Annotated in this window: 56 protein-coding genes and 9 pseudogenes (1 of these 65 running past the window's edge); 37 read left to right on the plus strand and 28 right to left on the minus strand. The window is 58.2% G+C overall.

The window, feature by feature from the left end:
- The first annotated feature begins 383 nt into the window (after nt 1-383).
- From AC1DTN_RS11580 to AC1DTN_RS11595, 4 genes are all read left to right on the plus strand, one after another.
- Nucleotides 384-788: a GFA family protein gene (locus AC1DTN_RS11580; RefSeq protein WP_477920993.1), complete on the plus strand. Its 405-nt coding sequence runs from the start codon at nt 384-386 to the stop codon at nt 786-788.
- A 99-nt stretch (nt 789-887) separates the two neighbouring features.
- Complete coding sequence (locus AC1DTN_RS11585; protein WP_477920995.1) at nt 888-1163, plus strand: hypothetical protein; 276 nt, start codon at nt 888-890, stop codon at nt 1161-1163.
- A gap of 232 nt (nt 1164-1395) precedes the next feature.
- Nucleotides 1396-1707, plus strand: a complete 312-nt coding sequence (locus AC1DTN_RS11590) for a PepSY domain-containing protein (RefSeq protein ID WP_477920996.1) — start codon at nt 1396-1398, stop codon at nt 1705-1707.
- A 20-nt stretch (nt 1708-1727) separates the two neighbouring features.
- A complete protein-coding gene (locus tag AC1DTN_RS11595; RefSeq protein ID WP_477920998.1) occupies nt 1728-2336 on the plus strand; it encodes a general stress protein in 609 nt (202 codons plus the stop codon).
- Between the two features lie 369 nt (nt 2337-2705).
- Here the strand turns inward: AC1DTN_RS11595 and AC1DTN_RS11600 are convergent, their stop codons facing one another.
- Nucleotides 2706-4061 (minus strand): chloride channel protein, encoded by a 1356-nt coding sequence (locus tag AC1DTN_RS11600; RefSeq protein WP_477921000.1) that lies wholly within the window; start codon nt 4059-4061, stop codon nt 2706-2708.
- A 127-nt stretch (nt 4062-4188) separates the two neighbouring features.
- Between AC1DTN_RS11600 and AC1DTN_RS11605 the strand changes: the two genes are divergently transcribed.
- Nucleotides 4189-4398, plus strand: a complete 210-nt coding sequence (locus AC1DTN_RS11605; protein ID WP_477921002.1) for an acetyltransferase — start codon at nt 4189-4191, stop codon at nt 4396-4398.
- A gap of 19 nt (nt 4399-4417) precedes the next feature.
- Here the strand turns inward: AC1DTN_RS11605 and AC1DTN_RS11610 are convergent, their stop codons facing one another.
- From AC1DTN_RS11610 to AC1DTN_RS11620, 3 genes are read right to left on the minus strand one after another with little or no spacing between them, the layout of a single operon-like run.
- On the minus strand, nt 4418-4726 hold the full coding sequence (locus tag AC1DTN_RS11610; protein ID WP_477921003.1) for a hypothetical protein: 309 nt from the start codon (nt 4724-4726) through the stop codon (nt 4418-4420).
- Complete coding sequence (locus AC1DTN_RS11615; protein ID WP_477921004.1) at nt 4723-5637, minus strand: sigma-70 family RNA polymerase sigma factor; 915 nt, start codon at nt 5635-5637, stop codon at nt 4723-4725. Before AC1DTN_RS11615 ends, AC1DTN_RS11610 begins: the two co-directional genes overlap by 4 nt.
- A 2-nt stretch (nt 5638-5639) precedes the next feature.
- Nucleotides 5640-5951 carry a hypothetical protein gene (locus tag AC1DTN_RS11620; protein WP_477921005.1) on the minus strand — a complete coding sequence of 104 codons (312 nt, stop codon included), beginning with the start codon at nt 5949-5951 and terminating at the stop codon, nt 5640-5642.
- 385 nt (nt 5952-6336) lie between these two features.
- Here AC1DTN_RS11620 and AC1DTN_RS11625 point away from each other — a divergent pair, with 385 nt between their 5' ends.
- Together AC1DTN_RS11625 and AC1DTN_RS11630 are read left to right on the plus strand one after the other, a co-directional pair.
- Entirely contained in the window at nt 6337-7260 is a 924-nt protein-coding gene (locus AC1DTN_RS11625; RefSeq protein WP_477921007.1) for an NAD(P)H-binding protein, read from the plus strand.
- A gap of 442 nt (nt 7261-7702) precedes the next feature.
- The gene (locus AC1DTN_RS11630) at nt 7703-7954 is read left to right on the plus strand and encodes a hypothetical protein (RefSeq protein WP_477921009.1); all 252 of its coding nucleotides are present in this window, start codon (nt 7703-7705) and stop codon (nt 7952-7954) included.
- Between the two features lie 378 nt (nt 7955-8332).
- On the opposite strand, the pseudogene AC1DTN_RS11635 reads toward AC1DTN_RS11630, so the two are convergent.
- From AC1DTN_RS11635 to AC1DTN_RS11645, 3 genes and pseudogenes are all read right to left on the minus strand, one after another.
- Nucleotides 8333-8596: pseudogene (locus AC1DTN_RS11635) on the minus strand (hypothetical protein); the annotation flags it as partial.
- Nucleotides 8597-8935: 339 nt separating this feature from the next.
- Nucleotides 8936-9232, minus strand: a complete 297-nt coding sequence (locus tag AC1DTN_RS11640) for a type II toxin-antitoxin system RelE/ParE family toxin (RefSeq protein ID WP_477921011.1) — start codon at nt 9230-9232, stop codon at nt 8936-8938.
- Entirely contained in the window at nt 9229-9495 is a 267-nt protein-coding gene (locus AC1DTN_RS11645) for a type II toxin-antitoxin system ParD family antitoxin (protein WP_477921012.1), read from the minus strand. The genes AC1DTN_RS11640 and AC1DTN_RS11645 overlap by 4 nt, the downstream gene beginning before the upstream one ends.
- 159 nt (nt 9496-9654) lie before the next feature.
- On the opposite strand from AC1DTN_RS11645, the gene AC1DTN_RS11650 reads away from it, so the two are divergent.
- On the plus strand, nt 9655-9948 hold the full coding sequence (locus tag AC1DTN_RS11650; RefSeq protein WP_477921190.1) for a hypothetical protein: 294 nt from the start codon (nt 9655-9657) through the stop codon (nt 9946-9948).
- Nucleotides 9949-10577: 629 nt separating this feature from the next.
- Here the strand turns inward: AC1DTN_RS11650 and AC1DTN_RS11655 are convergent.
- The 3 genes from AC1DTN_RS11655 to AC1DTN_RS11665 are packed head-to-tail and all read right to left on the minus strand — an operon-like array spanning nt 10578 to nt 13689.
- Nucleotides 10578-11456 carry an efflux RND transporter periplasmic adaptor subunit gene (locus tag AC1DTN_RS11655; RefSeq protein WP_477921014.1) on the minus strand — a complete coding sequence of 293 codons (879 nt, stop codon included), beginning with the start codon at nt 11454-11456 and terminating at the stop codon, nt 10578-10580.
- Nucleotides 11453-11662: a DUF1656 domain-containing protein gene (locus tag AC1DTN_RS11660; RefSeq protein WP_477921016.1), complete on the minus strand. Its 210-nt coding sequence runs from the start codon at nt 11660-11662 to the stop codon at nt 11453-11455. Before AC1DTN_RS11660 ends, AC1DTN_RS11655 begins: the two co-directional genes overlap by 4 nt.
- Nucleotides 11659-13689 carry an FUSC family protein gene (locus AC1DTN_RS11665; protein ID WP_477921017.1) on the minus strand — a complete coding sequence of 677 codons (2031 nt, stop codon included), beginning with the start codon at nt 13687-13689 and terminating at the stop codon, nt 11659-11661. The genes AC1DTN_RS11660 and AC1DTN_RS11665 overlap by 4 nt, the downstream gene beginning before the upstream one ends.
- Nucleotides 13690-14121: 432 nt before the next feature.
- Between AC1DTN_RS11665 and AC1DTN_RS11670 the strand changes: the two genes are divergently transcribed.
- From AC1DTN_RS11670 to AC1DTN_RS11705, 8 genes are all read left to right on the plus strand, one after another.
- A complete protein-coding gene (locus tag AC1DTN_RS11670) occupies nt 14122-14928 on the plus strand; it encodes an AraC family transcriptional regulator (RefSeq protein ID WP_477921019.1) in 807 nt (268 codons plus the stop codon).
- Between the two features lie 45 nt (nt 14929-14973).
- Nucleotides 14974-15348, plus strand: a complete 375-nt coding sequence (locus AC1DTN_RS11675; protein WP_477921020.1) for a VOC family protein — start codon at nt 14974-14976, stop codon at nt 15346-15348.
- Between the two features lie 257 nt (nt 15349-15605).
- Nucleotides 15606-16604: a LacI family DNA-binding transcriptional regulator gene (locus AC1DTN_RS11680; RefSeq protein WP_477921021.1), complete on the plus strand. Its 999-nt coding sequence runs from the start codon at nt 15606-15608 to the stop codon at nt 16602-16604.
- Nucleotides 16605-16650: 46 nt separating this feature from the next.
- Complete coding sequence (locus AC1DTN_RS11685; protein ID WP_477921192.1) at nt 16651-17943, plus strand: ABC transporter substrate-binding protein; 1293 nt, start codon at nt 16651-16653, stop codon at nt 17941-17943.
- Nucleotides 17944-18014: 71 nt separating this feature from the next.
- Complete coding sequence (locus tag AC1DTN_RS11690) at nt 18015-18947, plus strand: carbohydrate ABC transporter permease (protein WP_477921022.1); 933 nt, start codon at nt 18015-18017, stop codon at nt 18945-18947.
- Nucleotides 18940-19833, plus strand: coding sequence for a carbohydrate ABC transporter permease (locus AC1DTN_RS11695; protein ID WP_113322618.1), 894 nt, complete (start codon nt 18940-18942; stop codon nt 19831-19833). Before AC1DTN_RS11690 ends, AC1DTN_RS11695 begins: the two co-directional genes overlap by 8 nt.
- A gap of 2 nt (nt 19834-19835) precedes the next feature.
- Entirely contained in the window at nt 19836-21536 is a 1701-nt protein-coding gene (locus AC1DTN_RS11700) for a glycoside hydrolase family protein (RefSeq protein WP_477921024.1), read from the plus strand.
- A gap of 13 nt (nt 21537-21549) precedes the next feature.
- Nucleotides 21550-22596 (plus strand): ABC transporter ATP-binding protein, encoded by a 1047-nt coding sequence (locus AC1DTN_RS11705; protein ID WP_477921025.1) that lies wholly within the window; start codon nt 21550-21552, stop codon nt 22594-22596.
- Between the two features lie 317 nt (nt 22597-22913).
- Here the strand turns inward: AC1DTN_RS11705 and AC1DTN_RS11710 are convergent, their stop codons facing one another.
- The 8 genes and pseudogenes from AC1DTN_RS11710 to AC1DTN_RS11745 all read right to left on the minus strand — a co-directional run bounded on the left by AC1DTN_RS11710 (nt 22914) and on the right by AC1DTN_RS11745 (nt 26684).
- Nucleotides 22914-23282: a substrate-binding domain-containing protein gene (locus AC1DTN_RS11710; RefSeq protein ID WP_477921026.1), complete on the minus strand. Its 369-nt coding sequence runs from the start codon at nt 23280-23282 to the stop codon at nt 22914-22916.
- 89 nt (nt 23283-23371) lie between these two features.
- Nucleotides 23372-23791: pseudogene (locus tag AC1DTN_RS11715) on the minus strand (IS21 family transposase); the annotation flags it as partial.
- Nucleotides 23792-23799: 8 nt separating this feature from the next.
- Nucleotides 23800-24636, minus strand: a pseudogene (locus AC1DTN_RS11720) (IS110 family RNA-guided transposase); the annotation flags it as partial.
- Nucleotides 24637-24941: 305 nt separating this feature from the next.
- On the minus strand, nt 24942-25163 hold the full coding sequence (locus AC1DTN_RS11725) for a hypothetical protein (protein ID WP_477921027.1): 222 nt from the start codon (nt 25161-25163) through the stop codon (nt 24942-24944).
- A 140-nt stretch (nt 25164-25303) separates the two neighbouring features.
- Nucleotides 25304-25423 (minus strand): annotated as a pseudogene (locus tag AC1DTN_RS11730) (ATP dependent DNA ligase); the annotation flags it as partial.
- A 129-nt stretch (nt 25424-25552) separates the two neighbouring features.
- A complete protein-coding gene (locus AC1DTN_RS11735) occupies nt 25553-25696 on the minus strand; it encodes a hypothetical protein (protein WP_477921028.1) in 144 nt (47 codons plus the stop codon).
- 298 nt (nt 25697-25994) lie between these two features.
- Entirely contained in the window at nt 25995-26390 is a 396-nt protein-coding gene (locus tag AC1DTN_RS11740) for a hypothetical protein (RefSeq protein ID WP_477921030.1), read from the minus strand.
- 30 nt (nt 26391-26420) lie between these two features.
- Nucleotides 26421-26684 (minus strand): DUF982 domain-containing protein, encoded by a 264-nt coding sequence (locus AC1DTN_RS11745; protein WP_477921031.1) that lies wholly within the window; start codon nt 26682-26684, stop codon nt 26421-26423.
- Between the two features lie 113 nt (nt 26685-26797).
- Here AC1DTN_RS11745 and AC1DTN_RS11750 point away from each other — a divergent pair, with 113 nt between their 5' ends.
- Nucleotides 26798-27034: a hypothetical protein gene (locus AC1DTN_RS11750; RefSeq protein WP_477921032.1), complete on the plus strand. Its 237-nt coding sequence runs from the start codon at nt 26798-26800 to the stop codon at nt 27032-27034.
- A 558-nt stretch (nt 27035-27592) separates the two neighbouring features.
- Here the strand turns inward: AC1DTN_RS11750 and AC1DTN_RS11755 are convergent.
- Nucleotides 27593-27871 (minus strand): hypothetical protein, encoded by a 279-nt coding sequence (locus tag AC1DTN_RS11755; protein ID WP_477921033.1) that lies wholly within the window; start codon nt 27869-27871, stop codon nt 27593-27595.
- A 443-nt stretch (nt 27872-28314) separates the two neighbouring features.
- Between AC1DTN_RS11755 and tnpC (AC1DTN_RS11760) the strand changes: the two genes are divergently transcribed.
- The 6 genes from tnpC (AC1DTN_RS11760) to AC1DTN_RS11785 all read left to right on the plus strand — a co-directional run bounded on the left by tnpC (AC1DTN_RS11760) (nt 28315) and on the right by AC1DTN_RS11785 (nt 32982).
- Nucleotides 28315-29910, plus strand: coding sequence for an IS66 family transposase (gene tnpC / locus AC1DTN_RS11760; protein WP_477921035.1), 1596 nt, complete (start codon nt 28315-28317; stop codon nt 29908-29910).
- Nucleotides 29910-30215, plus strand: a complete 306-nt coding sequence (locus AC1DTN_RS11765) for a hypothetical protein (RefSeq protein ID WP_477921194.1) — start codon at nt 29910-29912, stop codon at nt 30213-30215. Before tnpC (AC1DTN_RS11760) ends, AC1DTN_RS11765 begins: the two co-directional genes overlap by 1 nt.
- A gap of 260 nt (nt 30216-30475) precedes the next feature.
- Nucleotides 30476-30925 (plus strand): IS66-like element accessory protein TnpA, encoded by a 450-nt coding sequence (gene tnpA / locus AC1DTN_RS11770; protein ID WP_439019091.1) that lies wholly within the window; start codon nt 30476-30478, stop codon nt 30923-30925.
- Nucleotides 30906-31196, plus strand: a complete 291-nt coding sequence (tnpB, locus tag AC1DTN_RS11775) for an IS66 family insertion sequence element accessory protein TnpB (RefSeq protein ID WP_439019092.1) — start codon at nt 30906-30908, stop codon at nt 31194-31196. The genes tnpA and tnpB overlap by 20 nt, the downstream gene beginning before the upstream one ends.
- Nucleotides 31141-32664, plus strand: coding sequence for an IS66 family transposase (gene tnpC, locus AC1DTN_RS11780; protein WP_439019316.1), 1524 nt, complete (start codon nt 31141-31143; stop codon nt 32662-32664). Before tnpB ends, tnpC (AC1DTN_RS11780) begins: the two co-directional genes overlap by 56 nt.
- An 84-nt stretch (nt 32665-32748) precedes the next feature.
- Complete coding sequence (locus AC1DTN_RS11785; RefSeq protein ID WP_439019317.1) at nt 32749-32982, plus strand: DUF2171 domain-containing protein; 234 nt, start codon at nt 32749-32751, stop codon at nt 32980-32982.
- A 477-nt stretch (nt 32983-33459) separates the two neighbouring features.
- Here AC1DTN_RS11785 and AC1DTN_RS11790 read toward each other — a convergent pair.
- Both AC1DTN_RS11790 and AC1DTN_RS11795 read right to left on the minus strand, forming a co-directional pair.
- Nucleotides 33460-33573 (minus strand): annotated as a pseudogene (locus AC1DTN_RS11790) (IS5/IS1182 family transposase); the annotation flags it as partial.
- Nucleotides 33574-33853: 280 nt separating this feature from the next.
- Nucleotides 33854-35182, minus strand: a complete 1329-nt coding sequence (locus AC1DTN_RS11795) for a DUF2254 domain-containing protein (RefSeq protein WP_439019093.1) — start codon at nt 35180-35182, stop codon at nt 33854-33856.
- 562 nt (nt 35183-35744) lie between these two features.
- Between AC1DTN_RS11795 and AC1DTN_RS11800 the strand changes: the two are divergent.
- Nucleotides 35745-36050, plus strand: a pseudogene (locus AC1DTN_RS11800) (transposase); the annotation flags it as partial.
- A 55-nt stretch (nt 36051-36105) separates the two neighbouring features.
- Here the strand turns inward: AC1DTN_RS11800 and AC1DTN_RS11805 are convergent.
- The 3 genes and pseudogenes from AC1DTN_RS11805 to AC1DTN_RS11815 form a co-directional block, all read right to left on the minus strand.
- Nucleotides 36106-36231 (minus strand): annotated as a pseudogene (locus AC1DTN_RS11805) (hypothetical protein); the annotation flags it as partial.
- Nucleotides 36227-36745: a hypothetical protein gene (locus AC1DTN_RS11810; protein ID WP_477852866.1), complete on the minus strand. Its 519-nt coding sequence runs from the start codon at nt 36743-36745 to the stop codon at nt 36227-36229. The pseudogene AC1DTN_RS11805 and the gene AC1DTN_RS11810, both read right to left, overlap by 5 nt.
- A 928-nt stretch (nt 36746-37673) precedes the next feature.
- Nucleotides 37674-37791: pseudogene (locus AC1DTN_RS11815) on the minus strand (non-homologous end joining protein Ku); the annotation flags it as partial.
- Between the two features lie 465 nt (nt 37792-38256).
- Here AC1DTN_RS11815 and AC1DTN_RS11820 point away from each other — a divergent pair.
- The 5 genes and pseudogenes from AC1DTN_RS11820 to AC1DTN_RS11840 all read left to right on the plus strand — a co-directional run bounded on the left by AC1DTN_RS11820 (nt 38257) and on the right by AC1DTN_RS11840 (nt 40453).
- Nucleotides 38257-38550 (plus strand): HdeA/HdeB family chaperone, encoded by a 294-nt coding sequence (locus AC1DTN_RS11820; protein WP_439019095.1) that lies wholly within the window; start codon nt 38257-38259, stop codon nt 38548-38550.
- Nucleotides 38551-38633: 83 nt separating this feature from the next.
- Nucleotides 38634-38891: a hypothetical protein gene (locus tag AC1DTN_RS11825; RefSeq protein ID WP_477852864.1), complete on the plus strand. Its 258-nt coding sequence runs from the start codon at nt 38634-38636 to the stop codon at nt 38889-38891.
- Between the two features lie 357 nt (nt 38892-39248).
- Nucleotides 39249-39674 (plus strand): annotated as a pseudogene (locus AC1DTN_RS11830) (zinc-binding dehydrogenase); the annotation flags it as partial.
- Nucleotides 39675-39729: 55 nt separating this feature from the next.
- Nucleotides 39730-40038, plus strand: a complete 309-nt coding sequence (locus AC1DTN_RS11835; protein ID WP_439019097.1) for a tautomerase family protein — start codon at nt 39730-39732, stop codon at nt 40036-40038.
- Between the two features lie 28 nt (nt 40039-40066).
- Entirely contained in the window at nt 40067-40453 is a 387-nt protein-coding gene (locus AC1DTN_RS11840) for a DUF983 domain-containing protein (protein WP_439019098.1), read from the plus strand.
- Between the two features lie 167 nt (nt 40454-40620).
- Here AC1DTN_RS11840 and AC1DTN_RS11845 read toward each other — a convergent pair whose 3' ends face one another.
- The 3 genes from AC1DTN_RS11845 to AC1DTN_RS11855 all read right to left on the minus strand — a co-directional run bounded on the left by AC1DTN_RS11845 (nt 40621) and on the right by AC1DTN_RS11855 (nt 43279).
- The gene (locus AC1DTN_RS11845; protein WP_439019099.1) at nt 40621-40752 is read right to left on the minus strand and encodes a hypothetical protein; all 132 of its coding nucleotides are present in this window, start codon (nt 40750-40752) and stop codon (nt 40621-40623) included.
- A 101-nt stretch (nt 40753-40853) separates the two neighbouring features.
- Nucleotides 40854-41348, minus strand: a complete 495-nt coding sequence (locus tag AC1DTN_RS11850) for an SRPBCC family protein (RefSeq protein WP_439019100.1) — start codon at nt 41346-41348, stop codon at nt 40854-40856.
- A 554-nt stretch (nt 41349-41902) separates the two neighbouring features.
- Nucleotides 41903-43279: an aldehyde dehydrogenase family protein gene (locus tag AC1DTN_RS11855; protein WP_439019101.1), complete on the minus strand. Its 1377-nt coding sequence runs from the start codon at nt 43277-43279 to the stop codon at nt 41903-41905.
- Nucleotides 43280-43881: 602 nt separating this feature from the next.
- On the opposite strand from AC1DTN_RS11855, the gene AC1DTN_RS11860 reads away from it, so the two are divergent.
- The 6 genes from AC1DTN_RS11860 (at nt 43882) to AC1DTN_RS11885 (ending at nt 49460) form a co-directional block, all read left to right on the plus strand.
- Nucleotides 43882-45111 carry an MFS transporter gene (locus AC1DTN_RS11860; RefSeq protein WP_439019102.1) on the plus strand — a complete coding sequence of 410 codons (1230 nt, stop codon included), beginning with the start codon at nt 43882-43884 and terminating at the stop codon, nt 45109-45111.
- A gap of 434 nt (nt 45112-45545) precedes the next feature.
- Entirely contained in the window at nt 45546-46355 is an 810-nt protein-coding gene (locus AC1DTN_RS11865) for a type 1 glutamine amidotransferase domain-containing protein (protein ID WP_439019103.1), read from the plus strand.
- Between the two features lie 510 nt (nt 46356-46865).
- The gene (locus AC1DTN_RS11870) at nt 46866-47279 is read left to right on the plus strand and encodes a LysR family transcriptional regulator (RefSeq protein ID WP_439019104.1); all 414 of its coding nucleotides are present in this window, start codon (nt 46866-46868) and stop codon (nt 47277-47279) included.
- A gap of 22 nt (nt 47280-47301) precedes the next feature.
- Nucleotides 47302-47547: a type 2 periplasmic-binding domain-containing protein gene (locus tag AC1DTN_RS11875; RefSeq protein ID WP_439019318.1), complete on the plus strand. Its 246-nt coding sequence runs from the start codon at nt 47302-47304 to the stop codon at nt 47545-47547.
- A gap of 389 nt (nt 47548-47936) precedes the next feature.
- Complete coding sequence (locus AC1DTN_RS11880) at nt 47937-48353, plus strand: GlcG/HbpS family heme-binding protein (RefSeq protein WP_439019105.1); 417 nt, start codon at nt 47937-47939, stop codon at nt 48351-48353.
- 54 nt (nt 48354-48407) lie between these two features.
- Entirely contained in the window at nt 48408-49460 is a 1053-nt protein-coding gene (locus tag AC1DTN_RS11885) for an NAD(P)-dependent alcohol dehydrogenase (RefSeq protein WP_439019106.1), read from the plus strand.
- Nucleotides 49461-50552: 1092 nt separating this feature from the next.
- On the opposite strand, the gene AC1DTN_RS11890 is transcribed toward AC1DTN_RS11885, so the two are convergent.
- Nucleotides 50553-53501, minus strand: coding sequence for an ATP-binding protein (locus AC1DTN_RS11890; protein WP_439019107.1), 2949 nt, complete (start codon nt 53499-53501; stop codon nt 50553-50555).
- Nucleotides 53502-54017: 516 nt separating this feature from the next.
- Between AC1DTN_RS11890 and AC1DTN_RS11895 the strand changes: the two genes are divergently transcribed.
- Both AC1DTN_RS11895 and AC1DTN_RS11900 read left to right on the plus strand, forming a co-directional pair.
- Nucleotides 54018-54311, plus strand: coding sequence for a putative quinol monooxygenase (locus tag AC1DTN_RS11895; RefSeq protein WP_439019108.1), 294 nt, complete (start codon nt 54018-54020; stop codon nt 54309-54311).
- Between the two features lie 433 nt (nt 54312-54744).
- Nucleotides 54745-54890, plus strand: the start of a protein-coding gene (locus AC1DTN_RS11900; protein ID WP_439019109.1) for an NADH:flavin oxidoreductase/NADH oxidase. The gene runs 961 nt beyond the window's last position; only the first 146 of its 1107 coding nucleotides appear in the window; it begins with the start codon at nt 54745-54747; its stop codon lies off the right edge, out of view.

Below are 54890 nucleotides of genomic sequence, written 5' to 3' on the forward strand. Positions count from 1 at the left end.
AGAGTCGAGACTGCCCAGCGTCCATGCTAAGGATTGAACTCTCTGGCTAAATCGTTTCCTTGGAGTGTTCCATCCTTTGTTTCCGAACTCGTGCGGGCCGCCAACGAGGTCGATCGCCTCTCGACTTCCGAGATCCTAAACCTGCTTATGCGGGCAATAACGACCATCCGCGTCCTGGTGGCTCAGAAGGCACTCGCTTTTCTTCAGAGGACCTTCGCGTGAAAATGGAAACCGAAGAGTCGCAGGCCCGTTACCATTCTATGAGCGACCAGCAGACAGCTAAAAGCGATGCATCCCGGTCGAACGAAGGATGATCAAGTCGGGCATATCGACAATTGACTGTCGACCTCTATGTCGCCAGCGATCTATACAGGAGGACTTTTATGCACATCGACGGCTCGTGCCACTGCGGACTGGTACGATACGAAGCGGATGTCGATCCGGGCGAGGTGACGATCTGCCACTGCGCGGACTGCCAAAGGCTGACGGGTACCGCCTATCGCGTGACTGTGAGTGCGCCGCGCGAGAACTTCCATATCATCTCGGGCGACCCGAAGGAGTATGTGAAGATCGCCGACAACGGCCGTCGACGAATGCAGTATTTCTGCTCAAACTGCGGGTCGCCTATCTACACGACTGGAGAGCTTGAAGACGCCGAACAGGTCGGCATTCGACTGGGAACGATAAACCAGCGTCACGAACTCAAGCCGAGCGCTCAGTTCTGGTGTGCGTCGGACCTTTCGTGGGCGCAAGACCTTCATACGCTGCCACGTCACAGCGCGGATTGAAGATATCATCAGACCGGGTTCCTGTGGGAAAGCATAAAAACACGCAACAACGGCGCGCTCTGAGAGTTTCGTATTGATCGAAACACTGGGAGGTCGATCATGGCAGACGAGAGGACGGTCACCATCCGCGCAAACTTCCAAACGCGTGAGGTTGGAGACGTCGCGGTCGAGCACCTCGTGCAGCAGCTTGGCATTTCCAGGCCGGACGTCTTCGTTCGATCGGCCGCGGGGGAGAACACCTCGGGATCGAGGGCCTCCGGCGGCGACGCTTCCCATCAGGGCGCGTCACGTGACGACGCCCCGCTTGTTGGCGATATCGAGGTTTCCGTCGACATCGCGGCCAAGCAAATACCTGCGGCCAACCGAATCTTTTGAGATCTGGGAGCGACGCGCGTGTCGAGTCGCTGACTGATGAGGCACTAATTAGAGCTGGCAGCCGTATCATGGTGCTCGCTTCTGGCGCCGACGATTTCAAACTGCTCGAGTACGACGCGACTAAGTCATAGTGCGGAAACGGTGGGTTGCAACAGCAACCGTCACAAATAAATCGTTGGAACCTATGCGTTTTGCGGGGGTTTCCGCTTCATCCAAATAGGAGGAAATACCAATGAAGAAAATCGCCATTCTCTGCGCGGGAGTGCTCCTCGCCGCATCCGGTGCCTTCGCCCAGAGCGAAACGCCGACGACCTCGCAGACCACGCCTGCGGTCAACACCGAACAGAACCCCGGCGCGCCGATCGCGGGCAAGAACAGCTTCACCGAAGCCCAGGCGAAGTCTCGTCTCGAAGATGCCGGCTACACGGACGTGACCGGGCTTAAGCTCGACGACCAGGGTGTCTGGCGCGCGACCGCTTCCAAGGATGGCAAGCCGGGCGACGTAGCGCTGGACTTCCAGGGCAACATCACGCTCGCCAAGTAAAATAAGCAAGGAGGATTCCCATGAGAACCATTACAGGACTCTACGATAGCTACGACGACGCCAGGGCAGCCGTAACGGCACTTGAGGATGCGGGCGTTCCCTCGGACGACATCAGCATCGTCACCAACAAGGAAAACGGTGTCGATGTCGAAGGACAAGGCAACCGCGCCGGTGAAGGCGCCGGAACCGGTGCGGGCATTGGCGCTGTCGCGGGCGGCGCCGGCGGACTGCTGGCCGGGCTAGGCATGCTTGCGATTCCGGGCGTCGGCCCGGTCGTTGCTGCTGGCTGGCTTGTCGCGACAGCGGCTGGTGCTGTGGCTGGCGCAGTTGCCGGCGGCGCGGTCGGCAGTATCGTCGGTTCAATGGTCGAATCCGGTGTGCCGGAAGAGGATGCCAACTTCTACGCCGAAGGTATCCGTCGCGGCGGATCGGTCGTAACCGCTCGTGTCGACGAGAGCCGAGCCGCATCGGCGGAGGCGATCCTCAACAGCTCGCCGCGCGTCAACGTCGCCGAGCGCCGGGCGCGCTATGCCGAGGAGGGCTGGACCCGTTTCGACGAGACGGCGGACCCTTACACGGCCGAACAGATCGCTGCCGAGCGCGAGCGGTATCGCGTGAATCGTCTGTAATTCGCCTCAGCGAAAAACCGTCAGAAAGCCTCGCAGGTGATGCGGGGCTTTTTGCTGCTTGCCGCCGGGACTTTTTGGCGTAGTCGGCGGCAAACAGGGAGCGGCCACTGCGCTCGACGCAGAGAGCTTCAATCGACAGCTTCATCTTGAAGAAGTTAAACTGATTGAAGCCAACGCTGCCCGTTATGCCGTCCAACAGGGTTATTGCGCCAATGTGAGCAACTGCTACAGCGCTGCTATCGACCTCGCGATTCTGATCTGCTGGTTTCCACGCACAACCGTGCCGGTTAGTCGCATAATTTCCGTTGAGAGTAATAGCGGTGAATACCGGTCAGTAAGATAATCGCCCATTGTCGTTGGCGCTCTTGGTCAAGTTCGAGTTGATTCCGGTTCCTTCTCCGCCGCGCGGCGCGCCCGGATCGCCGCCGCGATGAAGACGCGCGACAGGCCGTGATAGAGCGGCTCGCGTGAAAGGATGCGCGAGGTTACATAGCCGATCATCGACACCGCCATGATCGGGATGACGGCCTGATGGTCGCCGGTCATTTCCAGGATGATGACGAATGCCGTCATCGGTGCCTGTACGACGCCCGCGAAGTAGCCCGCCATGCCAAGGATCGCTGCCAGCGCGATGCTGGTGCCGAGCAGAGACCCGACGGTGCTGCCGAAACCGGCGCCGACGGCGAGCGACGGCGCAAAGATGCCGCCAGGAATGCCTGAGAGCATCGACAGGAAGCTGGCTGCAAGCTTCTCGAGGAAGAACAGCAGGGGCAGGGCGTTGCCTTCGACGGCGCCGCGCGCCTGCTCATAACCGGTGCCGAAGGTCGTGCCGCCGGATGCGACGCCGATGACCGCGATTGCCAGCCCGCACACGCCCGCAAGCGCCAGCATGCGTTTGAGTGGTTGCGGTTGCGCCCAGCGGCGGATCTTCTGGCCGAAATGCAGTGCAAAGCCGCTGAAGGCGGCACCAAGAGCGCCGCCGCCGACACCGCAGATCAGGACCAGTCCCCAGTCGCGAAGCTCGGTTGGGGCAGCAGACGCCATGCCGAAATAATTGTAGCTGCCGGAAAGCCCGAGCGCCGCCAGGCCCGACAGGATCACGGCTGTCAGCACCAGCCCGTTGGCGCGCGATTCATAGGTGCGGCTCATTTCCTCGATCGCAAAGACGATACCGGCAAGCGGCGTGTTGAAGGCGGCAGCGATACCCGCCGCCGAACCAGCCAGGATCAACCCGCGTGCCTGCGCCATGCCGCCAAAGCGGGCGACGGCAAGCATGATCGAGGCGCCGACCTGCACCGTCGGCCCCTCGCGGCCGATCGAGGCGCCGGAAAACAGTCCGAGCACCGTCAGCACGATCTTGCCGAAGGCGATCTTCAGCGACAGCAGCCGAGTCCGGTCTTCTGCGTCGTGCAAGTGCCGGGCGGCGATTGCCTGCGGAATGCCGCTACCTCCCGAATTCGGAAACAGCGTCGCCGCCAGATAGGCCGACAGGATGAAGCCCGCGGGTGTCAGCACCAGTGGCAGCAGAAACGCCCATTCACCGGAAGAGGTGAGGGATCCGAATGCCTTCTGCGCCAGATCGGCAAGCTTGGCGAAGCCGACGCTTATCACGCCAATCGCGAGCGCCCCGCACCAGAACACCATCCTCGGCTTCCAGAGCGAAAACGAACCCCAGATCACGCGGGAACGGCGAAGGAGCTTGGAATAGCGATAACGGCTTGGCATGACGGACTCGATACGTGACGCAGGATATGAAGCCTTCTAACCCCAAACGCGCGCGAAGATCATCCCCTCAATTGAAAAGGTACTGGATTGGGTTAGGATCGCTTTATGTCGAAGGATGGAGGACGCTATGTTCAGCGCATTCGGAATTGGACCGCCGTCCCTTGGGCCAGACGACGTTTCCGTGATGCAAAACCTGGTCAAGGACTACTGCTTGACGAAGGAGATCGAACTGGACAGCGAGGAGGGGCGGGATGTCGCGCGCGAACTGCTCAAATGGTTTCAGATCGGCGTGACCGATAAAAGCAGATTACAGGAACTGCTCGCATCCCGCACTTGACGCCAACAGAGCCTTGCCGTCAGCGATAAGACGGTGCTCCACGGATCCCCAACCCGTAGGACTTAAGTGGCCCTGCGATAAAGTCCTCAATCGTTGGTCTGCGAAGTCCGGCGGCGGCATCGAAACCGGTAAAATCGATATCGACCGTCGTGCCCGCGAGTTCGACGCCGAAATTCACGTTCGGGACGTTCAAGGTAGGAGGCCAGTCCGGGAAGGAGACTTTTCGATCCGAAACCCCGGGCCGTGAGGCGCAAATGGCCGCGAGGCCCGCCTGCCGAGCTTCGGCCATCAGATCGGCCTCTGCCTCCTCAGCAAGATGAGCGATCACGAAGATCCTGTTGGCGAGCCGAACGGAATCATTTCGGCTGACTCGGCGACATAACGGGCATGCCTAAAATCGCGGATGGAAGCGACGTTGTCACCGTTCCAGTCGAGGAGCACGAAGTGTGTCGGCGCGTCGCCTGCGCTGTTCGGGTTGAACACCAGAATTGCTGGCCGACGATCCACCAGACCAGGAACGAGATGCCAATCGTATATGCCCGAATAGTTTTTGAAGTAGCGCGAGACCTCCTGGCGCCCCTCCATTCGGACTCGCGACACGAGTTCAAGCCGAACATCGTCCGCAAGCATGTCTCGCACTGCGTCAAAGTCTCTGGCGTTGAAGCGATCGACATACTTCGCAAGTCGCCTCAAATCACCCTGACTTAAGACCGTCGGCGATGTCCCAGCGTTCACATTGGCGACTTCGCGAATGCGGATCCGACCGCGATGCAATGCTGCCTTTACTGCTGGAATGCTCAATCCTGTAATCTCGGAAACTTCCCGCAGGGAGTAACCCAGCACGTCCATCAGTATGACGCAGCCGCGATGCGAAATTGGCAGGTACATGAACGCTTTGAGCCCCGCCGAGGCGATAACTCGTGCATCTGCCAACTCGCGATCGTCGATAGCCATGTTTGGGTCTTCCTCAGACCGCAGGACATCCTGCCTCTGCCTGCGACGTATAAAATCAACAGAAGCATTGTGCGCCACCCGAAAAAGCCAGCTCTCAAGGTCGAGGATTCGCTTCTCCACCCGGGCCTCAATGGCTTTAACGAGGACTTCTTGAACGATGTCTTCGCCATCGATTGCAGATCCTACCATCCGGGCGCAGTAACGATGAACCTTGGGGCGTAGATCGCCCAAGCGTTTCTCGAATAATTGGCGGTCTTGAGTGTCTTCAGGGATGGTTGATGTCATCTTCAAGTCCGGTTTTGCGCCATATCGAATCCAAAGCCGTAGGTGCCCACAACCTCGACTTCATTGGCTGACGGCCGCCCCTGAATTCGCTCACCGGCATCCTTTTGAAACGCGCGAAATGCCTGAAGGTCTGAGAGGCTTGGCCCGCCCTCATTTTGTTCAACGATGTGGACGAAACGTCCTTCTCCGTGGCGCAGGACCATATAGCCAACTCCACTCGGCGCCATTATCCGCAATTCTTCGAATACGGCGCGGATCAGCCGGGTGTTTTCGTGGGTATACTCCGGTTTTGTGCTGTACGTGACGTACATCATATCGCTCTCCTATGGCAGCGGACCGGTCACATGACCTGCACCGCTGGCTGCAGTCGTTGCGTCTGCTCCTTCCATTAAGACGATCCACGCCGGCGAAAGGATTCGCTGCACTTTCAGATTGTGCCGAAGATGGGAGGGTCCGCGGTGGCGTGTCAACTCAGCGCGATAGCGAGCCGCTGGTCCTGATGACTGCGAGGTTGGTGAGCTACCGCCTGTCGCCCCCTGCTACCGTGTGCGCCGCTGTGTAAAGCACGGCCGGGCCCGGCATGAAAAGAGATTGAGGAACCGGATCCTTTGTGAGGTCCGCAACGTCATAGTCAGCGTACGGCATAAGCACGCCGCAACACAGCCGCGAAGGCGTCTTCGCTACTAACGGAGAATTCCAATGACGAACCTGAAGCGCCACTATTTAGTTACCTGTGCAACTGGCAATGTCGGCCGCCGAGCTGCCAGCGAGCTCTTGAAACGAGGCCATGATGTGAGGGTCTTCGCCAGGAACCGGGACCGCCTGCAAGCCTTGATCGATATTGGCGCTACAGCGGTTGTCGGCGACATGCATGATCTGGGAGCGGTGAGGGAGGCCTTCCAAGATATCGATGCCGCTCTGCTCATTTGCAAAGGTAGCATGAACGCTCGAGACTACCGGCGAGACTTTTTCCTTGCGGGGGAAAATTACGCGATCGCCGCCGGCGAGACCGGACTGAGATCTGCTGTTTTTGTCAGTTCACTCGGTGCGCATGACGACCGTTATCGAGGCCTCGTTCTAATTCACGGAGATGTCGAGCAGCGGCTGAACGCCGTGCCTGGCCTCAACCTCCTTAATTTGCGCTCGCCAATGTTTTTTGAAGACCTCTTCTATTTTCTGCCAACAATGACGACAGTTGGGGCGCTCACGTGGCCTATCGCACCGGACTCTTTGATTGATATGGGCGGGACGGCCGACGTCGCCGATGTAGCGGTAGAGCGGCTTGTGGCGCTCGATTTTGGAGGCAAGCAAGTCGTGGAACTTCACGGTCAGCCAGGTCTCACTACCACCAAGATCGCAGACATCATTTCTGGCGCTATTGGTCGTGCCTTTCCGGTCGCACCGTGGTCCAGTGAGGACGATGTGGCAAGAATGATGGAAGCTGGAATTGGTCGAGACTTCTCGATCTTGATGAACGAAGCATGGGAGACGTTCAGCCACGGACCGGTTCGCGAAAGTGGGCGGCCAGGATCTCGCGTCCTGCCGCAATCGATCGATAGGTTCATCGAAAACGTGATTGCACCAGCCATCCTTGCCGCACCTAGAGCGGTCGCAGCCGAATAGCCTTCCTAGCAGCGGGAATCTTCGCAGATACCCGCTGCTAGGGCTCAACGCCAAGCAGCTGGTCGGTACGCCACTACCACGACCCCGGTCGGCAATATCTCGCACGAGACCAACCTCATGTCTTTTCTGAAAGGAAGAAAGCCCAGGCCTTCCCCCGTGCCGACTAGGACAGGGTTGATCGCGATGCGCACCTCATCAAGGAGATCCGCCAAATAGTGCCCGCGCCAGCTGCCCAAATCCGAAAATCGTTAGATCACCGACGCCAACCGCCTTCAACTCTCTGGTGGCCTGATCGGGTCCCCCTTAACCACTGAAGCATTTTGCCAGGAGAGCTCGGCAAGGTTGATGAAAATACATACTTCGGGATCTCGTTAATAGGTCAGCAAATAGACCGGTTCGCAAAGGCCCTACCGCGGACAGCGCCTCATATGTGAGCCGGTCCATGAGCATCGCATCGCTAATCACAAGCCGTTTCAACGCGTCTCATTGCGCATCGCCATCGAAGTTTTTCATACCCCATTCACCAGGTGCTTTTGTGACATCGTCAATCGAGGTCATCAGAACCTCCTGCGGCAAGGAAGTTCAGGCGCTTCTTCGTCTGGAGCACGTCGAGCGGATGCGCGCGACGCTTCTGAAGATCTCCAATCGACTCAACAAGGAACTTGTCCCGTTGAAGCGGGTTGCCACAACTTGATAACGGATATCGTCTATACTGGATTTGTGGAAACGATATAGAAGCCGCCGTGATCAAGCAAATTGACCTCATGTTCCGGACCATGGTCGGTGAACTTCAGCAACGGGCATTCGACGACGATTGGGCGGAGGACTTCCCCCCGTCGGGTAGATTCGTGCCGGTGGCAGTTGATGGTCGGCGTTATTGGTATTTCGACCAACCCGATGGTGAGGGCGGGCAGAAGCGCCGGTATGTCGGGCCTGCCGACGATCCGTTGATTTCGGAGCGGGTCGAAACGTTCAAGGGCGAGAAGTCGGACTATAAGGCCCGCCGCAAATTCGTTTCCACGTTGACGCGAGAAGCCGGTTTGATTGCTGCTGATCGCTTGACTGTGGCCTTGAAGTGAAACGACACGATGATCGGTCCCTGCTCGACGACGTCGAAGACAAACCCGTCCTTGTTGTAGTTCATGCCGACCGCGCGGTAGCCGGCGACCGCCGAGGTCGTATCCGTGAATTTGGAGCCAAGCGCCAGGGAGACATCCCAGTTGCGATCTGCGCCGTCGGCGCCGACCAAGCCCCAGCCGGTCACGTAGAAGACATCGAAAAAGGCGTTGCATCGGATTGGGCGGCTGCCTGCCAAGCTTGTGCTGAATGTTCCGCTGGCGGCACGGAGCATAGAACCGGTCTCCCGGGTTTCGAAGTGTTGAGGAACTGGTTCGCGTCAGCGATTGGAATGCCAACATCACTTTCATTTTCCATTACGCTAGCCGGCCTAAACAAGTCTGGTAAACTCATAAGAGCGCGTAACATTCCAACTTTCGAGGCAGGAGAGAATTCTAATTCTGTTTCGAGCATTTGCGTTACTGCAGCCCACGTCCCTGATCGCCGAAGAAATATGCTGCGCACAGAGTGCGCAAAAACAAGGTCGCCGGTTCGTATCTCTTCAAAACCGTTAAGCTCGGCTTTAGTGCGCGAGGTCGGCCCAGATAAACCCATTAATTTATTCGCCGAACAGGATTGCGCCATAGTTCGTTGCACCGTGCAGGACATGGATGATGATCACCTTAGCTTTCTCCACGCGGTAGAAGATCAGATAGTTGCCATGAACGCGTCGGCGGATGTCATGATGCTCGTAGCGGGGAACGAGGGGGAAACCAGCAGGGCTGTCGATGAGGTCTTCACACTTGCTGCGGAGCTCCCGGACGAATGAAAGGGCGCGGCGTGGATTGTCCCATGCGATGTAATCGGCGATCTGCTCAAGATCGTTCTCCGCCTCATCGGAAAATTCGAGGATCATGCCGATTTTTCGGCTTGATCAGTCATCAAACTGTACTTTGACTCGAGCCGGCCGAAGACATCGCTCGCCGGCTTAGTCCGGCCCGCCTCGGCATCGGCAATGCCGCGCATGATGGAAGCATCCAGTGCCGCAAGCCTGGTCTCCCGGTCCTGAACTAGTCGAACACCTTCGCGGAGGACTTCGCTTTTCGAGCCATAGCGACCTGTGTCGACAAGTTGCTGGATATAGGTTTCGAGCTGCTTTCCCAGATCGGCACTAATCATTCTGTTCTCCATCGGTTTGATGGAGACAAGATATATGCTGTTTATCAACTATTATCAAGCGTGATCGTTCTCTCCTCCCTTTCTCTTGCTGTTCCGCGCCGGCCCTCGCCACCTCAGCAATCTGGCTGAAGACAACGCCACTTCGCCGCTTGGGTAGGACTGACCCCCCGGGGCCTCACTCCAGCGGGGGCAAAGAACGATTGGGCAGGATCTCAAAAAATGGGCAACCGCGAGCTCCGTGTTCTTCTTGTCCTCGGAGCAACATCAGTTCTTCGGATCGCGCGTAATAATGAGAAAGCACGGCCTTGGCTGAAAGCGCTACTTGCCAGGCGCCCATTCAAAGTGGCTGCGGTCGCGCCATCTTCTCACCAAAGGCGGGATCTACGATTCTCCAGATCCAACCTTGAATGCATTGCAGGGTTGAGGAGTAGCGGGCCGATAGAACTGATCTGACCGGCGTCGGCCGGCAGATGCAAGGTGCAAAAGCAAACGATGAACCCACGGGACGAAATCTCGGGACGAGCCACGCCGTCGACCTCAGTGCACCTCACAGTGCGCGGATGTGATTAGCTCCTCGTTCCGCGGATCTCATCGAGGCCTGCCTAGTAACAATACCGAGGCTACAGTGCTCGCCGACGAAGGAAATCACCGATTGAAGCGGCGGCCAAGCTCCGAGTTTCTCGCTCAAGAACCTTCATATTCTCAGCCACATCCCTCGGCGGTGCCAAGAAATTTGAGGTTACTTTCGACACAGGACTGCGGTCGTTCCAACGGATCGGGTCATAATAGCAGCTAACGCCGCAGCCAACGTCACGCTTGTATAAAGTGATTGCAATTTTCAACTCGCTATCGAATCTAACGTGCCTCGGTTCGATTCCAACAACTGCAGACGTTGCAGCCGTGTGCTCTGAAGGCTAACACGGTCATAGAAGCCATGGTTGCGGATGTCTGAAATCAGACATAGTCTGGCCGGCACCGCTGTGGCCTGTCAATTCTCGCTTTGGCAGGGATTCAAACGATGAAGCCGCGTGAACCCGAGCGCGCTGATTTATGCTTTCCAGAGCATGAGATTTGTTCACATCTTAGTTTCCCCTCGGTTCAACAGAAACTGTCGCGGTCCTCCCAGCAATCAGCCGAACTGCATTCGGGACATGATCGATCTCGATCCGTACCGGAATTCTCTGGGCGAGACGGACCCAGGAGAATGTCGGTGCCACGCTCGCAAAAGAGCCCGCAGAATCGCTTCGCTCCCGATCCTCTATGCCGGCGGCGATACTCGCGACATGACCGGTTATTGCTTCCGCCTCACCCATAATCTCGACTCGTACCGGATCATTGACATGGATTCGGGGAAGCTTTGTCTCTTCAAAATATCCTGCGACGTAGATGGATTCTTTCTCCACCAGCACGCCAACCGCATTTCCCGCAGAGACATAGTTCCCGCTGCGGAGAGAGAAGTTCGTGACCGTCCCAGATGCCGGCGCCTTCACGGTTGTCCGCTCGAGGTTCAGCTCTGCTAAATCTCGAGCGGCAAGCGCCGACTGGTATGCTGCCTCTGCCTGATGCATCTGGCTTTCTGCATGCTGGCGCTCCTTTAGACTGGCTGCTTCTTTAGATGCGAGAAGTTGATATCGTTCGAAATCGGTCCTCGCCAGCTCTGCCGCTGCCCTCGTGCTCTGAACCTGGGCCTCTGCCTCGCGCAGCACAAGCTCGAAGCGGCCTGCTTCGATGCGAAACAGCGGCGTTCCTTTCTCCACCTGGGCGTTGTCCGAGACCAAAACCTCTGTGATGGGGCCCGCGACGTCTGATGCCAGTCGCACGATGTCGGCGCGGACATGAGCGTCCCGTGTCCACGGCGCTTCCATATAGAAAGACCATAGGTGCCAGCTCAGAACTGCTGCGCAGCCGACCATAGAAAGGGTCAATAGAGCTCGACCTGAAGTGAAAACGAGGTTTTTCATCCTTGAAACCAGTTGATAGTGGCGGAAAGTCCGCCGAGGAGCGTGATATAGAGCGCGAGGTTGAACAGGGAGCGATGCCAGATCGCTTGATAAAACCCGAGCCAGGCGAGAACTGATGTGAGTATGCGGAACAGACCGTATGCGCACAGGGCAAGGGCCGAGAACCATGGCAGGAAGACACCGTAGAGGTCGAATTGTCCAATCACGCGGCGCTCTTCCTCGATGGAGGTGTTATCGAACTCGGAGGATCAGCCTCCGGCGCGAGGCAGAGACGGAGAGCGGCAGCGTGCACCACAAGTTCCGTGTCGGCGTCCGTCGTGACCCCGTCCGCAGTCGAATGGATAAGGTCGTCCAGTATTGCGAGGATATTTTCCAAGGCTTCGCCACGCGCAGCGGGCGCAAGCTGATACAAGAATTCCAACCTTGAGAAGACTGGTTCAACCCTGAAGCGAACAGGCGTCGATCCTTCATCAGCGAGCTCTCGCATCGCTGTCATATGAAGTCCCGCGCGCAAATCCCTTATGAGGTCGACATCGGAGACTTCGGAGGTCGGAGGAAGTCTCGCCGCCCTGGCGGCAAACAGGCCGGCCACATCGATGACGCGATGGTGCGTGATATGCGCGTCGGCATGTCGGCCGGCCGCGATCCGGGCGACATGCTTCTGAGCCCCGGAAAAAAGCCTCCTCGCATTTGTCTCCACTTTGACAGATCGGAAGATGCCGCAGACCACGATCGTCCAAACCATTGCAAGAATGGTCGCGATCCCCGTGTTTGCAAACGTGGCGAAGTCGCTGCTCTGGTGTGCCTGGAGGGTGAGAAGAAGGGGAAAGTTTATGCACAGCCCCATGCCGATGATCGCGAGCGAAGGCACAGCGAGGCACATCCCGGCAGGGATCAGGAACAGCCCGAGGGCAGCGACGAGCGGCACGAAACCGTCGATCATCGGAAGGATCGCGAAGCCGTAGATGAACGCTGCGATGACGGAACCGATCGTGACGTCCACAAATTTGCGCATTGCTGGCACCGGATCGTCCATTGTCGCAAGAAGGCAACAAAGCACGCCCGAAATCTGGGCAAATGTCATTCCGTCAGTGCAGCCGCTCGCAATCCAGAAGAAGGTCGTTGTCGCGAGGCAGATCGCAACCGCCACCGCCGACAGCAATGCCATGCCGATATCACGGTGCGGGGCTGGCATATTCTTTGGAGCCGCTAAGCGACGAGCCGCTCTCGATGTGTTCTCTTCGTTCAAGGCTTCCCGCAGAGAGCCACACTCGCTAGAAACCTGAAGCACATCCCGCAGGGACCGGGCCGCATTGGCAAGAAGGAGCTCCTCCCAGGAACGAGGCGCTTTGGAACGGGCGAGCGCATCAGTTTTGATCTTGAAGATCTCGGAGGAGCTTGTTGAACACGATCCCAATCTTGCAATCATTGCTATAGCTTCCTCAGAGCCGGGGGTGTTAAGCTTGGCCAGTGCTCGCCGCAGATCCTCGACTTCGCTCAGCAACGGAAGGAAGGACACCATGCGGTGCTGCAGTGACCTCGCCAGCGAAACTGCACCTTGATATCTCGATCCATCATATTGAAGGTGGACCGTGAACGACCGGAGGTCGGCCGCGTCCGCCGCCAAAGCGTGTCGTTCTATTCTGTTTCGGGTTTCGTCCGCCTCGGCAGTTGCCGTTGCTGCAAGGAGGTTCTGCGCCCTTGCCATCCAGGCATCGATCCGCCCGAGGAGTGCCGTCCCCACATGGACTGGAAGAACAACGTGGCTGACGATCGAGGCGCATAGGATCGCAAGTCCGATCTCCTCGACGCGGGAGACAACAGTTTCGAACGTGTTTGCTGGCGCCGTGACCAGTGGCAATCCCGCAAGAAGCACCGTGTAGCCGGCGAGCAGGGAAACGTAGCTGCGAGGCGTTCGATCGAGAAGGCTAAGGAAAGTGCATGCCGAAACCCACACTATGATCGCTGCGGAAAGCAGTATAGGCTCGTTCACAAGGTTCGGAACCAGAACGATGCTCGCGCCGCCACCGATCAGGGTTCCCAGCAGTCGATAGCGCGATTTCGATGAGATCGCACCCGAAAGCGGATGAGCGACGATGTAGACGGTTGCCACTGCCCAGAAGGGCCGGGGCAGATCGAACCTGATCGCGATAAAGTAGGCCAGCATGGCCGCCAGGAATGTCTTCAATGAAAAAATCACGTTCCCGGTGGTAACAACCGATCGATCGTTCACAGATCCTCTCCTGGGTCAGAGTTTCTCTGCATGATGTTTCGTTCATCATGTGAGGGGGTAAGGCCGTAGATTGTAGGCGAGACGTAGCAAAAGAACGTGGCCGCGATGCATGCATGCAAATAAGCTTCGAGCGGGTCGGGGCACGAAACAGCCGAAGTGGTTGGCGGCTGGTGGCCACAGAACCCGCGGACTCTCACAATGAAGGCTTTCGTAACCTTTCGCGCACTGGCTATGCGACTGGACCCGACGCGCGCACATTGTGGAGGCAAGATGCAAAGGCTGCGAGCGCGCTTTTGAGACAGTCGAATTTCAGTCGGTAAAACATCAGACCACCATTGATGGTCATGATCTTGAACTGCCATCGTCATTCTCCGAACTCTTTCGGATGACTCTATCGACAAAGCCTGCCGGGGAATTTAGATATCCTCTCAAATGATCACTAAATCCCACCTGCCGCGGGTATCCCTTTCCGGAGCCCTCCTCGACAATGATCTTGAAAACTCCAACGCGCTGGCGCGCGCGGTGAGGATCGACGTGTCGCAGAACGAACGCGAAGCCCCTGAACATCGTCATCGAAAGGGGCAGCTCGTCATGGCGTTGCGGGGAGGAGTGACATGTCGCGTTCCAAGCGGGATGTGGATGGTTCCGCCCCACTGTGGCGTATGGGTTCCTGGGGGCATGCCTCACAGTAATGTGGCAACCGCCAATGCACGTTTGTTCTTTCTGTTTATCGAGCCAGGCGCCGCCGAACTGCCGAACCGGTGCTGCACGCTTTCGCTTTCTCCGCTTGTCAGAGAGCTCATCATTGAGATGGCGGACCAGTCCGCAGTCGCGAACGCCCACGCTGATATAATCACGACGCTGCTTCTATCGGCTTTATCGCAGATGCCGGTAGAGGATCTGCATCTACCACTGACAGATGAGCCTCGCCTTGACTGCATCGCATCGGCATTGGTCGATGATCCGTCTGACCGAAGCACGATGGCGCAATGGGCAAAGCGAGTGGCAATGAGCGAGAATTCGCTCGCACGTCTTGTTCAGCAGGAGACCGGCTTGACCTTCGGCCGTTGGCGACAGCAGTTGCAATTGATCATCGCAATCCGAAGCCTTGCCGCGGGTGCGACGGTGCAGCAGGTTTCGGGCGACCTCGGGTATGAATCGGTGTCTGCGTTCATCACTATGTTCAAGAAAGCGCTCGGCGCGTCGCCAGCCAAATATTTAAGGAACTTTGACCGTTAAACGTCAAGAACTGCGGTTACAGAAGCACACTACAGGAGATGGAGCATGTTCACGCACGTCATGATCGGCAGCAACGACTTGGAGCGCGCCAGAAGTTTCTACGACGCCACATTCGCTGCCTTGGGAGGCAAGCCCGGCGAAATGGATGCGAGAGGCCGACTGATCTACGCCCACGAGGGTGGCCGGCTGATGATCACGAAACCAATCGACGGTAAGCCGGCGACTGCTGCCAACGGTGGGACGATCGGTATCGCCGCCGCGAGCCGCGACCATGTTCTAGCGTGGCATGCCGCCGGTACCGCGCATGGTGGCACGGCAATCGAGAGCTCGCCTGCGGAGCGTGCGAACGGGGCATTCGTCGCATATCTTCGCGATCCCGACGGAAACAAGCTGACTGCGCGCTCTCACCCGACGAACTGAGAAAGGCGTGCATAGCGCCTAGTGGACAGCGTGATCAATGGTTAGAAACTTCATGGATGCTCTCTCCTCTAAGTGACGTTCTGGCGAACATCACTCTGGCACATCGCGATGCCGTCGGGAGGGGGCATCCACTCCATCAGCTCTCAACGCAAATCAACAGCCTGTACTGGTGACAGTGCGTCTAATAAGCCGCTTGACAAAATACCTCCGCCGCCACTACTTGGGTAATCGATCACCCAAGGAGGACAGCGAAGATCGTGACGGTATCGCTTTCTGACATCGCAGAACGTGCGGGCGTCTCGGTGAAGACGGTTTCGGGCGCATTGCACGGCGGCTCCGCCCGCATGTCGGACGATACGCGCCAGAAGATCAAGGCCATAGCGGAAGAATTCGGCTATGTGACCAACCTGGCGGCGCGTGGCGTACGTCAGGGCTGGCTGCCGCTGGTCGGCGTCGTCTCCGACGGCCTCATCACTTCGCCCTTCGCCACCGAGATCGTACGTGGCCTCGACGGGGCGGCCCGCAGCGCCGGCATGGCGGTGTTTGCGGTCAACCACCGCAGCGGCCAGTCTATCGGCTCGGTGCTCGACGAGGTGCAGCAATTCCGGCCGCGCGCCGTTGCTTATGCCGCCATGTACCACAAGGATGTCGCCCTGCCGGACAGGTTGGCGGGCGCCGTCGGCGTCATGATCAACTGCCGCGAGGCTGCCGGCCGCGTCACCGCGCTGGTGCCGGACGAAGAGGGCGGCGCGCGGGAGATCGTGCGTTATCTCCTCGTCGCCGGTCGCCGTCGCATCGCCTTCATCAACCTGCCGGGCATTCTCGCCGGCACGTTACGCGAGATGGGGTTTCGTGCGGCGCTTGAGGAGGCGGGCATCGACCCCGTCGGCGTGTTGCCGGCAGTGCGCCGCAGCGTCTACAGCGACCGCGCGCCAAGCCTTGTTGCCTCTCATGTGGAGGCGCTTTTGAAATCCGGTCAACGGCCGGACGCCATCCTGTGCGGCAATGACCGCGTGGCGATGGAAGTCTATGCGGCGCTTGCCCGTGCCGGCCTTCGCATTCCGGATGATATCGCGGTGGCAAGCTTCGACAACCAGGTCGAGCTTGCCTCGCGGCTGGACCCGCCGTTGACGACGATGGCCCTGCCGCACCGCGCCATGGGCCGCCTTGCCATGGAGATCCTCCTAGCCGAGCAGCCCGAACCGCCGCATCTGCGGAAACTACCGTTCCATCTGGTCGAACGGGCATCCGTCTGAATATCGAATAGTGTCTAACTGGAGGAGAATATCAATGAAGACTTCGATGGGTAATCGTTTACTTCCCGCGCTCTTCGCGTCCGCCGCGCTAGTCGCAACCGCCGCCTTTGCCGAGGCAAAGACCGTCATCCACGTTATGCACCAAGGCGATCCCGGCTGGGTGAAGGCCTATGGCGACGTTGCCGCCCGCTTCGAGGCCGCCAATCCCGATGTCGACATCGAGATGATCTACGCGCCGCACGATGCCTATAACGAAAAGTTCAGCGCCGCCGTCATGGCCAAACAGCTGCCCGATATCATGGAGCTCGATGCTCCGTTCCTCGCCAACTATGTCTGGTCCGGCTATCTGCAGCCCGTCAAGCCGCTCATTGACAAGGATCTGCTCGATGACATGACGGATTCGAATATCGCCCAGGGCACCTATCCGATCGACAAGGACCTCTATGCGCTCGGCCTCACCGACTCATCAGTCGTGCTCTACGGCAACAAGAAATATCTAGAAGCCATTGGTGCCCGCATTCCGAAATCGGTCGACGATGCCTGGACCCGCGAGGAATTCGAAGGCTATCTCGAGAAGCTTTCCAAGCTCGAAGGCGTGAAGTGGCCGATCGACACCTTCCGAGGTTACGGCATCAAGACGGAGTGGATCACCTATGCCTACGGCCCTCTGCTCGAAAGCGCCGGCTGCGACCTGATCGACCGCAAGACCTGGAAGGCCAGCGGCACGCTCGATGGCGAGGCCTGCGTCAAGGCGCTGACGATGATGCAGGACTGGGTGAAGAAGGGCTGGGTCGTACCGACGTCGTCGGGCACCAACCAGTTCTACGCCGAGGGACAGCCGGCCGCGCTCGCCATGGGCGGCCACTGGTTCTACGCCGAGGCATCGGCAGCGATGAAGGACAATATCGTCGTCATGCCGCTGCCGAAGATCGGCGACAAGGGCGTGAGCCCGAACGGAACCTGGATCTGGGGCATTTCTGCAACCTCGAAAAACCCTGAGATCGCCGGCAAGTTCCTGAGCTTCCTGCTGAAGGACAAGGAGTACCGGGAGTACGCCAAAACCCAGTCCGCCTATCCGGGCCTGAAGAGCTTCGCCGCCGCATCCCCGCTCTATGCGGAAGGCGGTCCGCTCGCCATCGCTTTTGAGCAGGCTTCCAAGACCGCGATCGCCCGTCCGCCGCACCCGGCCTATCCGACGATCACCTCGGCCTTCATGCAGGCCGTCGACAAGATCTTCAACGGTGGTCACGCGCAGGAGGCGCTGACGGCGGCTGCCAAGAAGATCGACGAGGATATCGAGGACAACGCCGGCTACCCGCCCTTCGACGAGCAGCAGTAAGAGGTTTTGACGGGGCCGGTTCTCGGGCCGGCCCTGGGCAATCTCGGGACGATACCGATGAGGAGGAAACAATGACTTTGCAACAGACCTCCACGCCCGCTTTGCGGCGTCCTGCGAGACGCCGCGACAAGCAGCGGCTCTGGCAGGAAATGGCGATGATCGCGCCTGCCGTTCTGCTTCTGACGATATTCCTGATCACGCCGTTCCTCTTGTCCTTCTGGACGGCGATGACCAACCAGCCGCTCGTGCCGCGCCCGACGCCGGTGCGCTTCGTCGGCCTCCTGAATTTCGAGCGCGTCTTCACCGATCCGCTGTTCTGGACCGCGCTGTGGAACGTTACGCGCTTCACCATCTGGGTGCTGCCGGTGCAGTGCGGCCTCGCCTTCCTGACCGCGCTGCTCTTGCATCAGAAACTGCCGATGCAGAACCTGCTGCGCGGCCTGTTCTTCCTGCCGGCGATCACCTCCATGGTGGTGGTCTGCGTCATCTGGGGCACGCTGTTTCAGTATCCGAGCGGCCCGCTCAACCAGATCGTCGGGTTCCTTTCCGGCGGCACGATCCAGCCGATCGACTGGCTCGGCGACCCCAACTGGGCGATGTTCTCCATCGTGTTGCTTTCGGCCTGGCAGGCCTATGGCTTTCAGATGATCATCTATCTCGCCGGCCTGCAGGGCATTCCCGAAGAACTATACGATGCCGCCCGCATCGACGGGGCAAGCGCGCTGCGCCGCTTCTGGCACGTCACCATGCCCGGTCTTCGTCCGACCCATGTCTTCGTGCTTGTTATCACCACCATCCAGGCCTTCAAGCTCTATACGCAGGTGGCAATTCTCACTCAGGGCGGCCCGAAGGAAAGCACCGAAACCGTTGTTCACTACATGGTGCGCGCCGGCTTCGAGGAGCAGAAACTCGGCTACGCGTCGGCCGTTTCCGTCGTCCTCTTCGTCATCGTTCTTCTGATCGCGCTCCTGCAACGCAAACTCCTGAGGCGCTTCGATGTCTGATATCGCTTTGAGCCAGCCGGCCCCGCTGGCAATCGCAAGGGGCAACGGCAAGAGAAGCCTGCGCATCGTGCAGAGCCTCTGCGTCCTGGTCATCGCGCTGGTGATGATCTCGCCGCTGTTCATGCTGCTGATCGCCAGCCTGAAGGACGACCGCTTCCGCATCCTTGCCGACATGGGCAGCTTCCGCGCCTTCTGGGTCAGCGACCCGACGCTGTCGAACTACAGGGAGATCGCCCATTTCTCCGGCGAGCTGGCCTATGGCCGATATCTCTTCAATTCGCTGGTGATCCTTGTCGCCACAGTCGTCTCGGGTCTGATCATCAATTCCATGGCGGGCTTCGTTCTGGCCTGGGGCTCGGTGCCGGGCAAGGCGGCGCTCTTGGCGCTGGTCGTGGCGCTCTATGTCATCCCGCAGGAAAGTATCATCATGCCGCTCGTCGTCATGATGTCGCGGGCGGGGCTGACGGATACCTTCGCGGTGCAGATCCTGCCCTGGGTGGCAAGCCCGCTCTATGTCTTCCTCTTCTACCAGTTCTTCGCGCAGCTGCCGAAGGAACTCTATGAAGCGGCGGAAATGGATGGGGCATCGGCCTTCCGCATCTACCGGTCGATCTACATGCCGCTCAGCCTGCCGGCGCTTGCCACGGTCTCGATCCTCATGGGCATCGAAAGCTGGAACCAGTATCTCTGGCCGACGCTGGTCACCCAGACCGACTATGCACGGCCAATCGCCGTCGCCATCGCCACCTTCTTCGGACAGGACAGCATCTACTGGGACCGTGCCATGGCCGCCTCGGTGCTGATGATGATCCCGGTCCTCATTCTCTATCTGGCTTTCCAGCGCTGGTTTGTCAGTTCATTCGTCGGCTCCGCCGTGAAAGGTTGATTATGTCTCTGCAGGCAAAGTCCGAAACGTCAGCACCTGAAACCATCGAAGCGGAGCTCCCCGAAGGCACGGTGCTGCATCTCTGGCTGAAGGCGCGCCCTGCCGGCGGCGAGGCAAAGCTCTTCGTCGCCGTTGATGGCAACGACATCGGCGAGCCCTCGACCCGCCGCACGGGAGAATTTGAATTCTTCGCTGTGACGCTCGCGCGGGGCGGTTGGGCTACGCTGTCCTATGATGCGGCGAACACAGCGCTCTCCGTCGCTTATGCCTTCCGTCCGGAAACCGTGATGAAGGAGGGCATCAGCGTCCTCCACAGCGATGCCCGCACCGTCGCGCCCAACGTGCCCGACAGTTACCACTTCCGCCCGCCCTTTGGCTGGATGAACGATCCGAACGGTTTTGGACGGTTCGGCGGAAACGCCCACCTCTTCTACCAGCATTATCCGCATGAGCCGCGCTGGAACACCATGCACTGGGGTCATGCCGTCTCGGAGGATTTCGTCCGCTGGACGCATCTGCCCATCTTCCTCTTCCCGGCGGCGCATCTATCGGAAAAGGACGATGGCCGTGGCGGCGCCTTCTCCGGCTCGGCGATCCCCGGCACCGGCCCGGAAGGCGAGGAAATCCGTGTCTTCTACACCGAGCATGTGCGTGACCGGCAACCGGAAGAGCAAATCCAGCTTTCTGCCGTCAGCCGCGACGGCATCGTCGCCCGCCCGCCGCAAACCATATTGCCGCTGCGGCCGGAAGGCTTGAACCTCACCACCGATTTCCGCGACCCTTATGTCTTCAAAGGCCCGGACGGCCGCTGGAAGATGCTGCTCGGCAGCCGCGACGGGCAGGGCGGCGTCGTACTGCTCTATGAAACCGCAGACGTGCAAGGTGCCGATGGCTGGACCTTCCTCGGCATCATCCATCGCGAGGATGGTTTCGGCATGACGGCGGCGGAATGCCCCTGCATGGTGCCGCTTTCCGGCAAAGACGGACAAACCCGCTGGGCGCTGATCTTCGGTCTGCTCACCAGCCGCGACCCGGCCACCGGCCGCCGCAACCTCACCTCTGTCATCGTCGGCGGTTTCGATGGCCGCACCTTCACGGCGGAGTTCGAACAGGAGCTGGATTTCGGTTCGGATGCCTATGCCTTCCAGGCCTTCGTTGATGACGACGAGCCGGTCGGCATCGCCTGGCTCGCCAACTGGACGGACTTTTCCAAGAAGGACGATTTCCCGACGGCCATGACCCTGCCGCGCCGCGTGCTACTCGACGGCGACACCGTGCTGACCCCGCCGGTCGCAGCCGTCGACAGCCTGCGCCATCAGTTGCTGGACGACAGCGCGCTCGCCGCCGGCAAGACCGTGCCGCTCGGCACCGGCGCCGTCGAGATCACACTTGATCTCACCGAGCCGGGCGCCGCCTTCGATCTCACCTTGGATCATCCGGATGTCGATCTAGGCGTGAAACTCGATGCCGATGGTCTGGCGATTGTCTTCGACGCGCGTGTCGATAAGACGCCGCCACGTTACATCGCCACCGGCGCGAAACCGTCGAGCCTGCGCGTCTTCCTCGATGCCGGCTCCATCGAGGTCTTCGCTGACAACGGCCGCTGGACGGGATCCAAACGCATTCCGGGCTTTGCCGCCGCACATTCGGCAACGCTCACCGGCGCCGTCGCCAAGGCCGGCGTCTGGCAATTGAAACTGTGAGGGAGGACAGACAATGGCATCGGTAGCAATCGACCGGGTTCTGAAGCAATACGGCGCAGCCTCCGTTATCCACGGGGTTTCCGCGAATATCGAGGACGGTGAGTTCGTCACGCTCGTCGGGCCGTCCGGCTGCGGCAAGTCCACGCTTCTGCGCATGCTGGCGGGGCTAGAGGATATCAGCGGCGGTGAAATCCGCATCGACGGCCGCGTTGTCAACGACGTTGCGCCGAAGGAGCGCGATATCGCCATGGTGTTCCAGTCCTACGCGCTCTATCCGCACATGACGGTGCGCGAAAATATGGGCTTTGCACTGAAGCTGCAGGGGCGCGATAAGGCGACAATCGACAAGCTGGTGCGTGAAGCCGCCGGCATTCTCGCACTTGAACCCCTGCTGGAGCGCCTGCCGAAACAGCTCTCCGGCGGTCAGCGCCAGCGCGTCGCCATGGGCCGCGCCATTGTACGCCATCCGAAAGTGTTCCTCTTCGACGAGCCGCTGTCCAACCTCGACGCCAAGCTGCGGGTGACCATGCGTAGCGAAATCAAGGAACTGCATCAACGCCTTGGCACTACCATCGTTTACGTCACCCACGACCAGATCGAGGCGATGACCATGGCCGACAAGATTGTCGTGATGCGCGCCGGCCGCATCGAGCAGATCGGCAAGCCGCTCGATCTCTACGACCGCCCAGATAACACCTTCGTCGCCGCCTTCATCGGCTCGCCGTCGATGAACCTCTTCGAGGGTGGCGTCAGCGACGGCGGCTTCCGTATCGAAGGCGGTGTTTCCCTGCCGCTTCCGCCGCAATTGAGCCAAAGCGCGGCGCGCACCTACGGCATCCGCCCGGAAGAGATCGACATTGTGGAGACGGGCATTCCGGCCACCGTCCTGACTGTCGAGCCGACCGGTGCGGAGACCCATCTTTCGGCGCGTGTCGGCACGCAGACGGCAACCATCGTGCTGCACCGGCGGGTAGATATAAAGCCCAACCAGCAAATTCACCTCGCGTCCAAATCCGACAAAATCCACCTCTTCTCCGCCGACGGCAATCGGATCGGCTGATCCCCCGGCGCCTCCCGCTGAGCCGCGTCCGTCATTTGACGGGCGTGGTTCGGTGCCGGTGCCATCCCAGCCTTGCGACGTCCAGGTTTTGGGTGTTCGGCCCCTCAATCGATCGAATTGGCCAATCGCGCGGCGATCTGTTGCCACGCTTCGGTTCTGTTCAAGAGCAGTCATATAACTTCGCGAAGGCACTGAAGCGGGGGATAGGTTTTAGTCTAGTCGGCGGCCCAGGAATTATATCATGTCGTTCCCCGATGCATGTCCACTCAAGGCGAGCAACTAGACGCCATTCGATCACGGTCAGAAGTGCGAGGTGCTCACTGGACGGTCCTGTGACACTCATGCCGATGACCTCGGCACAAGTCGCCCTGCATGACAACCGTCTCGGCGGCGCGCTTGTCCGTTATCATTGCGACCATCGCATCGTTGATTTCGTCAGTGGGCTGTTCGTAGCTGGTCAGTTCGTACGCCGGAGCCCCACCAAGCTCGATATTGTCGAAGCCAGCGACCGCCAGATCTTCTGGAACTCGAAGACCGAATTCGCTCCTGGCGACATCCATCGCTCCCATCGCCAAAATGTCATTTTCACACATCAAGACCTCGATGCGCGATGCAGGCGAAGCAGCGCTGAAATAAGTACGCGCCGCCTCGGCGCCGGCCTGTGCGCTATATCGTTCCGCAGCCAATTCTGCGACGCCTTCGATACCTTTCCGTCACCAGAAATTTGCGTAGTGATGCCGCCTGCTCAGCGCCGTCGACAGGGTTCGCGCTCCCTATCGGCAATCGTGCCGGGCAAAGCGCCATGCGGTGTCTCGCGCCACAGGTTTTGGCAATGCTGCTCCAGCCAGGCGTTCAACGCCAGTAGGTCTGGAAAGTCCGGAATCTGTTGCCACAAACGTGGTCGGGCATCCTGAACGTTCTTCTCGACCTGTCCCTTCTCCCAGCCTGCCGCTGGATTGCAGAACTCGGGCGCAAAGACACAGTGGTTCGTCATCGCCTGGAAGCGGACGTTGACCTTTCGCTCCTTGCTGCGGCCGACGCGATCGACCGCGGTGCGCATATTGTCATAAATTTCCCGCGCAGGCACACCGCCGAACACGCGGAATCCGTGCAAGTGGGCGTCGAAGAGCATCTCGTGCGTTTGCAGCAGGTAGGCCCTGACGGCCGATCGGTGCATCGCTTTGACTGAGCGTATGCATCGCAGGCACCGTGGACAAGCAAGGTTCGCAAATAGGTATTGCCACGCTTGGTAATGCCCAGTAGCCGCGCCTTGCCGCCGGTCGTGAACGGTCGAGGCACAATTCCCAGCCATGCTCCGAGGCCCCGGGCGTGCTTGAAGCTGCTCGCATCTCCTATAGCTGCAACGAGCGCTGCGGCATTCAGCACACCGATCCCAGGTATTGATGTCAGGCGACGCATTGCGCTGTTATGCTTGGCGAGCAATACGAATTCCGCGTTCAAGGCCTCGATCTTCTGGTCGAGCATTCCCCATTCATCCCGCAATTCCAGGATCAGGCTTCTGATGCGCGGCGACAGAATGTCATTGTCTTTGGCAAGCAACCCATCAAGAGAGCTCTCGAACGTCACGCGACCGGCAGCAAATACCACACCCCTTTCCAGAAGAATTGCGCGGAGCTGATTGATCAAGGTCGTGCGCTCCGCAACCAGGCGTGACCGAACACGGTGTAACGTCTGGACATCTAGCTGCTCCTGGCTCTTCAATTCCACGAACCGCATCGTTGGACGAGACGCCGCCTCGGCAATACCCTCCGCATCTCGATCATCATTATTCTGCGCCTTTGCGTACCGCCGGACATATTCCGGCGACATCAACCGCACTTCGTGACCACCAGCAGCAAAAAGCCATCCAAGATGATATGCGCCGCAGCGGGCCTCCATCGCGATAACGCAGGTTGGCAGCTTCTCGACAAATTCCATCAATGTCTGTCGCATCGTTCGACGGAAAACCACAGCCCCCCGGTCATCCACCCCAACAACGCTGCAGCTGTTGTTACCAATGTCGATGCCCAATATCGAAATCTACATGGCTCAGCTCCTTTCCCTTCAGAAGAGTGACATCATACTCGATGTCCACAGAAGGGCGGGCCATCCCATAACCAACATCTACCGGTAGAAGCTCAGGGATTCTCGCTTGGCATGGTGCAACAAACCCGGAGAAGGTTCGCACGGACGAGCAGCGCGCCACCTATGAAGATATCTTTCCCAACATCACGAAGCAAAACCGACGTAAGCAGAAGCGTCGACTGCGCCAGATCATCGAGGAGTACCGCCACGAGGCAGAGCTCAGAGCGGATGTTCGGACAGAGCTTGAGCCACTGGTCGGCTCAGTATAGGGCGTTCTTGCCCGGATACCGCCCACTTCGGATATTGGATGAATGGGTTTGCCGCAGTCGTTCGCGCTGGACTGCACGAAGCGCATCGAAAAATGCGCGGGCCTCTAGCTTCACTTTAAAATACTGTTCTGCAGCGTCGAAGATTTCGCCAAGATCAATATCGGCGCGGTCGGCGATCCTTTGTCGGATGAAGACGATAAGTAGTCGGTCCATCGCACATCCCTCAACGCCCGCGAAAGCAGAACCAAACTCGCGGGACGCGCAATCTAACGTGTTTCTCGTCTTTTTGTTCCGCAGGGCCGCAAGCCGCAAGACAATCCCGTCCCAACGGCACTAGGACCGCTCACCTGCTGTCGATAAACCTCCGCATTGTCTTGCTCGTCCCGTAATCCTTTGTAAGAGGCATGACGCAATTTCCCGTCGTGCGTTCAGGCGCGGTATTCAATTTCCGCTATCAGGGTTGGTTGGAGCCATGTCAGATCCTTGCGGCGACGGGAGGCTCTTCACCGTCAGCTTTACCATGATGCCGCGAAGCTTCCAGGCCCCCATCATCAAACGGTGCTGATGCCGACCCGACGAGCGGCGCGATACGTGCGAAGATTTTAATGAAGTACGGCGACCGCGGCCACACCAGCTTCGTTAGCTGCTCGGAGGATAGCGCTTCTCAGCTCCCTACCGCTGGCCTTTCCGGTCATAACGTCGAGGCGCGCCTTCACTGCGGCTAGAAACTCCTCACCGTCGTCCAACGACCAATCCTTGACTTCGGAGATTTTTAGACAGCGCCAATACGATAGGCGGCCGTGAGAGGCCCGGTTCGACCGCGCTCCTCACAAAGCCTGCTCCAGTAAAAAGAAGCCCGTCGAAGCGGGCAGGAGCAAAAGGAGTGGAAAAGGTGGACCGCACAGGCGGGGTATCAAAGGCTGAAGGGACCACAGGTCGTCAGGCGATCCATTAGAAAAGCCGGACTACGAGCCCGAAATGACGTTGGCACAGCGACCGTTGTGGCTGGTGGCCAGGATGACGCCACGTGGATGGTTCTAAAGGTCAGTCTTCGATCTTGCCTCTGGCGGCAAATGCCAACACCCTGAGTTGATCGATGTTGTGAACACCTTGGCGATACAGCTCAATGATGATTGCAGCGGTCCGCGCGGTCTCCTCGTCATCGGCATCAAGATCGAATTCTGCTTTCACGGCATCCAGTACGCGCTGGCAAATGCCGAGGTCTTCCGAATTCATCGGTTGATCGCGCCCACTTAGGTGACGTTCAATCATTCGATCCCTCCACCATTGGAAATCAAGAATCGAAATAATTTCACGGCACCAGTTTTCAAGCGGATTGCCAAATTGCGAGTTGGCAGAGGCCCGATCCCTCGTTCCTGACCGGCCGAGCGCGCCATCATTTTTCGATGGTGGTTCTCCTCGTGTCTGCAAGTCTGCCATCGATTTTTGATCTCGGATTCTGACCCTCAGTCAGTGCAGGACAGTAACGACGGTGACGTCAGCTTCGTCTGCAGCTCTGATGAGAGCTGCCCTCAAGTCCTCGGGTTCAGCTTTCCTAGCCATCACATCAAGGCAGGCCTTCACCGCGGCAAGGAATTCTTCGCCGTCATCGATAGGCCATTTCCTCATCAGCGCGTCGGCCGCTTCCTGAACGGTGCGCACTAAGACGCGCTCGCGGTCGGCATCGAAGGCCAGGATCACAGGGGCAAACTGTGCAGATGTGTCCCATTTCATAACGCTCAACTCCTGTAAGGATAACACATCGTTAGCCTTGCAAGAGGTGTGCCGCACACTCGGCGGTTTATCCAAATATAGGCATTGCATCGAAAGGACAGGGCACCAACAGAATGGCAGACGACATGAGCAACAACAACGACGCCCACCGCGTCTATACGGATGCCATTACGGCCCAGCTCGGCGAGCGGGTCACCAACCTCGGGCGCCGGCAGACCGACCTCGAAGTGGGGATGGGTGCAGGCTTCAAGGGCACTGACACCGCCGTTACGTCCCTAGCGAATGAAACGCGCGCCTCGATCGCCGCGCTATCGAGTAATCTCGCACAGCGGAACAAGCCTCAGTGGTAGGCACTGGGCGTAGCGCTGACGTTTGCCGCCATGCTGGACGGCCTCCCGGCATATCTCCCGATCCGTGAAGCAACCAGCGACCTGAAGCAGTCTGTCAGTATCCTGGCCGACAAGATGGTGACGCAGAGCGAGCTTGAATGGAGGACCACCCGATCGCCAGAGGATAGCGCAAGGACTGACACCAATGTGAAGGAGCTGCGTGACGCTCAGGTCCGGCGGGAAGAAACTCCATAGGGTGTTCGGAAGTTACGATCAACGTTTCATTGATCAGCAGCGCCAGATAGACGAGGTCAAGACGGCGCAAGGTTCAGTCTATGGCGCGAGGGACATCTTGCTCGATCTGAGAGAGCGGATCGACCGGATGGAGCGCCAGCGGCTTTCTGCGTCCCAGGGTGGAGGCTAGCTCAGAAGCCACTGTTAGACCAGCGACGGTGCCGGCCCCGCATCTTCTGGCCAGCGGCTGGGGTGCGCGGCCGGTACAGGAAACTTGGGGCCGGCAGGAAATGACGAAACCCATGTTGCTCGGACAAGTAAGTAATAGGGTGTATCCACTTAACATCAGTTCCGACTGTTGGCGAAACGACGGGAGGGCGGAGCAGGCGTCTGCGCGTCATCAGATTGGGCGAGGTCCTCGCTGCCGCGAAGTTGCGCGATCCCAAGCTGAACGACCTTGATCATGTCGGTCATCCGCTGGCCGTGAGCGTCCTGGTATTGTTCCAGCGTGGGGGTATTAAGAGCCACGTCAATCAGCGCAGAGATGCGATTTTCTCTCACCGTTTTGGCGCCGAGAGCCCAAACCCGTTTGAATAATAGTCGATCCGATTCGATAATTGGCATGACGATCCGATACTTAATTGACCACAACGTAGTAGATCTAGCGGGAGGTGTCCTGTAATCAATTGAGACTTAAGTCTGATTCTTCGCGAATATAGCATGTTGTTGCAAGAAAACACCGCATAGCGACATTGTTGGATATTTTATCCATGAAGTAGCGCATGATGAGTGCCTACATATACAGTGTAAACGCTTGGGGGATTAAGATTATCGCCGATGAAGGGATTTGATTTTGTCGTGATGTTCTTCCGCCATTTCCTTCCGCGGCATTGGTGGGACCGCGCGCTGGCCCGTAGGGCCCCGGGTCTAAAAAGAGACTAAACCCCCTCCGCGCGATCCCGCTATGTAGACGTGAAAATATCTCGATCGTTCCGAGAAGTGGGGCTTGCAACTCAGTACAGATGCAAGCCCCTCATGCTCGTTCCCACACGCATCTCGCCACAGTAATGATAACTCAACACGTCGCACGACGGCATGACATCCCAACGCCGCTGGACAGTCAGGACGAGCTATCTGTTTTGCGCGCACTCGTCGCGGAACAGGCGGCGAAACTTGAGAGCCAGGAAGCCGAAGTCAGCAAGCGAGACTCCATTATCGGGCTCCTGCGCGCGCAGTTGGAGCTGCTCCGCCATCGGCAGCATGGCGCTTCTTCGGAAAAGATCGACCGGAAGATCGAGCAGTTTGAGCTGATGCTGGAGGAGATCGAGGCCTCCCGTGCGGAGGCTGAGATGCGCTCCGGGAAAGCTCCTCTGCCGGAGTTGGATGACGCGCCGGACAAGCCGAAGCGCAAGCCATTGCCCGATGGTCTTCCAACTGAAGAGCTGGTCTATGCGGCGCCCTGCAATTGCCCGACCTGTGGTGGCACATCGTTTTTGAAGGCCGCCGAAAGGGTAGTCCAGGTGTTGGAGCACGTGCCTGCGTCCATAAAGATTGTCCGCAATGTCGAAAAGCGCATGATCTGCAGGGAGTGCGACACGACAGTGGCAGGCGAAATGCCGACCCTGCCGATCGAGCGCGGCAAGCCCGGACCAGGATTGCTGGCCCATATCATGGTCGCCAAATTCGATGATCACATCCCCCTCTACCGCCTATCCGAGATGTACGACCGGCTGGGCATAGACATCTCCCGCTCTGTCATGGCGGACTGGGTCGGCCGCGTCTCCGTTCTACTGGCTCCTCTCATCTTGCTGATCAGAGCGCATATCGCCGCGGTCGACCGAATACATACGGACGATACCCCGGTCGATGTTCTCGACCCTGGGCGCGGGAAGACGAAAACCGGCAGGGTCTGGGTCTATGTCTTCGATGGAAGCGGTTACCAAGATCCCACTCCCGGCGCGATCGCCTATTACTATAGCCCCGACCGCAAGGGCGTGCATCCGGCTGTCCATCTCGCAAACTTCAGCGGTGTGATGCATGCCGATGGCTATGGCGGCTACAAGAAGCTTTACGGCAACCAGATCATCGAGGCCGCCTGCATGGCGCATGTGCGCCGCAAGTTCCATGACGTGATCAAGCTGAAGCCGTCACCGATCGCAGACGAAGAGCTGACCCGCATAGGCGTGCTTTACGATGTCGAGGATCGCATCCGCGGCATGTCGGCTGACGAGCGACGCAAACTGCGCCAACAACATGCCAAGCCCATACTGGGAGAGTTGAAGGTCTGGATCGAAGCGACTCTCCCGACACTGCCACAGAAGCAGAAGCTTGCTGAAGCGATGCGATATGCCCTCTCGCGGTGGGCAGCGTTGAGCGTTTACATCGACGATGGCCGTGTTGAGATCGACAACAACATAGCCGAGCGCGCTATGAGACCGCTTGGAATCGGAAGAAAAAATTGGCTCTTCGCCGGGTCGGACAAGGGTGGTGAGCGCATCGCCAACATCCTGACCATTATCGAGACTGCCAAACTCCATGGCCATAATCCGGAGGCCTATCTCACAGACGTCCTGACCAGAATCCAGGGGCACCCCAAGGATCGACTTGCGGAACTGCTACCCTGGCAGTGGGCGCCGGCGAAAGACCGATACGAGGCTGCGTGATGGCACGATCGCGGTTCATCTACACGCTTAAAGAAGTCGCCGGCATGATCGGCGAGAACCTCGAACTGATCGAGGAAATCACCGCCAACTCGGACAACATCGCCGAGGGCGAATTGGTGTATGTCCGTGATGGCAGTGAAGATGGCACAAAAGGCCTGACCGAAAACGGAATTGACGATCTTCAAGCTCTGCTCGCCGACCTACGGACCTGGGATGGTGGTATCCGCAAGTTCCTTGTCGATGAACAATGCGATCCCGAGATGATAGAGCGTGTCATGGCTGATGAGGCAAAGCGCATCCCATAGCCGCCCGCTCGACCAGACGAAAATGCGTTCGCCGGACGCTCACGGTCCTATCTAAGACCTACCGAATACAAGGTTGCGGCGCAATGCGAAGCGCCCAAAGGCAGGCTCCCTCGAATTTGATGCTTGCGGATCAACGCACAGCCGGCAAAACAACCGTTCTGTGGTGGCGATCCTAACCGCTTTGCCGCGAAACCGGTGCCAAGCCCCCTTGACAACAGAATCCCCATACAAGGGGTCCACCTAAAAGAGGTGGACACCAAGTGATGGATGAAGGTCAAAAACTCGCCGTGCGGCTGGTTGGTCGGAATGGAAGGCGCCGCTTCGATCCAGGTTCGAAAGATCGCCTAGTTGCGGCCTGCCTTGAACCTGGCGCATCGGTATCGAAACTTGCGCGCGAACACGGGGTCAACGCGAACCTCGTTTGGAAATGGATCAGGAAACACACCCAGGCCCATCCATTATCGCCGTCTTCGTCATCTGCGTTTATTCCCGTTCAGATCGCCGCCCCGAGCAGCGAGTTCGACATTGAGATGCCTGCCACGGATCGCGAAGAGCGATTGCCGACGACGGAGAGAAGCGGCCCGCTGACCTCTCCAGCAAAGGTGAGTGCGTCACTGCCGAATGGTGTGAGATTGACGCTGGAGTGCAGCGATCTCAACGCATTGACGGCAATAATCGGAGCTCTGGGTCATGTTCAGACTTGGCGCTGATCTCAAGGTCTACCTGCATCGCGAGCCGATCGACTTTCGGGCCGGCATCAACAGCCTTGCTGTCCTGGTCCAGGAGACGATGGCGCTGGACCCGTTTGCTCCTGCAGTGTTTGCCTTCTGCAACCGCCGGCGTGACCGGGTGAAGCTGCTGTTCTTTGATCGGTCCGGGTTCGTGCTGGTCCTGAAGCGGTTAACCGAAGACAAGTGCCGCCGAAATCGCCGCGCTCAAAGCCGAGAAGGAAGCGCTCTCGCAGCGAGTCGTAAAGCTTGAGGAGGAGCTGGCGCTTGCAAAGCTGCATCGCTTTGCACCCCGCAGCGAAAAGCACGTTGATCGCCTCTTCAACGAGGCCGAAGAGGCTGCGATCGAAGATGGCAGCGAGGAAGGCGATGTTGTCGAGCTTCCGGACACCGGCCTGCCAGCGGTAGAAGGTCAGACGGGAAAGAAGCGTGGACGCAGGCCTCTGCCGGAAGACCTACCGCGCGAGCGTGTCGAGTATGACCTGCCCGAGGATCAGAAGTCATGTCCCTGCTGCGATAGTCAAATGCATCGCATGGGCGAGGCTGTTAGCGAACAGCTTCATATCGAGGTCAAGGCAAAGGTCCTGCAGAACGTCCGGTTCAAGTATGCCTGCCGCCATTGCGACCGCACCGGGATCAACACGCCCGTTGTGATCGCGCCTATGCCGAAGCAGCCTCTGCCGGGCAGCATCGCCACTGCTTCGACGCTGGCCTTCGCGCTGGTCCACAAATACGTCGATGGCACGCCGCTTTACCGCGTGGCGCAAACATTCGAGCGGGCCGGTGTTCCGATCAGCCGCGGCGCTCTCGCTCACTGGGTGATCGGCTCAAGCGAGAAGCATCTGCACCGCATCTATGATGCCCTGAAACTGCGGTTGCGATCGCAGCCTCTCATTCATGGCGATGAGACGACGGTCCAAGTCCTGAAGGAAAAGGACAAGCAAGCCACCAGCACGTCATATATGTGGGCCTACCGCAGCGGCGAGGATAGTGACGAGCCAATCGTGCTTCTCGACTACCAGCCTGGCCGCGGTCAGATTTATCCGCAGACCTTCCTGGGTGATTATCGCGGTATATTGGTGAGCGATGGCTACACCGCCTGGCGCACATTGGATGGTGCAACCCATGTCGGGTGCATGGCCCATTCCCGGCGCCGCTTCGTCGAGGCCCTCAAAACCAGGAAGAATGGAGGCGGACCGCCGGAACAGGCGCTCCGGTTCTTCGAGCAGCTCTACCGGATCGAAAAGCAGGCAAGAGACAAAACCCCAGATGCCGGGGAGACGACGGCTGACTGCATTCGCCGTTTCCGCCAACAGCACAGCCTGCCTGTTCTGAATGCTCTGAAGGTGTGGCTCGACAATATCGCGCCAAAGGTCGTGCCGGATACAAAGCTCGGCGACGCCGTGTCCTACACCCTGAACCAATGGGATTACCTGACACGCTACACCAGCGACGGCAGGATGCCGATCGATAACAACATTTTGGAACGCGAGATCAGAGTTTTTGCCACCGGAAGAAAATCGTGGCTGTTCAGCGATACCGCTGACGGAGCCAGGGCCAGCGCCGTGATCTACAGTCTCATGCTGACTTGCCGTGCCTGCGGCGTCGACCCGCTCGCCTGGCTGCGCCACGTACTCACAGAGTTGCCGCAGCGGGGCGAAGCGGCCGAAATCGGCGACCTGCTGCCGTTCAACTTCTCCAAGACTACTGCGGCCGGATAGAGCCGGATCTCGCTACCAATGCGCGCACGTTCATCGGTCTTGCTGCCGTCAATGCGCATCGAAAATCGCGCTTACGAATTTCCAATGATTTCTGCAGAACAGGTTCGCGAACATATGGAAGTGATCGGCGCAGACGGCACCCACGTTGGCACCGTCGACCATATGGACGGCTCGTCTCGGATTAAGCTCACAAAGTCGGATTCCGACGATGGTCAGCATCATCTAATTCCTTTGGATTGGGTGGATCACATCGATAAACACGTTCATCTGACCAAGAGCGCGGACGACGTCCGTAGTCAGTGGTCGTCGATCAATTGATTGGGCTGGGAGCCGCTGATGAGGCGGCTCCTTCTGCCGGGATGATCCCTCCCATAGTCGAGACTGCCCAGCGTCCATGCTAAGGATTGAACTCTCTGGCTAAATCGTTTCCTTGGAGTGTTCCATCCTTTGTTTCCGAACTCGTGCGGGCCGCCAACGAGGTCGATCGCCTCTCGACTTCCGAGATCCWAAACCTGCTTATGCGGGCAATAACGACCATCCGCGTCCTGGTGGCTCAGAAGGCACTCGCTTTTCTTCAGAGGACCTTCGCGTGAAAATGGAAACCGAAGAGTCGCAGGCCCGTTACCATTCTATGAGCGACCAGCAGACAGCTAGAAGCGATGCATCCCGGTCGAACGAAGGATGATCAAGTCGGGCATATCGACAATTGACTGTCGACCTCTATGTCGCCAGCGATCTATACAGGAGGACTTTTATGCACACCTGCCATAACGACAGAGCTTCCGCGCTCATTCAAAGCGTCAGGCTGCCCCGCGGGCGAAGGCCTGCCTCGTACTCCGCCCAGTTCGTCACCTTGAAGTTCATTTTGCCGATGTGATGGCGGCGGGCGGAATTGTGCTTATGCGGCATGGTATGCAGATCAATCCCGCTGCTTGCGACCAAACACTCATAGGCGGTAACCGTTGAAATTCGATCCCTGCACCAATGCTCTCTCCATGGAGAAACTCCCGTTGCTCGTCCATGGAAAAGCGATCACAGATCAGGAAGGACAGGACAACGTGGGGCTAGAACACCGGTTACCTTTGTTTTCAGCCGTGACGACTTTTCATTGTCGATTCATGCGTGGACGTTGCCAAAACACCCCCTATCCAAACTTGGCACCTCCGCCGAGTCGATAGGGGCAGTGCTCCTAATGGCTCGACGTATGGCGCAAAGGCGGATCGAGACCGGCGGTGGCAAGATTCGACCTCCCGCCCGCGCCACCCAAGCCTTGGGTGTCTGGTGTTCGTGCAAGTATCAGGTCCTCCGGAAGGACGTAGATTTGCTCCAGCATCCGGTCGAGCAGGTCTAGTTCGTTAAGCAGCGCTCGATGTCGGTCATCCGGCAATACTTGCAGGGCGTATTCGATCACGGCGCGCAATCGCCGCGCGATCTGGAAGTTTTCCGCGCCATACAATCGTATCTCGCTGAAGGTCAGCTCTACGAAGTCCTCCCAGTTCGGTGTCTTGCGGATAAGCCGCAACTTTCCTGACTTGCTGCGAATTTCCTCCCCGAGAAGCTGCCTACTGCCGACAAAGCAGAGAAGGCGCTGAAGCTGGTCTATGGCGAGAACTGCCGTCGTTGGATCGTTGATCGCCTTTGAGAGAGCCTTGATGGCGATATCCACAATGATTCGAAAAGCAAATGTCGAATCCTGCTCGAGGGTTCGCTCTGGTCCGAAGGCCACAAGGGCCTTCAGCGCCCGGTCGCGTGGCAGTGTTGGGCCAAACAGCCGAAACAGCGCCTCGTCCGTCCCGACGAAGTCACCCACTCTTGGGACAAGCTCGATAACGCAGTTCTTATCCTCGCCGAGCGCGACGAGGGCGTTCAGATTGACGGCCACCACGATCGCCGGATTCGCCTTGTGGTACACGATGCGGTCGGGCACGTCAGACAGAACGAAAACGCCTCCATGCGTATCTTCATGCTTAGCACCCTGGCGGTAAACATCTTTGATGACGCGATGGCCCTTTTCACCTACCTTCAGGATGATGCTGACCGGTCGCAGCAGGCGCGCGGCATAGTCGATAAGGTAAAGAAACGCGGCAATGGAACAAAAGCCCAGCATCCCGGCAATTCCGGATATGCCGTGTGGAACGGTGGTGACGAGCCTTGCGAGGGCCCCCGTTGCAAAAAGCAGCGTGAATATGAAAAGGCCGACCGTAAAGCGGATGGCATTATCGCTCAGAAGCGCCGTTGCGATGATCCTGGGTGTTAACTGACCTCCCGCGACCTGAATTGCCACAAGTAGCGAACCAAAGGTAAATACAACAAAGGTTAGCGTCATTGTGATGATCGTCTCCAACATGCGTTGGGTTCCCTCGACGCCCCAAGGCCAAACATCTGCCCACAGGATCCAGGCATCGAACAGGTACGCGTAACGGATTGCACCGACGTAAAGCACGAGAGCGATAAATGGAACGATCCACAGCGAGGATCGGATGTAGCTATTGAAGCTGTACCATTGGTTCCAACGCATCAGGTGAACTCTTCTGCTGGAATCTCCGATCGGAGGGATCTTGCCCTCCTACAATCAACCAAAATCGCGAGTGTCTTGCATTGATAGCGATCAAGAACGGGGAGTTCTTATTTTGATCTCGCTCAATGCCCGTTGCACGCGGGGCTGATAGCCTTCAGAGAAAACCGAGCTCCGAGCGACTATCGGGTCGGCAAAATTTCCACGAACAAACGTAGCGGTCCACATATTTGAAGGTGGAAAACCCAGGGGCGAGCGATGTCACAATCGAAAAAAAACCTAGATACGTCTGCGTCCCGGCAGCTTACGGCCTTTTCAATGTCGTCGATACCAAGAGTGGGCTGCCGGCGGAAGTGGACGTGACTGCAGTATTGCTCACACGGCAAGAAGTGCGGCAACTAATCTTGTGGCTCGAAACCAAGGTTGCATTCTCAGAACGCGATGGCGGAGGCGCTTGTCCGGCCAAGTCATCCACTGGTGCAGAAGCCATTGAAAAAGAATGGCAATTGGGGGTGGGAGCTAACCATCGGGCTCGTACGGCTCTTTGAAATCCACCTGACGGACAGAGATCGAGGGGCAGATTGCAAAGCTAGACAAGGCGCTCCTTGCCGCCCATCGCAACAACGATGTCAGTATTCGGCTTGCGACCGTTCCCGGAATTGGCCCCGTCATCGCTACTTGCCTTTCGGCCAGCGTCTCAGACCCAAAGCTGTTCTAAGGCGGACGTGAGTTCGCAGCCTGGTTGGGCCTTGTCCCCACGCAGCATTCGACCGGTGGCAAACCAAGGCTGGGTTCCATTTCCAAAATGGGCAACCGGCACCTGCGCAAACTCCTCGTGGTCGGGGCGCACGCAGCCCTCTACAGGATTCAATCTCATCCACGGCCGCATTTGTGTAGGTTATGCAACCGATAAATCGGGGGGATTTGTCGACGGTATCTGCAAGCCCAAGAAGCTTTGCGAGGATCACGCGGGTCTTGCCGCTGCCGGGGTAGGCGGCAATACGACGTAGTCTCCCGAGTTTACGGACAGGTCTTTCTACATCAAGGTCAATGCTTGAGGCACTTCCGGCCCAGTTCCATTGCCTTGTAAGTTCCCTTCAGATCGACGACGAAGGTTCCCTTGGTTTCCGGAAACACGATCATTTCATATTTCTTCGCGACGGCGCGTTTGAATTCCGGGCTGTTCGTCAGGATGTAGCCGCCCGAATATCCGCCCTTGAGTTCTCCATGGGTGCTGGTGGCGACACCACTATAGAGATGGCCGGCGATGGAGACGAAGATTTCCGATTTGGTCCCGTTCTGAAGGCCGATATCAGCCTTCGAGAACACGCCGAGATATCCGACGTCCTGATTTGCGGTAACGCCCATCTGCACCGAACCTGAACCGAAGTCGCGCACGATGAGGCAATCTCCGCGGGTTTGATTGGTATAGACGGTCCAGTCCTCAACCTCCCCGTATTTGACGAGCACATCACTGGCGCTGGGAACGGGATTTTGTCCGTAGGCTGCCATCGCAAACGAAAGCGCCACTGACATTGTCGCGATAAGTGTCACGAAGCTTCTCATTGATATCCCCTTTTGGTGTGCAGGCTGAATTGTTCTGTGGCCGCCGCAATGATCTGCGTGACCCAACGGGATGACCCGAAAAAATCGGCGTCAGTAAAATATCCAAATGCAAGGCGGTCGTGAAATCCTTCGGGCACTCTCTGACCGATTGGCATACCGCCGATGGCGGATCTGGATATTTGGAACCTCCATTCCAATCATCGCGTCCGAACGCAATCGTATATGTAATCGACAAATAAGAAAGATAAAATATTAGACTATCCTAAAAAGAAAGTATCTCCAAACTTTTGGAATTTGCCACCTCGCATAAGCGTTCGGTCATGGTCGCGATTTCACTAGGACTTCTGGGTCCGAGTAAACTTGCGCTGGCATCGCGGCATCTTTCGCCTTGGCTTTGCACGGTCGCGACTGAACGCATTCAGTTCAGCAATCCGAAGATGTCTATTGTTGCGCCGATGTTCTCGATCATGTGGGCCATCTTGGCGCCGAGGGTATCAAGCCGATATCCGGCTACGGGGAGAAAGCATGAAACTTGTTCGAACAAGTCCGCACGCTGTACGCCTCCTTGAGGCGCATTCTCGCCACATCGCCGACGGAGAGGAGCGTGATGAGGCGCTTATAGCCCCGGAAAATCCCATCTCCTGCTAAGCCATAATCGGGGAGCACCTCAGGGAAGCGCGTTCGCGGAGATCGGTGACGGCTCTTAGGGCGTGGCAGTTGAAAAATATACCGAGCTTGCTGTCAGGATTTATCGGAAAATCGCGTGCTTTACAGGCTCGGCATAGTCTCCCGCTCGGGATATGTGCGGGATCTTCACATTGATACGTTGAAGGTGAAGAGCCGAAATTTCCCCTAAGGCCGAGCCCTGCGAAGAGCGTTTCTTGTTTGTTACGACGATGCACTTCCGCTCGCACAACTGGGTGGCCCGTCATGAAGCCCTTTTACTCTTGAGGTCGGCCTCTACCGACTTGCGCAGCGCGTCCATGATGTTCACGACGTTGGAAGACGGGAATGGCATCTTCGGCCTTGCCCTTCGCAGCCTTCTTCCCGCGCCGGTGCAGTTAATGCCGCAAACGAACCGGGCGCCTTGCCTTAAGAATTGCAGCACCGGGCACTTCGAGCTTTCCAATCCTCCGAGAGCGCGACCTCGCCTTCTGGGCGGGCCAGCACGCCAGAGAAGAACAAACCTTTGAAAGGTCTCATCGATATTTTCTTGCGCATCGTGAACAAGATCTCGCCACCTTTGCTGACCGTGGCGGGTCGCCATCACGGTAGTGCTTGCACCGTTCGGTGGCGCCTGAGCAGGCCGCGTGGTTTACCGAGAAGGCGAGGCATCCTTCGCATATTAAAAACTACGTGTATCCTTCAACGTATCGTGCTATTATTAGTTGTTTCTAAATTGCGACCTGCCGCGATCAGAGTTGACCGCGGCCCCTTGTGGTTTCCAAACATATCACTGCACACACGAACCCTCGCTCTGGTAAGGGGCAAGGGTGTTTGGGAGGACGACTATGATGCGCCTAGTTTCAATCGCAATAGCATTTGCAGGTCTTGGCTTGGCAGGCCAGGCCTTGGCCGCGGAAGTGGACATGTCAAAGGTTACCTGTAAGGAAGTTGGCGACATGTCTGCCGCCAAAACCATCGGCGTGGCCATGTGGGTGAACGGGTACGTTCACGGAAAAGCTGGCAGTGCGATGATCGACGGCGAAAAGGCTCACGCCAACGCGGAGAAGGTCGCCGCCTATTGCAAGAGCAACACCGGCTCTACGCTGGCAGACGCCATGGAAGCGGTCTCTAAAATGTAGCAGAACCTGTGACAGTGGCGGCATTCACGCCGCCACTGAGAGCATCAAGGCTATAGTTATGGCCTCTCAACGGGAGACGGACCATGTTCGGACTCAAGTCTTTCACCGCTGCCTCGATGGCTGCAATATTCCTCTTGGGCATGCCAGTAATGTCCGTCGCGACAGAGCAGGGACAGCAGCGCAAATCTGCGCGTGATGTCCGCCAAGACACCCGCCAGGGCGCGCGGGATACAAAGCAGGACTGCCGCGCGGCCAATGACCAAAGCAATGCTGCATGCCGGCAGGATAAACGCGCCACCAAGCAAAAAGGACGTCAAACAGGACGAGACATCAAATACTAAGGTTTGAAGTCACGCGTATCGACGACGCGGAACGCCGGGCTGCGGCTCTGCGCATAGCCGTCCTTGTCAAAGTGATAGTAAACGCCGTTGATGCACGGTCTGCATGTCGAGATAGCCTCAAAAGCTCAGTAATATCAAAGCGCCAAACTTAAAGTGGTTCGCAATCAGAGAGGCGGCGGTTCAGATCCGTTCAAGGCGACCATCTTGATCGCTACAGAGCCTAAGACCGAGCAGCGGCCAATGCATCTAACATGATGGCGACCCTTGCGAGATCTTCTTCATTTAGCACTTCGACTGCGGAATCAATGCGCTCTTGCAGATTGCGTTTGATGCTCTTTGCGGTCCGGTTGAGATCGTCTCGGGGCAACGCCGATCGACTACGCCTCAGATGACGTCGACAGCTACGTTGCGAAGCATTCCGACGGAAGAGGTTTCAATGTTGTCTACGACACGGTTGGCGGTCCGGGGCTGGACATCGCTTTCAAAGCCGTCGGACGGTTTGGTCATGTCGTGAGCTGCCTCGGTTGGGGGACACACGCGCTAGCTCCGTTGTCATTCAAGTCTGCAACCTACTCCGGCGTATTCACGCTGATCCCTCTTCTAACCGGCGAGGGACGAGAACATCACGGCGACATCATGCGAGAGGCGACGAAGCTGGTGGAAGCTGGAAAGGTCTCGCCGCGGGTCGATCCGAGGAAATTCACCCTGGCGACGGCCTCCGACGCTCATGAACTTTTGGAGAATCGCAAGGCAAACGGGAAGCTTGTCGTCGAGGTTCATTGACAGGCCTCGAAAGTGTGATCGTTGCCCTCCGCATTCAATCTTACAGGAGATATCCATGCCTTTCGTGAACATCAAACTGGTCGACGGCGTCTTCACCAGCACCCAGAAACATGCCTTGGCGAAGGCGATCACAGACGTCATGGTGAAATTCGAAGGTTCCGAGGCGTTCAGGTCGGTGACCTGGGTTCTGATCGAGGAACTACATACGGACGGCTGGCACATTGGTGGCGAACCCTTTTCGGGGCCACCTTCGCTAATGACTACGCTCGGCAGATCAAAGGCCGTCTACGAGATGATCGACGGGAACCCAACGGCTCGTGACGAGTTCGCCTCGGTGTTGCCGCCTAAATCAGAAGCGGTATGACTGGTCGGCGCATTGCAAAGGTCCGAGGATGACCAGCGAGTACGATGAAACCAAAAATCCCGCGCTGACAGGCATCAAAGGACTATGCCCGCGGTGTCAGCGCGGTCATCTATTCAACGGCCTTCTGTCGCTGGCTCCCGGTTGCGAGGTTTGCGGCCTGGATTATTCCTTCGCGGACCCAGCTGACGGACCAGCATTCTTCGCCATGAGTATCGTCGCGGTTCCTGCGCTCGCATTCGCTCTCTGGCTCCAGTTGACCTTCGACGCCCCGTTATGGGTTCACCTTGTGGTCACTTTGCCGCTGACCCTCGCTGCCTGCATCGTCCTGTTGAGGCCCCTGAAAGGGTGGTTGGTCTGCTCGCAGTACTTTCACAAGGCGGAGGAAGGGCGGATCGATACTGATTGGCGTGTCTAGGACAGAGGCATGCTGGATGGCCGGAATTGGGAATCGCAGACGAAAGCGCACACCTATCTATTTGGAAAGCTGCTTTGCGATCGCCCCGAGGCAACCTGCGAAATCTTCCACCATCTGACCGCTTAGCTGACGCTGACCGTTCTCTCGAGCCAGACATCGACATCCAACTACTCACCGTCGTTAGGCACGACATAATCGCGGATTTCCTCGAGAGCGTCATCCAGCTCCTGCCGACCTACCGTAGGCTTCGACTGTTCCCGTGCCGCCCGTGCGATCGTGTCGGGTCCGGATTGGGTCATGTAATATTGGCCGCGCCCATCTTCCTGGCCGACACCCGTTCTCGCGGCCCGGGCCGGTTTCAAACGGAAACCCGCCCTGACGAAGGAAGCGCGCGGCGAGCTTAGTTAGCGGTCCTCAATTCAATGTCGGCGGCTTCGGACGACCTCCCCACGCCAAATTGCTGCGCGAGGGATTTCAAGCCGTTCCGGTAGATACCGGATACCACAGAGACTGCCTCTGCTTCAGTCACACCGACTGGTTTGAATTCACCCGACCACTCCACCACGGACCCGCTGTCCGCATCGCTCTGCGTGACGCCCAGTGTCGAACGATAGGTGCCGACCGGAATTGGCGCCTCGACAAGTTCGTAGGTGTAGCTGCGTTTGGCCTGATCAAATCTTATAAGCCTTTCCGAAAATTGCGCGCCCTCCACCGTTGAAAAGCGGCGGATGCGGCCGCCGTCGTGGAGTTCAAGGCTCGAAATAAAGGGAAGCCAGTCGGGGAGTGAACCAAACCCGCCGATCAGTTTCCACACGTGGTCGGGCGAAATGGGAAGCGCAATTCTTTCAACGACGGATGCCATATCGTCTTCTCCTTTTTCATCTGCTTTGTTCATGTCGGGTTCGCGCGCGAGGTCGAGGCGCCTGTTGCATGAAGGCAAGGCCATCGACTTGTGCTCGTGCACACCCCGCAGTTGAAGCGTAGATCGTTCGTCGCAAAATAGGCGTTAAAGTTCGTAACGCGCGGTGAATTGAACGCTCCCGCCGACACTGATTCTGAGTGGCAGTCCCGACTGGGCCCGCACACCTGGGGCCAGCGGGCTTCTGGTGCGGTCAGTTCCAGCCGCTACGGTGATCGCGGAATCGGGACACCTTCCCTTTTATGAGGAACTTCGGAAATTTCAAGCGGCCTTATCGGCGTTCGTTCGAGAGTGCCGCTCCGACGCGACTTCAGACATGGACAATGAGGAGGCTTACGCCAGGACGACGTGATCGTTGCAATAACGAAGTGCTCATGCCTGTCTTCGTCTCTGTGACCTTGAAACCTTTGAGACCGGTAACTTCTCTGGGGTACAACACTCAGCGTTAGGCCAGCGCGGTCCATCATCGTCGCATTTGTTGGAGAGGAAGCGACGGCGGTGGATGGACGAAGCACTCTCTCGTCCGATCATTACAGTTTGAATACAAGCATTTTTTCTGCTGTCATCTCCTTCATCGTATAAGGGATGCCGCCGATGCCGTAGCCGGATTCACGGCGTCCGGCAAACGGCATCCAGTCGGTGCGGAACGCTGTGTGATCGTTGATCATGACCGCAGAGGCGTCGAGACGTTCGGCAGCATAGAAGGCTGCCGCGAGATCTTGCGTGAAAATGCTCGATTGGAAGGCGACCGGCAGCGCGTTGGCTTCCGCGATGGCTTCATCCAGGGTTTCGAAGGGGAAGATGCAAGTGAGTGGCCCGAAGACCTCGAGAGTTGAAACCTTGGCGTCCTTCGGCGGCCGGACAAGAACCGATGGCTTCAAAGTCGTCTCGCTGACACGCCCACCGCCAAACTCTCTTGCACCTGCCGAGACAGCCTCCTTAATCCAGCCTGCAACTCGGTCAGCCTCCTTCGGCGTGATCAGCGGCCCAACCTCGGTTTCAGGCAATGTCGGATCGCCAGTTCTTAACGCCGCGACGTGGGCAGCGAACTTCTCGATAAATGTCTGTTCAATGTCCGTGTGCACATAGATGCGCTGCACTGATACGCAGACCTGGCCCGCGTGGTAATAGCCGCCCTTTGCTATCGGTTCGATGATCCGGTCGAGATCGACACTCCTGTCGACGATCAGCGGCGCCACGCCACCATGTTCGAGCGCGCAGCGCGCACCGGGCGCAAGCTTCGAGCGAAGCTGCCAGCCAACTTTTGCCGAACCGATGAAGCTCAGGAATGCGATCCGGGAATCGGTTGCGAAAGCTTCCGAGAGGGCGCGATCCTCGGGCAGGAAGGTCTGCACCCAGCCATCGGGTAAGCCCGCCTCATGCACCAGTTTGACCAGTTCGACGCAACTGAGCGGCGTCGCCGTTGCCGGCTTGACGATGACCGGGCAGCCGCTGGCAATTGCCGGCGCGATCTGGTGAACGACGAGGTTCAAGGGGTGGTTGAAGGCCGAAACAGCGGCAACGACGCCGATTGGCTCCGGAACAGTCCAGGCGCGGCGGTTGACGCTTACCGCCGTCAGGCCCATCGGGATTTCCCGACCGGCCCATGTCCGCAGCTCATTCGCGGCGTAGCGGATCCCATCGATGGCGCGATCAGTCTCGATAAGCGCATCGGTGAGAGGCTTGCCGCCTTCGCGGGCAATCAATCGGCCGAAATCTGCGCGTTTGTCCTGAACCAGAGCGGCGAGCCGATGAAGTATCTCGATACGACGATAGGGCTTCAGCCAGTTGGGTCGATCTTTAAACAGGTGCTGGGCGGTGCTCAACTTTCGTTCGAGTGCGGCCGCATCGTCGCTTGGAAGTTCGGCAATTGGCGACCGATCGAATGCTTGGACGACTTCAATCATGGGGGGCCTCGATGTCGTTGTTTATGATTTGCCTTGATAAGCGCGGAGCTCTGCGCCCATGCGCTAGGGCGCAGATGTCGTTCGGCGATGCCCGTTCAATCTAGCGTCGGATTCTCCGGAGAGAGAGTTAAGCGCTGTAGTTTCCGGTGAATTCGCCCGCTCTCGTTCGCGTGACAGCTGATCGGTCGGTCGAATATACCAGCTTCGGCGGTACTCGGCCTGCGATCCCGGCAGCCTTCGCTAAAATATGAGAAGGAATAGCTGCGCCTTGGCACCATGAACTCTATGCCGATGAAGGAATCGTGGCGTTCCGTCGCGCATTGCCGCGTCCCAAGAGCTACCTTGCCGTCACCGGTTCGCCACTCGCACCGAAATCCTCGACCGTCCCCTTAAGCTCGAAGCTTCATTCGATTGGGGCAGCCTCTGCCAGGTCACGCAGAAAATTCTCGAAGTTTTACCACGCTTAACCCCATGCGGCCCGAAGCATCGCTACTATGAGCGGCCGCAACGGGCCTGGTTGTGGCACCAAGGGGAAACTCCGGCGAAGGTTCGCTGCCCTCGATCCCCACCCTTAGGTCGAACAGAGGAGCTCGAAGAGGAACATGTTTCAGAAAGCTTTTGAACCTCAATGCACGGCGGTCGCGATCCATTGTACGGATGCGGCACAACGCCGGCGGCGCGGCCTCACGCTCTTTGCGCTGGCGCTTGGGAGTTTCTGTATCGGCACATCCGAATTCGCAAGCATGGGCGTTCTTCAACTGTTTGCTGACAGTCTTGATATCAGCATACCGGTGGCAACCAACGCCATCACCGCCTATGCCTTCGGTGTGGTGATCGGTGCGCCGCTTGTCACGCTCGCTGCCGCTAGGCTGAACCGAAAGAGCTTGCTTCTTGCCTTGCTCGGCCTGTTCATCGTCGGCAACGTGCTCTCAGCACTCGCCGCCAACCTCGGAATGTTCGCCATGGCCCGCTTCATCAGCGGTATGCCGCAGGGTGCCTATTTCGGTGCCGGCGCCGTCGTCGCTTCCTATATCGTCGGACCCGGACATGGTGGCAAAGCCTTTGCGCTCGTGATGACCGGGCTGACCGTTGCCACAATTATCGGTTCGCCGCTCGCCACCTTCCTCGGCCAGAACCTCGGCTGGCGTAACACCTATTTCGCCGTCGCTGGCGTCGGCGTGCTGGCGCTTATGGCGCTTTGGGCATGGGTGCCTCGGACTGATGCGCTGAACGGGGGAGCGATCGTGCAGGAACTCAGTTCGCTGCGCCGCGGAGCCGTCTGGATCATGATGCTCGTCGCTGCTCTTGGCGTCGCCAGCATCTTTGCCGTCTACACATTCATCGGGCCGTTCGTGACCAATGTCGCGTTTATCGATCCGGCGTGGATCCCGCTGGCGCTCGCCCTTTTCGGCATCGGCATGACGACCGGCAATCTTATCGGCGGGCGCCTCGCCGACAGGTATCCGTCGCGCGGCCTCATCGTCGGTTTCGGCAGCGCCTTGATCGTGCTGGCAGCCCTTGCTTCGCTGGGCGACAATGTCGCATTTCTGATGATTGGTCTCTTCAGCGTCGGCACGACGATGATGATCGCCATTCCGACGATTCAGGTGCGGCTGACAAGCTTTGCGCCGGAGGCGCCGACACTGATGGGCGCTATGAACCTTGCGGCGCTCAACGTCGCCAACGCCTTCGGCGCCTGGGCCGGCGGAGCGGCGATTGCCGCCGGTTTCGGTCTGCTCTCGGCGGTATGGGCAGGGTTCGTCCTCACGTTTCTTGGCTTGGTCGTGTTTGCCGTCACGCTGCCGCGCGCCCCTCAATTCGCTGCGGCGTGAGAATAACGCAAAGCCTGCGCGATAAATGGAGATCGAACCGTGGCAAGAGCCCATCTTTTCGAGTTCACAGAGATCGTGGCTCATCGTCTTTGAAACGGGATCTTGATTGCGCCGATATGCCGGTATTGGGTCGAGGATGGCTGCATGAACGACTGGCATCTCGTCACCATTCAGGCGGGGGCGATGCTGCTATTTCTTCGAAAGCCGGTGATAGCACCATCACCCAGGGGGGTCCGAATTAACTCCGTTTCACGGGGTTTTACTTCAGCTCCACTGCCGACGTTTCTAGAATAAGGCGGCGGTGATTGACCGGCAGATAGGGTCATCTGCACCTTCGCCGCTACGAAATCATGATTGTGAAGGTGGATGATCCCATCCGCGCTTCAACTGCACCCAACAGCTAGCAGGCGTCACACAAACGCCATGGAGGCACCATGAGCAAGGGTACTATTCTCGTCGCCGTATCGGCAGCCGATCGCATTCCACTGGCCGGCGGCGTGATCGGCAAGACCGGCACTTATCTCAACGAACTCGTCGTTCCGGTCATGACGGTCGTGGAGGCGGGGTATGATTATGTGCTGGCAACGCCGACCGGCACCAAGCCGATCATCGACGAAGTGTCATGGGCGGTCGGGCATTTCGAAAACAATCAGGCTGCGTTCGAAAAGGCGATCGCCTTTTTCGAAACCGACCCCGCCATGCAGCATCCGCGCACCCTCACGTCGGTCGTCGCCGACGGCCTTGACAAATATGCGGCTGTCTTTGTGCCGGGCGGCCAAGCACCGATCGTCGACCTGTCGCAGGATGCAGACTTCGGCACGATACTGAAACATTTCCACATGCGAGCGAAGCCGACGGCGCTGCTGTGCCATGGTCCGATTGCCCTGATCTCATCGCTGACCGAGATGAAGGCTTTCCGCACGGCACTGGAGGACAACGATACCGGTGCCGCCAAGGCTGCCGCCGCCGAGGGCTGGCCCTATGCGGGCTACAGGATGACCATCTTCACCAATGAGGAAGAGAAATATATCGAGGATGAGATCCTGCACGCGAAGATGCAGTGGCACGTAGTCGATGCGCTGCAGCTCGCCGGCGGCAATGTCTCCCGCAGCGAACGGGATTTCCAGCCCTACGTCGTTCACGACCGGGAACTGATAACCGGCCAGAACCCCCGCTCCGATCACGAGCTGGCAAAGACCCTTGTCTCGGCGCTAGATGCGGGATTGAGCGCCAAGGTTGCCTAAGAATAAGCGGGGACGTCCCCATCAGGGGACGTCCGTTTGGTTAGGCACCTGTAGCACTTCACTCCTGCCCGCTAAGGCGGCAGTCATATTCTGGACCCGTAGACGGCGTTGATGATTGCAAATGCAGACTCAGATCGACGCCGTCCAATCAGGGCCGGTGCGTGAATTAGCGACCCGCCGACGGAAGAATTCGCTAAGTTTAAGCCGGTTTACTCGATAGACCGGCGTCTCTAGTGGATATTCGAAACGCAGTCCCATTCGGACATGCCGGCCGGTGGCGATCGCATGGGTGCTAAGATCGGCGCTTGTTATTAACCTTTCAGGCGACGCCGGTGGCGGAGAATGTAATCGGGTGAAGTAGGCATTCGCGACATCCGCTGATCATTCGATCGGACAGCGCCCTTTCGGCGGGGTGCTGGCGTTGCGATTTCGCGTCCGCTCGCCGCCGTGACAGGACTCAGCTCCGCGCCCTAAATTCGGGACCAGCATAAACCGATTGGAACCTAGCCGATGAATCTCGTATCCTGTTTGTATCTGATCAGGATTGCAGAGCACGGGAGCCTCTCCAGTGCGGCAATCGTCCTTGGCGTTACACAGTCGACCCTCAGCCGGGCTGTGCGCGAGATTGAGTCCGAACTCGGCGCTGTGATCTTCCATCGCGATGGACGCGGCGTGGTCCTAACCGATGAAGGCGCGGTCGTACTTGAAGCTGCACGGTCGGTGACCGCGACCTTGGCAAGCGTGCACGCTAGACTGGAAGCAATGAGTGGGGTCGTCGGCAAGGCGATTACGGTGGGCATCATGCCGTCGACTGCACTGTTGTTGACCGTTCCGTTGATGTCGCGATTGCGAACTGACTTTCCCGGGACGCAGATGCAAATCGTCGAGGGATCAACAGGGACACCTCCTGGAGTGGCTGAGTGATGGCAGGCTGGACCTAGCGGTCATCTATGACAGTTCGTCGATCAGCAGATTCAATCCGGAACCCGTCCTGACCAACGACCTACATCTTGTGGCTGTGCGCAATGCACCCGCACTTCTTCCCGAAACGCCTTTCGCGAGTTTGGCGTCTTTTCCCCTTGTCCTTCGGAGCTGTAAACATTCGACCCGCCGGGAGCTGGACCACTTCGCAAGCGAACATGGCGTGAAGCTTTTGCGACACCTCTTGGCGGGGCACGCGGCAAGGGAGTGAATCGCATCAACAGAAGCTTCCGCGACGAGATAAGGTCGGTTTATCGGGGCTATTCTCGCCAGCCAGCAACCTGAACACCGGAAAATATTTGAGCCAGCTGGTTAAGCATGACAGCCGGTTGGCTCCTTCACCTAGGACATTTGCACTCATCTGTGTTGCCGAGGCTTCTCCTGCCGCAACGCATAGTTAGGCGCAAGTATTTGAATTTGCTGCAACTCATTCCGGTAAGGCCAAGGACAATTCCCTTCAATTCTCAAGGTTTAACAGGTGGCGACAGCGCCGGGATGTTAGCCTTTTGCCAATGTCATCCGTGAGTTTCGTGCCTCCGCCGCCGGCGGCATCCCCTCCTAGGACAGGTTCGACATCATTGAATTTGAAGCGAGGACCAGATGCCACTGACAAACGCATCGATCAGACTTGAAGAGGCGAAGCGGATGCTGCGCGCTGCCGAGGCGAAGGCTGTTTCTTTCGGCATCGCCTATAACATCGCCGTCGTCGATGCCGGCGGCCATCTGGTCGCCTTCGTCCGTCAGGATGAGGCGCTGATCGGCAGCATCGAGCTGGCGATCAACAAGGCAGTCACGGCACGCCTCTTTGACAAGACGACAGCCTATCTCGCAACGCTCGCCCAGCCCGGGCAGCCGCTCTACGGCATCCATCAGACAAACCGAGGAAACGTGATCATTTTCGGGGGCGGCATCCCTGTAGTGCGCGACAACAGGATCATCGGCGCCGTTGGCGCAAGCGCTGGATCCGTCGAACAGGACATTGCTGTTGCCGAAGCCGCCATTGCCGCAATCGCGTGAGGTCCAGACAAAAATCCTTCCGATGCACATCCACCAACCTAAGAGGAGAAAGACATGAAAGCGGCCCGCCTATACGAATACAACAAGCCCCTCGTCCTCGAGGAGGTGCCGGTTCCCGACATTCAGCCGGACGAGGTTCTGGTCAGTATCAAGGCCTGCGGAATGTGCCGATCAGACGTTCTGCTCGTGGACGGTTTCTTCACCACCTATGCCGACATTCCGCGGCCCATCACTCCGGGACACGAGATCACCGGTATCATCGACAGGGTCGGCAGCCTGGTGCCGAAGTCAGCGATCAAGGAAGGCGATCACGTCGTCGTGGCGCCCGGCTGGGGTGATGGCACCTGCCGGCATTGCCTTGTTGGCAATACCCAGATCTGCGCCAATGTGCGCTGGCCGGGCTTTGGTGCATATGGAGGATTCGCAGAATCCATCCCAGTTCCCGCCCGCTACGTAATTAAGGTCGACAAGCGTCTCAAGTTCGAGGAAATAGCGCCGCTCACCGACGCTGGATTGACACCATACCGCGCCATCAAGAAGCTTCGCAACGCCGGTGTCCTTGGCCCCGACAGGGTTATCGGCGTCTTTGGCGTTGGCGGTCTCGGTGCTTATGCGGTACAATATGCAAAGCTGCTTGGGAGCGGGGCGAGGGTGGTTGCCTTTGCACGTAATCCAGAGAAGCTGTCACTTGCCAAGGAATACGGGGCTGATGACATCATCAATATTAACGGGAAATCCATTGGTGATATAGTTGCTGAGCTCAAGGCGGCGACGGGGCAGGGCGATATCGACGCGGCAATTGATTGCGCGGGTGCCAAGGAGACCGTGGAGATCGCAACCGGACTACTTGCGATTAGTGGTCACTATGTCGACGTCGGCTTCATCGCCGATCGCATCGACATTCCCCTCTTCCCGCGCGTCTCCCGTGAACAGACCATTCAAGGTTCGTTCTGGGGCAACAACACCGATCTCGCCGAGGTGATGGCTTTGGCCGCCAAGAACAAGATCCGCCATACGATCGAGACCTTCTCCTTCGAGGAAATCAATCCCTATCTCGATCGATTGAGAAAGAACGAGATCGTCGGACGATCTGTGCTGAAGTTCTGACGTGACGCTGCCCCGGCAGCAGCCGAAGTTGCTGCCGGGGCAGCAACTTCCCATCCTCCGCGGCGCGCTAGCTGCGGCACCCATTCGATCTGCAGCACGCTGAAGGGCTCCCGCTGCCCAATTTTGTGTGTAGAAACAAAGACAGGCGGACATCGGCAAGCGCGCCGGCGCACCGCCGGTGGCATCGTGCATATCTGTTATGCGATGCATCCTGCACCAGCTTGCTCTACCCAATCGGACAAATGTTTCGGCCTGATTTCGGGACAGCGACTTCGGCCAATGCAATTCCAAAACCGCAGTCGCCAAAAGCAAACTCGTTCTGGCAAGCTTTGCGACGCCACGGGATGGCTGCGATGGCGGCGGTGAAGTGGCTGACGCCGCATTCAGACAGGAGCAAAGGACCGAATCTGGTTCAGTCACATTCGCAGAGACCGACATTGAACACATTGAAGTTTGGGCATTTTATGATTTTTGGACCGCCGGCCGGGGCGCACAGCAATGGACCCCTGCCGGCGGATCGGCGCCTGCTTCGCGACCTCCGGTCCTCGCGCAGCATTTCCGTCTGGCGCCAGCGCGAGATCTCACCAAGCCGGTTCCGGCTCACGGATGGGACTGTCTTCTTTTTCCGGCACAAACGTTGGGATAATTTCGAGCGGATCAACCACCGCCATCTCCCACCCAGAAATTCCGCACGTATGGGTTTTTTGCCTCCGGCGGATGCCAGTATGTGCGACTGCATTGCAATTGCCTCATGCGAGGCGTGCAAGGCCGCCCCCATGAGCGCAAGTCCGCACAACAGATCCCGGAGTACATACTGTTCAACAGATGACGAGGGTATCGCCTCCGGCTCTTTTGAGTGCGCGATCGTCTCATCCATCAATGAGACAAGCTGCGGATGCCGGATTTGAGGTGTGGCGTTGAGCTGTTTTCTTGTCGACATATGGGCCTCCAGAAGAGGCCATAGAAACGGATCAGATTGCCGGTTTGTCGCGCCTACGGAGCATTTTCGCTACACTTGTAGTACTATTCTTTTGGTGCGGGCTACGGTCGCGCCGCGGCCCAACCCAGCCGGACATCTGTCGTCGCCGACGGCTAATGCCGGGGAGCGTGTTCGGCAGAGGGTCGAGCCACTGCACTTTCCTCTTCAGAAGCCTTGCCGTCGAGCAGATTTCTTGCCGCGGAAACGTCAGCGCTGACTTCTCCACCGTCGAACCGAGTCAAGATTTCCCGGAGAGCATGGAGTGATTGTTTGGCCTCCTCTTCCCCCGTTCTCTTGCCCAGGCGTGCAATGTCCGTGGCGATCCGAAGTTCCCAACTAAGGGACGAATGTTCCCGCGCCAAGCACAAGGCCCGCTTCAGCAACGAGTTCGCCTTATCCAGACGGGGTTTGGGCGCATCGGCGAGGACTATAGCCTTTATCCGCAGAAGCTCTGGCTGCCTGAAACTGCCGCCGGCGTTTTCGTCTACGGCCAAGGCCGCATTTATTGCGGTCATGGCTTCTTCGTGGGCTCCTAATTTGTTCAAGCCTTGGGCAAGCGCGCCCAAGGCAGTAAGTGTAGACGCCACGAGGCGGCCGCCGAGCACGGCATCCAGATGCGCCCTCAATAAATCGATGGCACGGTCCGTATGTCCTTGGAAAAGGCGAAGCTGATCGCGCATCGTCAAACCAGCTTCGTGCAACCCAGCCAACGAGTAGCGCCGTGTTAAAGTGTTCAGCCGCTGCACATATGGTCGCGCCTCATCGAACTTGCCGCAAAGGAGGAGTACCTCCACGCCGACGACAAGCGTGACGCACAGTGGACCAACATCTTGACGCGCGTCGCGGATCGCCTCTTCAACGAACTGGAGACTGCGATTATGTGACCCCCTCAACCAGACCATCCGTGCATGCAGAATTCTTGCAACTGCCTTTTGAGCGATATCGAGTTGACCCAGCGGCGCGAGGCCGAGTGCCGCCTCCTCCAGGAAACCGACATCGTAGGCTTCCTGCGACAGCTTCTGGTCGCCGCACATCTGATAGGACGAACCCAGCAGCCACTGCGCCACAACACGCTCGATCGGCCCTCCTTTTATTTCGGCGTCCGCTGCGTAGCGTTTGGCCAGGTCGAGCATCTTCGGATAGCTGCCGGATTTCAACGCTAGAAAATGCTGTCCGGCGCGCAGGTGGAATTCGGTTCTGTGGTCCTTAAGCCGTTTGCTGAGCTCTATTCCGGTTTGGAAGGCGGCGTCCGTTTCGGTGACATTATGGCTTGTATAGAAAGAGGAAGTGGCGAACCCCTCCAGCAGCCGCAGTTCCAAGTCCGAGCCGGTTAGCCTTTCGGGAATGGCCGAAAGAGCCCGCCTGCACCATTTCGTGCATTCGACCATGCGCCATTGGTCCATGAACATCGGTATCGAAAACTTGCACAGCTCCAAAGCGAGTGGCAGCTCTCCGTCCTCCGAGAAGGCCCAATCAAGCGCGGCCAGTACGTTGTCGACGTCGAACTGGACGTCGAAGCCAGTCTCCGCGTCAGTCCGAACGCTTCTATCACTGGCCAGCTTGCGCAGACACTCAACGTAATAGACCGCGTGTATTCTGCGAACTCCGCGTCCGGTCCCTGTTTCGCCGAGCTTCGCCGTGGCATAGGTCTTCGTGATCTCAAGAAGTCTTAGGCGCGATGAGCCTTCCGGCGAAAAAGCCGAAACCAGCGATTTTTCCACGAGATCGTCGATCATTTGGCTCGCCTCTGAGGGCGACGAGTCATTCGCCTTGGCTACGGCAAGGGCTGCATGGAGAGAGAAGTCCCCGGCGAATACCGAGAGCCGTTGCAGGAAGAGCTTACTTGTCTCGGTCAACAGGTCATAGCTCCAGTCGAGCATCGCTTCGACCGTTTGGTGGCGTCGCTCGGCATTCCGTTTGGCTCTCCATTGAAGGACAAGCTGATTGTCGATCAGGGCGGCGACCTTCTCCAACCCATATGATCCCACACGACTTGCAGCCAATTCGATAGCGAGAGGATTGCCATCGAGCCTTCGGCAAATTGTCCCGATCACGGCCGCGTTCCGATCATCGAGAGCATCAAGGAATCCGCCTCGGGCCGCTCGATCCATGAAGAGCTCAACCGAGGGCCATGCGATCGCCTGCTCAGGGGTTAGACGGCCAGCGTTCGGTGGGACGCCAAGTGGCCGCAACAGATAGATCGCTTCACCGGGGAGACGCAATGCCTCACGGCTCGTGACGAGGAGATGGGTGCCCTCTGCCCGTTCTCTGACGAATTCTATAATGCCGGCAACCGCATCGATGACGTGCTCGCAATTATCGAGAACAACTAGGCTGCGCTGCTTCGCAACATGCTCGACGAAGCGCTCCAGTGGGGAAACACCTGGAACAACATTAAGGCCGCCAACTGCGGCAACCGCGTCGATCACTCTATCCTGTGTCAAGACCGTGCTCAGATCGACAAAATGGACCGTTTCGAAGCCTGTGAGCTTCTGGGCTACGGCAAGAGCCAGCGAAGTCTTACCTACCCCTCCAGGTCCGACCACAGTCACAAACCGCCAGGACTTGATGGCCTTTTCCAGCTCTGCACCGTTCTCTTCGCGTCCGAAGAGGCGCTCGACGAGACGCGGCAGTCGCTGCGGCCGGAAGAACGGCGAGTCCGCCACAACAAGCTGGGGAGCGATTGGAGGCTCTCGAGCTGTGTCAATTCCGCTATCTATCTGCTCCGACTTGACCATGACAGGCGCGACGAAACAATAACCCCGGCCGGCGACACTGGTTATGTAGCGCGTGCCCTCAACCCCACAGCCAAGTTTCCGTCTCAGATGTGCCATCTGGACACGAAGGTTGGACTCTTCGACATTCAGGCCTGACCAGGCGACAGACATGAGTTCGCGACGCGAGATCACCTCGCCGGGGCGCTGTACAAGTGCCGTGAGCAGATCGAATGCCCGGCTTCCCAGCATGACCTCCGCGTTGCCGCGGTTCAGCGTTCTGCCGCCGACGTCGAGGGAGTAAGGTCCAAATCCGAAGACGCTGCCGTTCGAGCCGTTTGCCATCATGGTCTTCGCCTTCGGGTGATGTGGGAAAGATAGCTCCCGTGCTTGCCGTCCGCGCTCGCCCGATGCATCGGAAACGCAGGGGCTTCCTTGATTGATCAAGTCGCGGCACTATGAACCGCCGTACGAAAAGTGACAAGTGTCAAGCGGGGCGCCTCAAGTCGCTCTCTAATGCAAGACTGATGCTCGCAAAGGACTATCTATATACGACACGGAAGGCGCAGTGCAGGGACAGCCAACCTCACATTCCGTCCGTGTTAATTCAAACGGTTGGCATTTGAGGTTGTGATCGGCTGACCGTTCCCGATGTCTGCGGCGACACGGGTCCGCCGATTATTCATCTTCTACTGTTCATCAAGCAACCATAAGCGCTCGACGCCCGGATTAGGTCGCTGATTTCACTGAATTTGACAGCATTTTGCGCGCCATCCTCGTGGTGCTTCTTTATCCTTACGCACAAATTGTGGGCCTGAATCGGACGACGGCTGGCCATACGAGTGCGGATGGAAGGAATTGATTATGTCAACCGTCAAGGTTTATGGCGTTCTCACTGCGAAAGAGGGGCGCACACTGGAGCTGGCAGACCTGCTTCGGGAGATGGTCTCGCTCTCGCGGTCAGCGGAAGGAAATGTTCGCTACGATCTCTGGCAGGACAGTGAAAACCCCGCCCGCTTCTTGCTTGATGAACTCTATCGGGACCAAAAATCGGTCGCGGCCCATAAGGCCAGCCCGCACTTTCAGAACTACCTCGCACGCGTCGGCGATCTTGCCGACAGGCTGCCGTTGACGGTGACCGCGGTTGATGTCGCATAGCAAAGGAGCCTGATCCGACCGTCCACCGTCCCGGAACTGGAGCGCGATTATCGCACCGAAAGGAGTGATCATGTTCGCCAAAGCCTATTAAACTCGGTGTGCGATTGTGGAGCTGTACTGGAGCAATGCCGTCGATCGTGGCAGGAGCGGCTTCACGCGGTTCGCGTTCCCACTCGGCAGCTTCTGCGTTGGGGCCTCCGCGTCTGCCAGCATGGACCATGAACCCATTCCTGGCCGATCTTGGTGTCGCAATCCCTGCAGCGACGAACGCGATATGGCCTATGTCTTCGGCGTCGCGCCATTGGTTGCTTTTGCGGCGGCTCGTCTCAACAGAAGTTTCCGGCAAGTAGGCTCAAAGTCGTCGTAAGCGGCGGGATGTCTTGACATGCGTTTAAATGCGAATGGTGCGAATAGAAGCGTGGAGATTAGAGCAATGGCCAATGCAGCGCTTTTCGAGCCACTCGCGATACGTAACCTATTGTTGAGAAATCGGATCGTCATCGCTCCGATGTGCCAGTATTCCGCCGAAGAGGGCTGTATGAATGACTGGCATCTCATCCATCTCGGAAAGCTCGCCCT

The organism is Rhizobium sp. 01T444 (assembly GCF_056398305.1).

Excerpts from the sequence above, each read along its gene's own strand:
- AC1DTN_RS11580 (WP_477920993.1), top strand. The coding sequence starts at position 384 with ATGCACATCGACGGCTCGTGCCACTGCGGACTGGTACGATACGAAGCG.
- AC1DTN_RS11585 (WP_477920995.1), top strand. The coding sequence starts at position 888 with ATGGCAGACGAGAGGACGGTCACCATCCGCGCAAACTTCCAAACGCGT.
- AC1DTN_RS11590 (WP_477920996.1), top strand. The coding sequence starts at position 1,396 with ATGAAGAAAATCGCCATTCTCTGCGCGGGAGTGCTCCTCGCCGCATCC.
- AC1DTN_RS11595 (WP_477920998.1), top strand. The coding sequence starts at position 1,728 with ATGAGAACCATTACAGGACTCTACGATAGCTACGACGACGCCAGGGCA.
- AC1DTN_RS11600 (WP_477921000.1), bottom strand. The coding sequence starts at position 4,061 with ATGCCAAGCCGTTATCGCTATTCCAAGCTCCTTCGCCGTTCCCGCGTG.
- AC1DTN_RS11605 (WP_477921002.1), top strand. The coding sequence starts at position 4,189 with ATGTTCAGCGCATTCGGAATTGGACCGCCGTCCCTTGGGCCAGACGAC.
- AC1DTN_RS11615 (WP_477921004.1), bottom strand. The coding sequence starts at position 5,637 with ATGACATCAACCATCCCTGAAGACACTCAAGACCGCCAATTATTCGAG.
- AC1DTN_RS11620 (WP_477921005.1), bottom strand. The coding sequence starts at position 5,951 with ATGATGTACGTCACGTACAGCACAAAACCGGAGTATACCCACGAAAAC.
- AC1DTN_RS11625 (WP_477921007.1), top strand. The coding sequence starts at position 6,337 with ATGACGAACCTGAAGCGCCACTATTTAGTTACCTGTGCAACTGGCAAT.
- AC1DTN_RS11630 (WP_477921009.1), top strand. The coding sequence starts at position 7,703 with ATGAGCATCGCATCGCTAATCACAAGCCGTTTCAACGCGTCTCATTGC.
- AC1DTN_RS11640 (WP_477921011.1), bottom strand. The coding sequence starts at position 9,232 with ATGATCCTCGAATTTTCCGATGAGGCGGAGAACGATCTTGAGCAGATC.
- AC1DTN_RS11645 (WP_477921012.1), bottom strand. The coding sequence starts at position 9,495 with ATGATTAGTGCCGATCTGGGAAAGCAGCTCGAAACCTATATCCAGCAA.
- AC1DTN_RS11655 (WP_477921014.1), bottom strand. The coding sequence starts at position 11,456 with ATGAAAAACCTCGTTTTCACTTCAGGTCGAGCTCTATTGACCCTTTCT.
- AC1DTN_RS11670 (WP_477921019.1), top strand. The coding sequence starts at position 14,122 with ATGATCACTAAATCCCACCTGCCGCGGGTATCCCTTTCCGGAGCCCTC.
- AC1DTN_RS11675 (WP_477921020.1), top strand. The coding sequence starts at position 14,974 with ATGTTCACGCACGTCATGATCGGCAGCAACGACTTGGAGCGCGCCAGA.
- AC1DTN_RS11685 (WP_477921192.1), top strand. The coding sequence starts at position 16,651 with ATGGGTAATCGTTTACTTCCCGCGCTCTTCGCGTCCGCCGCGCTAGTC.
- AC1DTN_RS11690 (WP_477921022.1), top strand. The coding sequence starts at position 18,015 with ATGACTTTGCAACAGACCTCCACGCCCGCTTTGCGGCGTCCTGCGAGA.
- AC1DTN_RS11695 (WP_113322618.1), top strand. The coding sequence starts at position 18,940 with ATGTCTGATATCGCTTTGAGCCAGCCGGCCCCGCTGGCAATCGCAAGG.
- AC1DTN_RS11700 (WP_477921024.1), top strand. The coding sequence starts at position 19,836 with ATGTCTCTGCAGGCAAAGTCCGAAACGTCAGCACCTGAAACCATCGAA.
- AC1DTN_RS11705 (WP_477921025.1), top strand. The coding sequence starts at position 21,550 with ATGGCATCGGTAGCAATCGACCGGGTTCTGAAGCAATACGGCGCAGCC.
- AC1DTN_RS11725 (WP_477921027.1), bottom strand. The coding sequence starts at position 25,163 with ATGGACCGACTACTTATCGTCTTCATCCGACAAAGGATCGCCGACCGC.
- AC1DTN_RS11740 (WP_477921030.1), bottom strand. The coding sequence starts at position 26,390 with ATGGCAGACTTGCAGACACGAGGAGAACCACCATCGAAAAATGATGGC.
- AC1DTN_RS11745 (WP_477921031.1), bottom strand. The coding sequence starts at position 26,684 with ATGAAATGGGACACATCTGCACAGTTTGCCCCTGTGATCCTGGCCTTC.
- AC1DTN_RS11750 (WP_477921032.1), top strand. The coding sequence starts at position 26,798 with ATGGCAGACGACATGAGCAACAACAACGACGCCCACCGCGTCTATACG.
- AC1DTN_RS11755 (WP_477921033.1), bottom strand. The coding sequence starts at position 27,871 with ATGCCAATTATCGAATCGGATCGACTATTATTCAAACGGGTTTGGGCT.
- tnpC (WP_477921035.1), top strand. The coding sequence starts at position 28,315 with ATGATAACTCAACACGTCGCACGACGGCATGACATCCCAACGCCGCTG.
- AC1DTN_RS11765 (WP_477921194.1), top strand. The coding sequence starts at position 29,910 with ATGGCACGATCGCGGTTCATCTACACGCTTAAAGAAGTCGCCGGCATG.
- tnpB (WP_439019092.1), top strand. The coding sequence starts at position 30,906 with ATGTTCAGACTTGGCGCTGATCTCAAGGTCTACCTGCATCGCGAGCCG.
- AC1DTN_RS11785 (WP_439019317.1), top strand. The coding sequence starts at position 32,749 with ATGATTTCTGCAGAACAGGTTCGCGAACATATGGAAGTGATCGGCGCA.
- AC1DTN_RS11795 (WP_439019093.1), bottom strand. The coding sequence starts at position 35,182 with ATGCGTTGGAACCAATGGTACAGCTTCAATAGCTACATCCGATCCTCG.
- AC1DTN_RS11810 (WP_477852866.1), bottom strand. The coding sequence starts at position 36,745 with ATGAGAAGCTTCGTGACACTTATCGCGACAATGTCAGTGGCGCTTTCG.
- AC1DTN_RS11820 (WP_439019095.1), top strand. The coding sequence starts at position 38,257 with ATGATGCGCCTAGTTTCAATCGCAATAGCATTTGCAGGTCTTGGCTTG.
- AC1DTN_RS11825 (WP_477852864.1), top strand. The coding sequence starts at position 38,634 with ATGTTCGGACTCAAGTCTTTCACCGCTGCCTCGATGGCTGCAATATTC.
- AC1DTN_RS11835 (WP_439019097.1), top strand. The coding sequence starts at position 39,730 with ATGCCTTTCGTGAACATCAAACTGGTCGACGGCGTCTTCACCAGCACC.
- AC1DTN_RS11840 (WP_439019098.1), top strand. The coding sequence starts at position 40,067 with ATGACCAGCGAGTACGATGAAACCAAAAATCCCGCGCTGACAGGCATC.
- AC1DTN_RS11845 (WP_439019099.1), bottom strand. The coding sequence starts at position 40,752 with ATGACCCAATCCGGACCCGACACGATCGCACGGGCGGCACGGGAACAG.
- AC1DTN_RS11850 (WP_439019100.1), bottom strand. The coding sequence starts at position 41,348 with ATGAACAAAGCAGATGAAAAAGGAGAAGACGATATGGCATCCGTCGTT.
- AC1DTN_RS11855 (WP_439019101.1), bottom strand. The coding sequence starts at position 43,279 with ATGATTGAAGTCGTCCAAGCATTCGATCGGTCGCCAATTGCCGAACTT.
- AC1DTN_RS11860 (WP_439019102.1), top strand. The coding sequence starts at position 43,882 with ATGTTTCAGAAAGCTTTTGAACCTCAATGCACGGCGGTCGCGATCCAT.
- AC1DTN_RS11865 (WP_439019103.1), top strand. The coding sequence starts at position 45,546 with ATGAGCAAGGGTACTATTCTCGTCGCCGTATCGGCAGCCGATCGCATT.
- AC1DTN_RS11870 (WP_439019104.1), top strand. The coding sequence starts at position 46,866 with ATGAATCTCGTATCCTGTTTGTATCTGATCAGGATTGCAGAGCACGGG.
- AC1DTN_RS11880 (WP_439019105.1), top strand. The coding sequence starts at position 47,937 with ATGCCACTGACAAACGCATCGATCAGACTTGAAGAGGCGAAGCGGATG.
- AC1DTN_RS11885 (WP_439019106.1), top strand. The coding sequence starts at position 48,408 with ATGAAAGCGGCCCGCCTATACGAATACAACAAGCCCCTCGTCCTCGAG.
- AC1DTN_RS11890 (WP_439019107.1), bottom strand. The coding sequence starts at position 53,501 with ATGATGGCAAACGGCTCGAACGGCAGCGTCTTCGGATTTGGACCTTAC.
- AC1DTN_RS11895 (WP_439019108.1), top strand. The coding sequence starts at position 54,018 with ATGTCAACCGTCAAGGTTTATGGCGTTCTCACTGCGAAAGAGGGGCGC.